The 56452-nt window shown below is 72.6% G+C and carries 53 protein-coding genes and 1 pseudogene (1 of these 54 cut by a window edge); 32 read left to right on the top strand and 22 right to left on the bottom strand.

Annotation, left to right across the window (positions count from 1 at the left end; genetic code table 11):
- The 3 genes in view from IE124_RS24065 to IE124_RS24055 are tightly spaced (at most 17 nt apart) and all read left to right on the top strand, a layout consistent with a single transcriptional unit that may run on beyond the window.
- On the top strand, window positions 1-1449 hold the 3' portion of the coding sequence (locus IE124_RS24065) for a substrate-binding and vWA domain-containing protein (protein ID WP_189510040.1). The gene continues 156 nt to the left of window position 1, outside the view; 1449 of the gene's 1605 nt are visible here — the last part of the coding sequence; its start codon lies off the left edge, out of view; its stop codon occupies window positions 1447-1449.
- Window positions 1436-2038: a hypothetical protein gene (locus tag IE124_RS24060; protein WP_189510038.1), complete on the top strand. Its 603-nt coding sequence runs from the start codon at window positions 1436-1438 to the stop codon at window positions 2036-2038. The genes IE124_RS24065 and IE124_RS24060 overlap by 14 nt, the downstream gene beginning before the upstream one ends.
- A gap of 17 nt (window positions 2039-2055) precedes the next feature.
- Entirely contained in the window at window positions 2056-3006 is a 951-nt protein-coding gene (locus IE124_RS24055; RefSeq protein WP_189510036.1) for a poly-gamma-glutamate hydrolase family protein, read from the top strand.
- A 126-nt stretch (window positions 3007-3132) separates the two neighbouring features.
- Here the strand turns inward: IE124_RS24055 and IE124_RS24050 are convergent, their stop codons facing one another.
- Window positions 3133-4956, bottom strand: a complete 1824-nt coding sequence (locus IE124_RS24050; RefSeq protein ID WP_189510034.1) for a phosphoenolpyruvate carboxykinase (GTP) — start codon at window positions 4954-4956, stop codon at window positions 3133-3135.
- A gap of 197 nt (window positions 4957-5153) precedes the next feature.
- On the opposite strand from IE124_RS24050, the gene trhA reads away from it, so the two are divergent.
- Complete coding sequence (gene trhA, locus IE124_RS24045) at window positions 5154-5858, top strand: PAQR family membrane homeostasis protein TrhA (RefSeq protein ID WP_189510032.1); 705 nt, start codon at window positions 5154-5156, stop codon at window positions 5856-5858.
- Window positions 5859-5877: 19 nt separating this feature from the next.
- On the opposite strand, the gene IE124_RS24040 is transcribed toward trhA, so the two are convergent.
- The 3 genes from IE124_RS24040 to IE124_RS24030 are packed head-to-tail and all read right to left on the bottom strand — an operon-like array spanning window position 5878 to window position 8077.
- The gene (locus IE124_RS24040) at window positions 5878-6894 is read right to left on the bottom strand and encodes a glycoside hydrolase family 26 protein (RefSeq protein WP_189510029.1); all 1017 of its coding nucleotides are present in this window, start codon (window positions 6892-6894) and stop codon (window positions 5878-5880) included.
- Between the two features lies 1 nt (window position 6895).
- Window positions 6896-7546 (bottom strand): vitamin K epoxide reductase family protein, encoded by a 651-nt coding sequence (locus tag IE124_RS24035; RefSeq protein WP_189510028.1) that lies wholly within the window; start codon window positions 7544-7546, stop codon window positions 6896-6898.
- A 27-nt stretch (window positions 7547-7573) separates the two neighbouring features.
- Entirely contained in the window at window positions 7574-8077 is a 504-nt protein-coding gene (locus tag IE124_RS24030) for a DUF5949 family protein (protein ID WP_229832783.1), read from the bottom strand.
- 149 nt (window positions 8078-8226) lie between these two features.
- Here IE124_RS24030 and IE124_RS24025 point away from each other — a divergent pair, with 149 nt between their 5' ends.
- Window positions 8227-8640 (top strand): tyrosinase family oxidase copper chaperone, encoded by a 414-nt coding sequence (locus IE124_RS24025; RefSeq protein ID WP_189510027.1) that lies wholly within the window; start codon window positions 8227-8229, stop codon window positions 8638-8640.
- Entirely contained in the window at window positions 8624-9490 is an 867-nt protein-coding gene (locus IE124_RS24020; RefSeq protein ID WP_189510026.1) for a tyrosinase family protein, read from the top strand. Before IE124_RS24025 ends, IE124_RS24020 begins: the two co-directional genes overlap by 17 nt.
- 66 nt (window positions 9491-9556) lie before the next feature.
- Here IE124_RS24020 and IE124_RS35425 read toward each other — a convergent pair whose 3' ends face one another.
- The 5 genes from IE124_RS35425 to IE124_RS23995 form a co-directional block, all read right to left on the bottom strand.
- A complete protein-coding gene (locus tag IE124_RS35425; RefSeq protein WP_189510025.1) occupies window positions 9557-9832 on the bottom strand; it encodes a chaplin in 276 nt (91 codons plus the stop codon).
- Between the two features lie 290 nt (window positions 9833-10122).
- Complete coding sequence (locus IE124_RS24010) at window positions 10123-10635, bottom strand: hypothetical protein (RefSeq protein WP_189510024.1); 513 nt, start codon at window positions 10633-10635, stop codon at window positions 10123-10125.
- Window positions 10636-11821: 1186 nt separating this feature from the next.
- Entirely contained in the window at window positions 11822-12100 is a 279-nt protein-coding gene (locus tag IE124_RS24005; RefSeq protein ID WP_189510023.1) for a hypothetical protein, read from the bottom strand.
- A 226-nt stretch (window positions 12101-12326) separates the two neighbouring features.
- Entirely contained in the window at window positions 12327-13220 is an 894-nt protein-coding gene (locus tag IE124_RS24000; RefSeq protein WP_189510022.1) for a hypothetical protein, read from the bottom strand.
- A 276-nt stretch (window positions 13221-13496) separates the two neighbouring features.
- Window positions 13497-13736, bottom strand: coding sequence for a chaplin (locus tag IE124_RS23995; protein WP_189510333.1), 240 nt, complete (start codon window positions 13734-13736; stop codon window positions 13497-13499).
- Between the two features lie 406 nt (window positions 13737-14142).
- On the opposite strand from IE124_RS23995, the gene IE124_RS23990 reads away from it, so the two are divergent.
- The 9 genes from IE124_RS23990 (at window position 14143) to IE124_RS23950 (ending at window position 24825) form a co-directional block, all read left to right on the top strand.
- On the top strand, window positions 14143-15174 hold the full coding sequence (locus tag IE124_RS23990; protein WP_370468809.1) for a DUF3344 domain-containing protein: 1032 nt from the start codon (window positions 14143-14145) through the stop codon (window positions 15172-15174).
- Between the two features lies 1 nt (window position 15175).
- Window positions 15176-16312 (top strand): glycosyltransferase, encoded by a 1137-nt coding sequence (locus IE124_RS23985; protein ID WP_189510020.1) that lies wholly within the window; start codon window positions 15176-15178, stop codon window positions 16310-16312.
- Window positions 16309-17754 carry a sugar transferase gene (locus tag IE124_RS23980; protein ID WP_189510019.1) on the top strand — a complete coding sequence of 482 codons (1446 nt, stop codon included), beginning with the start codon at window positions 16309-16311 and terminating at the stop codon, window positions 17752-17754. Before IE124_RS23985 ends, IE124_RS23980 begins: the two co-directional genes overlap by 4 nt.
- Before the next feature lie 2 nt (window positions 17755-17756).
- On the top strand, window positions 17757-19109 hold the full coding sequence (locus IE124_RS23975) for an O-antigen ligase family protein (RefSeq protein ID WP_189510018.1): 1353 nt from the start codon (window positions 17757-17759) through the stop codon (window positions 19107-19109).
- 292 nt (window positions 19110-19401) lie between these two features.
- Entirely contained in the window at window positions 19402-21135 is a 1734-nt protein-coding gene (locus IE124_RS23970; protein ID WP_370468814.1) for a lipid II flippase MurJ, read from the top strand.
- Complete coding sequence (locus IE124_RS23965; protein ID WP_189510017.1) at window positions 21032-21841, top strand: polysaccharide deacetylase family protein; 810 nt, start codon at window positions 21032-21034, stop codon at window positions 21839-21841. Before IE124_RS23970 ends, IE124_RS23965 begins: the two co-directional genes overlap by 104 nt.
- The gene (locus IE124_RS23960; protein ID WP_189510016.1) at window positions 21838-22971 is read left to right on the top strand and encodes a glycosyltransferase; all 1134 of its coding nucleotides are present in this window, start codon (window positions 21838-21840) and stop codon (window positions 22969-22971) included. The genes IE124_RS23965 and IE124_RS23960 overlap by 4 nt, the downstream gene beginning before the upstream one ends.
- 13 nt (window positions 22972-22984) lie before the next feature.
- Window positions 22985-23689 (top strand): YveK family protein, encoded by a 705-nt coding sequence (locus tag IE124_RS23955; RefSeq protein ID WP_189510015.1) that lies wholly within the window; start codon window positions 22985-22987, stop codon window positions 23687-23689.
- On the top strand, window positions 23686-24825 hold the full coding sequence (locus IE124_RS23950; protein WP_189510014.1) for a GNAT family N-acetyltransferase: 1140 nt from the start codon (window positions 23686-23688) through the stop codon (window positions 24823-24825). Before IE124_RS23955 ends, IE124_RS23950 begins: the two co-directional genes overlap by 4 nt.
- 33 nt (window positions 24826-24858) lie before the next feature.
- Here the strand turns inward: IE124_RS23950 and IE124_RS23945 are convergent, their stop codons facing one another.
- Complete coding sequence (locus tag IE124_RS23945) at window positions 24859-26535, bottom strand: glycoside hydrolase family 26 protein (RefSeq protein ID WP_189510013.1); 1677 nt, start codon at window positions 26533-26535, stop codon at window positions 24859-24861.
- A 157-nt stretch (window positions 26536-26692) separates the two neighbouring features.
- On the opposite strand from IE124_RS23945, the gene IE124_RS23940 reads away from it, so the two are divergent.
- Both IE124_RS23940 and IE124_RS23935 read left to right on the top strand, forming a co-directional pair.
- Entirely contained in the window at window positions 26693-28018 is a 1326-nt protein-coding gene (locus tag IE124_RS23940; protein WP_189510012.1) for a carboxylate--amine ligase, read from the top strand.
- Between the two features lie 35 nt (window positions 28019-28053).
- Window positions 28054-29310 (top strand): SidA/IucD/PvdA family monooxygenase, encoded by a 1257-nt coding sequence (locus tag IE124_RS23935; RefSeq protein WP_189510329.1) that lies wholly within the window; start codon window positions 28054-28056, stop codon window positions 29308-29310.
- Window positions 29311-29386: 76 nt separating this feature from the next.
- Here IE124_RS23935 and IE124_RS23930 read toward each other — a convergent pair whose 3' ends face one another.
- On the bottom strand, window positions 29387-29620 hold the full coding sequence (locus IE124_RS23930; protein WP_189510011.1) for a chaplin: 234 nt from the start codon (window positions 29618-29620) through the stop codon (window positions 29387-29389).
- Between the two features lie 177 nt (window positions 29621-29797).
- The gene (locus IE124_RS23925) at window positions 29798-30211 is read right to left on the bottom strand and encodes a rodlin (protein WP_189510010.1); all 414 of its coding nucleotides are present in this window, start codon (window positions 30209-30211) and stop codon (window positions 29798-29800) included.
- Window positions 30212-30429: 218 nt separating this feature from the next.
- Between IE124_RS23925 and IE124_RS23920 the strand changes: the two genes are divergently transcribed.
- Window positions 30430-30840: a rodlin gene (locus IE124_RS23920; protein WP_189510009.1), complete on the top strand. Its 411-nt coding sequence runs from the start codon at window positions 30430-30432 to the stop codon at window positions 30838-30840.
- 70 nt (window positions 30841-30910) lie between these two features.
- On the opposite strand, the gene IE124_RS23915 is transcribed toward IE124_RS23920, so the two are convergent.
- Entirely contained in the window at window positions 30911-31060 is a 150-nt protein-coding gene (locus IE124_RS23915) for a hypothetical protein (protein WP_189510352.1), read from the bottom strand.
- A 175-nt stretch (window positions 31061-31235) separates the two neighbouring features.
- On the opposite strand from IE124_RS23915, the gene IE124_RS23910 reads away from it, so the two are divergent.
- Window positions 31236-32276: an LCP family protein gene (locus IE124_RS23910; RefSeq protein WP_189510008.1), complete on the top strand. Its 1041-nt coding sequence runs from the start codon at window positions 31236-31238 to the stop codon at window positions 32274-32276.
- A 97-nt stretch (window positions 32277-32373) separates the two neighbouring features.
- Entirely contained in the window at window positions 32374-32781 is a 408-nt protein-coding gene (locus IE124_RS23905; RefSeq protein ID WP_189510007.1) for a rodlin, read from the top strand.
- A gap of 77 nt (window positions 32782-32858) precedes the next feature.
- On the opposite strand, the gene IE124_RS23900 is transcribed toward IE124_RS23905, so the two are convergent.
- The 4 genes from IE124_RS23900 to mca form a co-directional block, all read right to left on the bottom strand.
- Window positions 32859-34880: a thioredoxin domain-containing protein gene (locus tag IE124_RS23900; RefSeq protein ID WP_189510006.1), complete on the bottom strand. Its 2022-nt coding sequence runs from the start codon at window positions 34878-34880 to the stop codon at window positions 32859-32861.
- Window positions 34858-35364, bottom strand: coding sequence for a hypothetical protein (locus IE124_RS23895; RefSeq protein WP_189510005.1), 507 nt, complete (start codon window positions 35362-35364; stop codon window positions 34858-34860). The genes IE124_RS23900 and IE124_RS23895 overlap by 23 nt, the downstream gene beginning before the upstream one ends.
- A gap of 189 nt (window positions 35365-35553) precedes the next feature.
- Entirely contained in the window at window positions 35554-35799 is a 246-nt protein-coding gene (locus IE124_RS23890) for a hypothetical protein (protein WP_370468808.1), read from the bottom strand.
- Entirely contained in the window at window positions 35792-36673 is an 882-nt protein-coding gene (gene mca, locus IE124_RS23885; RefSeq protein WP_189510003.1) for a mycothiol conjugate amidase Mca, read from the bottom strand. Before mca ends, IE124_RS23890 begins: the two co-directional genes overlap by 8 nt.
- A 97-nt stretch (window positions 36674-36770) precedes the next feature.
- On the opposite strand from mca, the gene IE124_RS23880 reads away from it, so the two are divergent.
- From IE124_RS23880 to IE124_RS35420, 4 genes are all read left to right on the top strand, one after another.
- Window positions 36771-37172 carry a DUF4307 domain-containing protein gene (locus IE124_RS23880; protein ID WP_189510002.1) on the top strand — a complete coding sequence of 134 codons (402 nt, stop codon included), beginning with the start codon at window positions 36771-36773 and terminating at the stop codon, window positions 37170-37172.
- A 189-nt stretch (window positions 37173-37361) separates the two neighbouring features.
- Complete coding sequence (greA, locus tag IE124_RS23875; RefSeq protein WP_150266605.1) at window positions 37362-37859, top strand: transcription elongation factor GreA; 498 nt, start codon at window positions 37362-37364, stop codon at window positions 37857-37859.
- A 98-nt stretch (window positions 37860-37957) separates the two neighbouring features.
- Window positions 37958-40414: a serine/threonine-protein kinase gene (locus IE124_RS23870; RefSeq protein ID WP_189510001.1), complete on the top strand. Its 2457-nt coding sequence runs from the start codon at window positions 37958-37960 to the stop codon at window positions 40412-40414.
- A 21-nt stretch (window positions 40415-40435) separates the two neighbouring features.
- Window positions 40436-42769, top strand: coding sequence for a serine/threonine-protein kinase (locus IE124_RS35420; RefSeq protein WP_189510000.1), 2334 nt, complete (start codon window positions 40436-40438; stop codon window positions 42767-42769).
- Between the two features lie 51 nt (window positions 42770-42820).
- Here the strand turns inward: IE124_RS35420 and IE124_RS23860 are convergent, their stop codons facing one another.
- The 3 genes from IE124_RS23860 to ilvA form a co-directional block, all read right to left on the bottom strand.
- On the bottom strand, window positions 42821-43618 hold the full coding sequence (locus IE124_RS23860; RefSeq protein ID WP_189510327.1) for an ABC transporter permease: 798 nt from the start codon (window positions 43616-43618) through the stop codon (window positions 42821-42823).
- Window positions 43619-43623: 5 nt separating this feature from the next.
- Complete coding sequence (locus tag IE124_RS23855; protein WP_189509999.1) at window positions 43624-44655, bottom strand: ATP-binding cassette domain-containing protein; 1032 nt, start codon at window positions 44653-44655, stop codon at window positions 43624-43626.
- Window positions 44656-44812: 157 nt separating this feature from the next.
- Window positions 44813-46042: a threonine ammonia-lyase gene (gene ilvA, locus IE124_RS23850; RefSeq protein WP_189509998.1), complete on the bottom strand. Its 1230-nt coding sequence runs from the start codon at window positions 46040-46042 to the stop codon at window positions 44813-44815.
- 149 nt (window positions 46043-46191) lie between these two features.
- Here ilvA and IE124_RS23845 point away from each other — a divergent pair, with 149 nt between their 5' ends.
- The 4 genes from IE124_RS23845 (at window position 46192) to IE124_RS23830 (ending at window position 47758) form a co-directional block, all read left to right on the top strand.
- Window positions 46192-46719 carry a MarR family winged helix-turn-helix transcriptional regulator gene (locus IE124_RS23845; protein WP_189509997.1) on the top strand — a complete coding sequence of 176 codons (528 nt, stop codon included), beginning with the start codon at window positions 46192-46194 and terminating at the stop codon, window positions 46717-46719.
- Window positions 46720-46750: 31 nt separating this feature from the next.
- On the top strand, window positions 46751-47245 hold the full coding sequence (locus IE124_RS23840) for a sigma factor-like helix-turn-helix DNA-binding protein (protein ID WP_189509996.1): 495 nt from the start codon (window positions 46751-46753) through the stop codon (window positions 47243-47245).
- Window positions 47242-47493 carry a hypothetical protein gene (locus tag IE124_RS23835; protein WP_189509995.1) on the top strand — a complete coding sequence of 84 codons (252 nt, stop codon included), beginning with the start codon at window positions 47242-47244 and terminating at the stop codon, window positions 47491-47493. The genes IE124_RS23840 and IE124_RS23835 overlap by 4 nt, the downstream gene beginning before the upstream one ends.
- 73 nt (window positions 47494-47566) lie before the next feature.
- Entirely contained in the window at window positions 47567-47758 is a 192-nt protein-coding gene (locus IE124_RS23830) for a DUF1059 domain-containing protein (RefSeq protein WP_189509994.1), read from the top strand.
- Window positions 47759-47817: 59 nt separating this feature from the next.
- Here IE124_RS23830 and IE124_RS23825 read toward each other — a convergent pair whose 3' ends face one another.
- Window positions 47818-48972 carry a cystathionine gamma-synthase gene (locus IE124_RS23825; protein ID WP_189509993.1) on the bottom strand — a complete coding sequence of 385 codons (1155 nt, stop codon included), beginning with the start codon at window positions 48970-48972 and terminating at the stop codon, window positions 47818-47820.
- A gap of 72 nt (window positions 48973-49044) precedes the next feature.
- Between IE124_RS23825 and IE124_RS23820 the strand changes: the two genes are divergently transcribed.
- The 3 genes and pseudogenes from IE124_RS23820 to erm (IE124_RS23810) form a co-directional block, all read left to right on the top strand.
- Window positions 49045-50154, top strand: a complete 1110-nt coding sequence (locus IE124_RS23820; protein ID WP_189509992.1) for a hypothetical protein — start codon at window positions 49045-49047, stop codon at window positions 50152-50154.
- Between the two features lie 98 nt (window positions 50155-50252).
- Window positions 50253-50921 carry a peptide-methionine (S)-S-oxide reductase MsrA gene (msrA, locus tag IE124_RS23815; protein WP_189509991.1) on the top strand — a complete coding sequence of 223 codons (669 nt, stop codon included), beginning with the start codon at window positions 50253-50255 and terminating at the stop codon, window positions 50919-50921.
- 307 nt (window positions 50922-51228) lie between these two features.
- A pseudogene (gene erm / locus IE124_RS23810) lies at window positions 51229-51987 on the top strand (23S ribosomal RNA methyltransferase Erm); the annotation flags it as partial.
- A 596-nt stretch (window positions 51988-52583) separates the two neighbouring features.
- Here erm (IE124_RS23810) and erm (IE124_RS23805) read toward each other — a convergent pair.
- Window positions 52584-53594 (bottom strand): 23S ribosomal RNA methyltransferase Erm, encoded by a 1011-nt coding sequence (gene erm / locus IE124_RS23805; RefSeq protein ID WP_189509989.1) that lies wholly within the window; start codon window positions 53592-53594, stop codon window positions 52584-52586.
- Window positions 53595-54398: 804 nt separating this feature from the next.
- Here erm (IE124_RS23805) and IE124_RS23800 point away from each other — a divergent pair.
- A partial coding sequence (locus IE124_RS23800; protein WP_189509988.1) for a type I polyketide synthase occupies window positions 54399-56452 on the top strand: 2054 nt, incomplete at its 3' end.

Genomic DNA, 56452 nt, shown 5'->3' with positions numbered 1-56452 from the left:
GGCACGCTCCGGGTCCTCGCCTCCTCCGAGCTGGCCGACATGGCCCCCGTCCTGGAGGAGGCCCGCAAGGCCACCGGGGTCACCGTCCGGCCCACCTACGCCGGCACCCTCGACGCCGTCGAGCAGATCGCCTCCGGCGAGGCGGAGAAGGCGTACGACGCGATCTGGCTGTCCTCCAACGACTACCTCAGGCTCCGCCCGGACACCGCCGGCCGGATCACCGGCGAGACCCCGGTCATGACCTCGCCGGTGGCCGTCGGCGTGCGCCCCGCCGCACTCGCCCGGCTCGGCTGGGACCCGGCGAAGGTCACCTGGTCGCAGCTCCACAGGGCGGTCGCCGAGAAGAAGCTGACGTACGGCATGACGGACCCGAAGCGGTCCAACTCCGGTTTCTCCGCCCTGGTCTCCGTCGCCTCGGGGCTCTCGGGCGCGCAGTCCGCGCTGACCGGGCAGGACGTCGCCCGGGCCACCCCCCGGCTGAAGGAGTTCTTCGCCGGCCAGAAGCTGACGTCCGGCTCCTCCGGCTGGCTCGCGACCGCCTACGGCCGCCGTGCCGACGTCGACGCACTCGTCAACTACGAGTCCGTGCTGCTGTCGGCGCCCGGGAAGCTCACCGTGATCCGGCCGTCGGACGGCGTCGTGACCGCCGACTACCCGCTGACCCTGCTCACCTCCGCCCGCGCCGAGGCGAAGGAGGCGGCCGGCCGGCTCACCGCCCATCTGCGCACCCCGGAGGCCCAGCGGCGGATCACGGAGACGACTCTGCGCCGCCCGGTCGTCCTCGGCGTCCCGCCGGCCCCCGCGCTCGCCGAGGACAAGCGGCGCGAACTGCCCTTCCCCGGCAGCCGGGCCGTCGCCGACGACCTGCTCGACTCCTACGACAACACCCTGCGCAGGCCCTCCCGCACGGTCTACGTGCTCGACACGTCCGGCTCCATGGCCGGCGAGCGCCTCGAACGCCTGAAGGCGGCGCTGGCCGAGCTCACCGGCGACTTCCGGAACCGGGAGGAGGTCACCCTGATGCCCTTCGGCTCCGCGGTGAAGCAGGGCGAGGTCCGTACGCACACGGTCGACCCGGCCTCGCCGCGGACCGCGCTCGACGCCATCAGGTCCGACGCCACCGGCCTCACGGCCTCCGGCGGCACCGCGATCTACTCCAGCCTCCAGGAGGCGTACCGCTTCCTGGGGAAGGCCCCCGGGGACACCTTCACCTCCGTCGTCCTGATGACGGACGGCGAGAACACCGACGGCGACCCGGCCTCGGCCTTCGACTCCTTCTACCGCTCCCTCCCCGCCGAGCAGCGGCGCACCCCGGTCTTCCCGATCCTCTTCGGGGACTCCGACCGCGGCGAGCTCGACCACCTCGCGGCCCTGACCGGCGGCAGGCTCTTCGACGCCAACCAGGGCTCGCTCGACGGCGCCTTCGAGGAGATCCGTGGCTACCAGTGACCGTCTCGTGAGCCGCCTCCTGCGGTACGCCGAGTCCCGCAGGAACCTCACGGGCTGCGCCGCCGGCCTGGTCGGCCTCGGGATCACCCTCACCGGCGCCGCGGGCGCGCTGTGGCCGCTGGTGGTCGCGGGCCTGTACGCGGCGGGGGCGCTGATCGCCCCGCCCGAGCGCCCGGACACCCCGCACTTCCCGAGCGCCGACGAGCAACTGGACGCGCTGCGAGCCGACTTCACCACACTGCGCGGGTATCTGGCCGAGGTGGAGCTGCCGTCGGCGACTCGCGAGCGGCTCACGGCTCTCGACACCCTCGTCGAGGCCCTGCTCGCACCGGGCTGGGTGAGCGACCCGGAGCACCTCCACGTCCTGGCCCGGGCGGTCCGGCTGGACATCCCGGAGGCCGTCGACACCTTCGTACGGACGCGGTGGTGGTCGCGGTTCACCTCGGGCGCCGAGGCGCCGGAGAGCCACCTCGAACGGCAGCTGACCGCGCTCCACGAGGAGGCGACCGCGATCGCCACCGCCCTCCAGGAAGCGGAGGCGATCCGTCAGCACATCCACACGGAGTACGTGGAGGGGCGCGGCAACTGATCGGCTACGGTCCGCACATGTCTCCATTCGAACAGTCCGCCTCCCGCCGCACCGTCCTCACGGCGCTGGCCGCGGCAGCCACGGCGGGAGCCCCGGTCATCGGCCAGCTCGCCGCCGCCGCCCCGGCCGCCGCCCTGCCCTCCGACACCACGCTTCCGGACCCGGCCGAGTACCTCTCGAACACCGACCTCTACCAGCAGCCGCACCTGGTCGAGGGCACCTCGTACAGCCGCCGTTACCGCCGCCACCAGCAGTTCGACCTCAAGATGAGCCAGAAGTACGACTTCCCGCGCACCGCGATCCTCGCGCTGCACGGCGGCGGCATCGAGATAGGCACGAGCGAGCTGTGCCTGGGCATCGCCGGCTACAGCCCGGGCAGCGCCCCGGGCGACGAGAAGGGCGACCCCTCGGGCGAGCCGATCCTGCCGACCGTGCACGACTACTTCATGTTCGAGGGCCTGCTCTCCGAGGGCAACCGCGCCCTGCACGTCACCTCGAAGAACTGCGACGACCACGTCGCCCTGGCGACCGCACGGAGCCACCTCAACGTGCTGTCGCTGCACGGCTGCACCTTCGACCAGATCAAACTGCCCACAGCCGAGTACCCGGCGACCGGAAACCGCGCCGTAGCCGTCGTCGGCGGGCTCAACCCCACCTTCCGTACGGCCCTGGTGACCGAGATCAGGAAGGCGGGCTTCCAGGCGGTCGACGCCTACGACCCCAAGTACTCCGCCACGCTCGGCGAGTTCAACGGCAGCCACACCAAGAACCCGTGCAACCTCACGATGCTCTCCATGGGCGCCCAGCTGGAGCTGACCACGGAGCTGCGCAAGAGCCTCTTCGGCGACCCGGACTCCCGCGGCGGCCGGGCGGAGTCCTGGTACAAGTCGGGCGGTCGCTTCGAGGCCTTCCGTGACGCCTGCCGCAAGGCGATCGCCACCGTCGAGGCCGGCCAGCCGATCCTGTAGCGGACGTGCGCCGGCCCCCGGAGCCTGAGGGGGCTCCGGGGGCCGGATGCGTCGTGATGGGCCGTCGTGACCCCACTGGTCAGGGCGGTGTTTCGGGGCAACCCACCACGAGTCTGGGAAGGGGGACTAGCCCAGGCGCTCCACGAGCGCGTTGTACTGGTCCCACAGCTCCTTCGGCGTGTGGTCGCCGAAGGTGTTCAGGTGGTCCGGGACGAGGGCGGCCTCTTCGCGCCACACGTCACGGTCGACCTTGAGGAGGAACTCCAGGTCCTCGGCCGGCAGGTCGAGGCCCTCGGTGTCGAGGGACTCCGGGGTCGGCAGGATGCCGATCGGGGTCTCGACGCCCTCGGCCTTGCCCTCCAGGCGCTCCACGATCCACTTGAGGACGCGGCTGTTCTCGCCGAAGCCGGGCCAGACGAACTTGCCCGCGTCGTTCTTGCGGAACCAGTTCACGTAGTAGATCTTCGGCAGCTTCGCGGCGTCGGCCTCGGCGCCCACCTTGACCCAGTGGGCCATGTAGTCGCCCATGTTGTAGCCGCAGAACGGCAGCATGGCGAAGGGGTCGCGGCGCAGCTCGCCGACCTTGCCCTCGGCGGCGGCGGTCTTCTCGGAGGCGACGTTCGCGCCGAGGAAGACGCCGTGGTTCCAGTCGAAGGACTCGGTGACCAGCGGGACGGCGGAGGCGCGGCGGCCACCGAAGAGGATCGCCGAGATCGGCACGCCCTTCGGGTCCTCCCACTCCGGCGCGATGATCGGGCACTGCCCGGCCGGGACGGTGAAGCGGGCGTTCGGGTGGGCGGCCGGCGTCTCGGACGCGGGCGTCCAGTCGTTGCCCTTCCAGTCCGTGAGGTGCGCGGGGGCCGTCTCGGTCATGCCCTCCCACCACACGTCGCCGTCGTCCGTGAGGGCGACGTTCGTGAAGACGGAGTTGCCCCACATGGTCTTCATGGCGTTGGCGTTGGTGTGCTCACCGGTGCCGGGCGCGACGCCGAAGAAGCCGGCCTCGGGGTTGATCGCGTAGAGGCGGCCGTCCTCGCCGAAGCGCATCCAGGCGATGTCATCGCCGATGGTCTCGACCGTCCAGCCGGAGATCGTGGGCTCCAGCATCGCGAGGTTGGTCTTGCCGCAGGCGGACGGGAAGGCCGCGGCGACGTACTTGGACTCGCCCTGCGGCGGGGTGAGCTTGAGGATCAGCATGTGCTCGGCGAGCCAGCCCTCGTCACGCGCCATGACGGAGGCGATGCGGAGCGCGTAGCACTTCTTGCCGAGCAGGGCGTTGCCGCCGTAGCCCGAGCCGTACGACCAGATCTCGCGGGTCTCGGGGAAGTGCGAGATGTACTTGGTGGTGTTGCAGGGCCACGGCACGTCGGCCTCGCCCTCGGCGAGCGGCGCACCCAGCGTGTGCACGGCCTTGACGAAGAAGCCGTCGGTGCCGAGCTCGTCGAGGACGGGCTGTCCCATGCGGGTCATGGTGCGCATGGAGACGGCGACATACGCGGAGTCCGTGATCTCGACGCCGATGGCGGAGAGCGGGGATCCGACGGGGCCCATGCAGAAGGGCACGACGTACATGGTGCGGCCGCGCATCGAGCCGCGGAAGATGCCTTCGGAGCCCGCGAAGAGCTCCTTCATCTCGGCCGGGGCCTTCCAGTGGTTGGTCGGGCCCGCGTCCTCCTCCTTCTCGGAGCAGATGTACGTACGGTCCTCGACGCGCGCGACGTCGGAGGGGTCGGAAGCGGCGTAGTACGAGTTCGGACGCTTGACCGGGTCGAGCTTCGTGAAGGTCCCCTTGGCGACGAGCTCCTCGCACAGACGCTCGTACTCCGCCTCGGATCCGTCGCACCAGACGATGTTGTCCGGCTGGGTGATCTCGGCGATGTCGTTCACCCAGGAGACGAGCTCCTGGTGCTGGGTCGGGACGGTGGTGGGAGCCGCGTTGTCGCGCGCCACGATTGCTCCTTGTTGAGGGGTTTTTTTGGTGTATGCCCCGTGGGGGCCGCGACCCGGATGCTTCGTAGCTGCTCATCCGGTGCCGACCGCACTCATTTGATCATCCGATGTTAGCGCCCATATGTCCAGAGGGCCGCACACGTGAGCATCGCCACTCGTATCCGGGACCTACGGGCGCGTAGGTACGATGCGGTCTCATGACTGCAGCCATGCCGGAAGTGACCCCGACCGAAGTCCCGGGGTCGGTCGAGAACCCTCTGTCGCTCCCGCCGAAGCCTCGGCTCAGAGGCTGGCTGCACGCCGGGATGTTCCCCGCCGTGATCGTCGCGGGCCTCGTCCTCGTCGCCCTCTCCGACTCGCCCCGCGCCCGGGTCGCCTGCGGGATCTACGTCCTCACGGCCTGCCTGCTCTTCGGCATCAGCGCGCTCTACCACCGGGGGAACTGGGGACCGCGCGGCGAGGCCATCCTGCGCCGCCTCGACCACGCCAACATCTTCCTGATCATCGCGGGCACCTACACCCCGCTCACCCTGCTCCTGCTCCCCGACTCCACGGCGAAGCCGCTCATGTGGGCGGTCTGGGCCGCTGCCCTCGCCGGGATCGCCTTCCGGGTCTTCTGGGTCGGCGCCCCGCGCTGGCTGTACACGCCCTGCTACATCGCGATGGGCTGGGCCGCCGTCTTCTTCCTGCCGGACTTCATGCGCGCGGGCGGCATCGCCGTCCTCGTCCTCGTCATCGTCGGCGGTCTGCTCTACAGCGCGGGCGGGGTCATCTACGGCATGAAGCGCCCGAACCCGTCCCCGCGCTGGTTCGGCTTCCACGAGGTCTTCCACTCGCTGACCCTCGCGGCCTTCATCGTCCACTACGTCGGCATCTCGCTGGTCGCCTACCAGCACTCCTGACCCGCGACCGCGACCTCCGTCAGGGGCGGGCCGGAGCCCCCAGCGCGCCCCTGACGATCCGCGCCGACTCCGGATTGTCCGCGCACTCCCACACTCCGTGCGGGCAGTAGTCCGTCACCGTCTGGTAGACGGGCCGGTGCGCCGCGAACCAGTCGAGCATCCCGCGCACGTAGACGGGGTTGTCCCCGTTCCGGAAGAGACCCCACTCCGGGTACGAGACGGGCTTCCCGTGCGCCGCCGCGAACCGCACGTGGTGTTCCAGCCCGTACTCCTCGGTGACCTGCTCCTCGAAGGAGAGGCCGGCCGGCTGGTCGTAGGCGTCCATCCCGATGATGTCGACGACGTCGTCCCCGGGGTAGCAGAGCGGCCACGCCACGGCGTCGAGCCCCCGGCTCGGCGTGAAGTCGAAGCGGAACCGCTGCCCCGGGACGTCCCGCAGCACACCCACGACCCGCCGCCAGTACGCCTTCCAGGCCGTCGGGTCCGGGCCACAGCGATGGCTGTACGTGGTGCCGTTCATCTCCCAGCCGAGCACGAGGACCGCGTCGTCGAGCCCGTGCTCCACGAGCCGCTCCCCCAGCACCCGGAAGTGCGCGTCGAAGGCGCCGCCCGCGCCGCGCCGCAGCCCCGTGCGCACCTCCGCGTCCGGCAGTCCCGCCTCGTTGCGGTCGAGCAGCGGCACGTTCAGGACGAAGAGCCGTCCCGGCCGCTCCGCCTTCCAGCGCGCCCAGGGCTCGAAGAGCGCCGGATGCCCCTCGATGTTGGACCAGCGGTCGCCCGGGAGGTACGTGTGCCCGACGGTGAGCGTCTCGCCGCCGAGCCAGGCCTGCACCTGCGCGATCCGCCGCACCCCGGCCTCGTCGGAGCCGGTGAAGAAGCCGGAGGGCACCCCGGGCAGCGGCGTCGGCGCCACGGGCGCCCGGCTTCCGGTGTGCCGCCCGCCGGGAGCGATCCCGTCGTGGGGCACCACGAGCACGAGAACGGCCGCGAGCAGCACGGTGAGTGCGGCCCGCGGCCAGGAGAGGAAAAGTTTCACGTCAGCTGGTCCAGAAGTCCCACCACCGGGTCAGGATCAGCATCCCGATGATCCCGATGTGCAGGACGGGCAGGGCGAAGGCGAACTCGCCGAGGAAGGTCCGCACCCCGGCCGGGGCGGGCAGCAGCCCGGCCCGGACGTTGTGCGCGGTGACGTACCAGAACATGACGATGGTCGCGGTCCAGGCCAGACAGCACCACAGGCAGAGCGCGTTGATCTCGTACAGCGACTGGTGCATGAGCCAGGTGCAGAAGCCGACGCCGAAGAGCATCCCGGCGTTGAGGCCGAGCCAGAACCAGCCCCGGTAGCGGGCCCCGGAGAGCAGCCCGGCACCGGCGGCGACGACGACGGCGTACGTGACGAGCCCGAGCATCGGGTTGGGGAAGCCGAAGACCGCGGCCTGCTCGCTCTTCATGATGTTGCCGCAGGAGACGACCGGGTTCAGGCTGCACCCGGGCTGGAAGCCGGGGTCCTCCAGGAGCTTGAACTTGTCGATCGTGATCACCCAGGCGGCCAGCACGCCCGCCGCCCCGGTGACCATCAGCATCCAGGCGAAGGCCCTGCCCGCGCCGAACCCCGTCCCCGCGGCCTCCCGCGCGGACTCCTCCCGCCGCTGCCCGGGCAACCCGCCCTGCACGTTGACCGTCGCCATGTCGCGACCCCCTCTCCGTTCTCCGGCTCAGCCCTGGAGGCGCCGCACCGGCATCAGGACGTGGGCGCTCTCCGCGAGCATCTCCTCGTCGGAGACGAAGGTGCGCAGCCGCGCCTCGTCGACGGGCTGCCCGGGGACGGCCTCGGGCCAGGGGCGCACGGAGCAGATGAGGTAGACCTGCCCGCGCTCGCGGGCGGCGGTCTGCCACTCGTCGGGCACGGGGCACTGCACCTTCAGGAAGGGCAGGTTGAGCACGGCGGAGCCGCCCTCGACGAGCAGCGTGGCGTTGATCCCGGCGTCCTTCTCCAGGTCGAAGAGACGGTCGCCGACCGAGAGGCCCATCGACTCCAGGGCCGTACGCATCGCCTGCTGACCGGCCTCCGGTCCGTCCCGGCCGTCGCCGAGCGAATACGCCATGAGGAACGGCGTGGCCGCCTCGTCCGCGGTGGGCTCGCTGGACCACGGAATCACCGTGAGAGTTCCCAGCGGAGAGGCGCTGCGCGCCGAGGAAACGACATTGGAAGTGGTCATGAATATGGATGCTAGTGGCCTAACCACCCTATCCCCGCGCCGATTTCACCCGAACGGTCGATATTCACGCCGCTGGCATTTCCGACGCAACGAACCCGGGTTTTCATCGTTGTGCCCTGAGGGCAATTGCCGACCCGAGGAGATCACTCATGATCGTCCCGCGCCGCGTCGCACTGCGGTCCCTCTTCGCACTGGCGGTCACCGCCTTCACCGGGGGCGCGCTCGGCCGCATCGCGACCCGCACCACGCCGGGAGCACCGTCCGGGGCACCGCACGACCCGCTCGCCTTCGACGAGATGTACGGGGGCCGCCGCATCCGGGGCTTCTCCGGCCCCGGCGGCACACCGGTCGCGCTCGTCGACGGCCGGCCGCTGCATCTGATGCGCTGCGCCGACGGCGGTTACGTCTCGCCGATCGACCACTACGCGTCCTGCCCGACGCCGCTGGCGGCCACCCGCGCCGCCGTGGACGAGCTGGGGACGGCGCCGCTGTCCCGGTTCGCCGCCGCCCACGGCGTCCACACCGACCCGACGGGAGGGAGCCCGCGTGGTGTACACGCGTAAGAACCAGCGCGACCTGACCGGCGCCGAGCGCCGGAAGTTCGTGGCCGCCGTCCTCGAGCTCAAGCGGACCGGCGCGTACGACGAGTTCGTCCGCACCCACATCGACCACTACACGGCCGACGGGGAGGGGCGGCTCAGGACCGCCCACATGGCGCCGAGCTTCCTGCCCTGGCACCGCAGGTTCCTGCTGGAGTTCGAGAAGGCGCTGCGCCGGATCGACGGCACGGTCTCCGTTCCGTACTGGGACTGGACCCGGGACAACAGCCCGGCCTCCTCGATCTGGGGCGAGGACTTCATGGGCGGCAACGGCCGCCGGGCCGACCTCCAGGTGATGACCGGCCCCTTCGCCCACTCCTCGGGGCGGTGGAACGTGACGTACGCGATGTCCGAGACCCGCTTCCTGACCAGGGACTTCGGCCGGCCCCGCGACCCGGTCGCGCTCCCGACGCAGGCCCAGCTCGACGAGGTGATGCGTGAGCGGGTGTACGACGTGGCCCCCTGGAACTCGACGAGCGCCTCCGGCTTCCGCAACCGGCTGGAGGGCTGGGCCTCGGGCCAGGGCAACGAGCGGTTCCGGATCCACAACCGGGTGCACCGCTGGGTCGGCGGGCTGATGCTCGGCGGCGGCTCCGTCAACGACCCGGTCTTCTGGCTGCACCACTCCTTCGTCGACCTGGTGTGGTCCCGGTGGCAGCAGCGCAACCCCGGAGCCGCCTACCTGCCGGCGGAGCCGCCGCCGCTGGGGGACGCGCAGTACCGCAAGGTCGTCTCCCGGCACCAGCCGATGGAGCCCTGGGGGGTCACCCCCGCGGAGCTGTTCGACCACAGCCGGATCTACCGGTACGCCTGACCTGCACACGCGTGTGTCCCCCCGGCCGAGCGGGCCGGGGGGACACACGGGGTGGAACGGGGGTGATCAGCCGCCGTAGCCGCCGTCATCGTGGCCGTGGCCGTCGGCGTTGATGCAGGTGTTGCCGAAGGCCGGGTTGAGCAGGCCGATGACGTTGACGGTGTTGCCGCAGAGGTTGACCGGGACGTGGACCGGAACCTGGACGACGTTGCCGGAGGCGACACCGGGCGAGTGGGCGGCGACGGCCTCGGCGCCCGAGTCGGCGACGGCCAGGCCGGCTCCGCTGAGGGCCACGGCACCCGTGCCGGCGAGAACAGCGGCAGCCTTCGCGATGCGAGACATCAAGAACTCCTTGGACGTGGAAAGCGACCGCAGGAATCACGGCCGACTCCCCTTCAACGTCCGTCACGGAGACTGGTCACGGTCGTTGCGCCGAACGGTACGAAAGAATTCCGAAAGGATCCGACAAGTGATTGGCCCGTGGACCGAAGGGCGCCCGCCGCCGGATACGACGGGACGGGCCTCGGTCCACGGGCCGCGGCCATGCGACGAGCCTTCACTTGTAACGATCAACGACCCCTGGGGTGGCGGGGAAGAATCGTGTCTTCACTCGCGCGGGGGGCGCAGTGGCGTCAGTGCGAGGTCGGCACCAGTCCCAGCTGGGGGTCGAGGGCTCCGCTGAGCACGGGGGTGAGGACGCCGAGCTGAGGCTCCGCCAGGTCGGGGAGCCCGGCGAGTCCGTTGCCGCGGGGGGCCTCCACCGGGTTGCCGACGACGGCGCCGGGAGTGGCCGCCTGCATCTCCGAGTGCGGGCTGCTGAGGAGGGCCCGGCCCATGTCGCTGCCGTCCAGGAGCTCGGGGAGCGGCGCGTCCACCACGGTCTTCGGGAGGGTGCTCGTGAGCGGCACGCTGGGCAGGGTGAGGTCCGGCAGGGAGCCGAGGCCCTTCTGGAAGCCGGTGGGCGCGCCGGGCACCGGGACGGGCACACCGGTGGCGACCGTGGGGGCGTCCATCGGGAGCACCGGCTCCAGGCCCTGGAGCGGGACGATCACGGGTGCCTCGACGGCTGCGGCCGGGGCGGCCAGGGCGGCGGAGGCGAGTGCGGTCATGAGGATTCCCATGCCGGCGTGAGAGCGCAGAGTCATGCTCTGTAGAACGAGGCGTTCGGGGGAAACGTGGCGCAATACCCCCGTGTGCAGCAACGCCCGAGGCCCTCACCGGTGAAGGTGAGGGCCTCGCTTGACGTTCCGTCAGCCCAGGGCGTCAGTGACGGCGGGAGATCCGTCCGCCCCGGAGGTAGACGACGGTGCCGCCGATGATCAGCGCCGCACTGATGGCGGCCGCCCCCATGAGCGCGGGATCGCTACCGGTGTCGGGCAGCTCGGGCCCCGGAGGCTTGGTCGTCGGAGGCTCGGTGTGGGGCGGCTCAGTCGTGGGGGGCTGAGTCGTCGGAGGCTCCGTGTGCGGGGGCTCAGTCGTCGGCGGCTGAGTGGTCGGAGGCTCGGTGTGAGGCGGCTCAGTCGTGGGGGGCCGAGTGGTCGGAGGCTCCGTGTGAGGCGGCTCAGTCGTGGGGGGCCGAGTGGTCGGAGGCTCCGTGTGAGGCGGCTCAGTCGTGGGGGGCCGAGTGGTCGGAGGCTCCGTGTGAGGCGGCTCAGTCGTCGGCGGCTGAGTCGTCGGAGGCTCGGTCGTCGGAGGCTCCGTGTGAGGCGGCTCAGTCGTCGGCGGCTGAGTCGTCGGAGGCTCCGTGTGAGGCGGCTCAGTCGTCGGAGGCTCCGTGTGAGGCGGCTCAGTCGTCGGCGGCTGAGTCGTCGGAGGCTCCGTGTGAGGCGGCTCAGTCGTCGGCGGCTGAGTCGTCGGAGGCTCGGTCGTCGGAGGCTCCGTGTGCGGGGGCTGTGTCGTCGGGGGGTGGGTCGGCTCGTCGCCGTAGCCGCCGGGTTCCCCCTCCTGGTCGCAGAGGTCTCCGACGGCTGCCGCGATGAAGTCGCCGAACTCCCCGTCCTTGCCGCAGACGTCCGCGGGGAGGGGGGCCTGGACGTGGCCCGCCGAACCAGGACCGGGGGAATCGCCCGTACCGGCATGGGAGTTGGCGGCGAGGGCGAATCCGCCGGTCAGCGACAGGACGCCGGCCGCTGCCGCTGCGGTGAGAATTTTCCTGCTGATGATGGACCGCATACCGCTCTTCCTCTGGAGAAAGGGAGAGACCGGCGAGGATCCCCCCTCGCTCCGACCGGCCAGTCCACGTCGACGTTCGCGTGGGATGGACCAGACAGTAGGGAGCGGTGCCCCGCGAAGAGCGGGGACGACACGGCGGCCGATCAGAAAATCATTCGATCAGCCTCCGAGCGGAGCACCGACCGGCAGGCCGCCGAGCATCGCGGAGCCGCCCTTGCCGGCCTCGTTGAGCTGGCCCACGGTGTCCGTGACGGTCTTCACGGGCGAGCCCTCCGTGGTGCTGCTGAGCACATCCGTCTTCAGCCCGTTGGCGGCGATCGCGTCCAGCCCACCGTTCAGGCTGGTGGGGGTGAGCGCCTCCGCGGCCATGGCGGGCGCGGCGGCACCCAGCGCCACGAGCGAACCGGCGACGATCGCGGCGACCTTGGTGGACTTCATGGGGAGAATCCTTCCTCTGTACTTTCAAGTCACGTTCCATACAGGCTTCTTGGCCGAATCCTGTATGTCTTCCTGCCTTCTGTAACGAGAGGTGTGCTCCCCGGAAACTCCGGGGGGAAGGATTTCTCGGCACTGCACCCGATCGATGTCGACCGGTGCTATTTGTCGCGCGCGAAGGCCCGTACCGGTCGGCGGGACGCCGGGCCGGTACGGGCCTTCGGGGGGACTACCTGACGGGCAGCGGGGGCTTGACCGGCAGGTCGGGGAGGGCGACCGGCGGCTTCACTGGCGCGTCGACCGGCAGTTCGGGCGGGTCGACGGGCAGCTCCGGCGGGTCGACCGGCAGCTCCGGCACGCCGCCGGGGAGCGCCGGGAGTGCGGGCAGGCCGGCCAGGTCGGGCGCGGGGAGACCGCTGCCGAGCACGGTGGCGACGGCCAGGTTGACCAGTGAGGTCAGGGTCGCGGTCACCTGCGGTACGACTCCGCCGGCGTCACCCGAGGTCACGGCGGCGAGCAGACCGGCGACGGCCTTCTCGACCGTGGCGAGGGCGTCGTCCACGACGTCTGCCGGCGCGGCAGCGGCCGCCTTCGCCCCGGCGGCGACGGGCAGGCTCACCGGCGGCTTCACCGGCAGGTCCGGAGCGGGGAGGTCCGGGGCCGGGAGGTCCGGGGCCGGGAGGTCCGGGGCCGGGAGATCGGGTGCAGGGAGGTCCGGGGCCGGGAGGTCCGGGGCCGGGAGGTCCGGAGCGGGGAGGTCCGGAGCGGGGAGGTCCGGGGCCGGGGTGTCCGGCAGTGGGGCCGGGGCCGATTCCTTGGCCTGTTCGACGGCCGCCGCGATCTTCGTCTTGAGGGCGTCGGCGTCGGCAGCGGGCAGCTGGCCTTCGTCGGCCTTGAGGGCGGCGGTGACCAGTTCGGTCACGGGGGTCGTCACGGAGCCGAGGTCTCCGAGCGCCTTGGCCTGGGTCAGCAGGGCGGCGGCTTCGGGGAGGGGTGCGTGGGCGGCACGGTCTGCCGCGGAGGACGGATGGTGTTCGCCGGCGAGGGCGGGTCCCGCCGCGCCGAGGGTGATGGCGACGGATATCGCCAGGGCCGTGAGGCGGCGGGTAGCCAGGGGACGCATGCTTGTTCCTTTTCGTGGTGCAGGGGACAACTGCTCTCCCACCGTGCCTGCGGGTATAGCCCTCCGCAACCGGAGAACTACTGAGCGCCACGTCTCCGTTCGAGTGAATCACCCTGTCCGGCCTGCCCCCCGAAGGGGCGTACGCCGTTGCACCGAACGGCGCACGACGGTGCGGCCGAACGAGTAGCCCACCAGTCCCCGCAAGGGAAAAGCCGGTGCGCCCACCCCGTCGGGGTGGGCGCACCGGCTTCGGAAGGACCGATCCGCTGTGCGAGATCAGACGTTGGCGCAGAAGTTGCCGAAGGTCGGGTTCAGCGCGCCGATGACGCTGACGGTGTTGCCGCAGACGTTGACCGGGATGTGCACCGGGACCTGGACGACGTTGCCGGAGCCGACACCCGGGGACTTCACGGCCGCGCCCTCGGCGATCGAGTCGGCGGCGGCGACACCGGTGGCACCGGCGACGGCGGCGGCGGCACCCACGGTCAGGACAACGGCCTTGGCGATACGGGACATGAAGAAGAGCTCCTCGATCGAATTCATCCAACTCGGACTGCGCGGACTGTTCGGCCCGGCTCTCTCAACAACGCATCCGGCTTTCATCGGTTGCTCTCCCGAACGGGTGACGTTCAACCGATCTTTGGGCCATAAGAGGGCCATTGGAGCGACTGGGCGTGGAATGGCGCAACACGCTCAACGAGGAACCTGCCACCCGGATACGGGAGTTAGCGTTTCCGAGCATCTAATGCTTACTATCGCCCCGCGTCGGGGTTATAACGTTCCCGAACGTTGCTTCCGGGCCGGCCGCGCGTTCACCCATTTCGTGCGGACGACACCTCCCCCTCTCCCGGCCTTCTCGGGTCTTCCCCTCCTCCTCTCATCAAAGCGGAGAACCTCTATGCGGAATTCAGCGTTTCCTGCTGTGCGTCGCAGTGTGTTGTGCGCCCTGTCGTGTGCGGTCCTGTCCGCCGCGCTGCCGGCCGCCTCCGCCGCGCCCCAGCCCGGTGAGGCCGCCCGCGTCCCCTTCGCGCCGCGGTACGAGGCCGAGCAGCACGGCGGGATCGTGCGGGCCGCCAACACCGCGGCGAAGGGCCTGAAGGGCACCGAGTCGGTCAACGACGACTCCTCGATCGCGTATGTCGACGTGGACAGCGACCCCAACACGTACAACTCCAGCCGCGCCGAGCTCCCGGTGCCCTCGGGCGCCCGGGTGAGCTGGGCCCGGCTGTACTGGGGCGGGAACCTGCGGGTGGGCGAGCAGAAGCCGCCCGCGGACAACGGGCGCGTCCTGATCGCCGAGCCCGGCGGACAGTACAAGGCACTGTTCGCCGACAGCCTGATGGGCCACCGCACCGCCGGCGGCGCCGACGCCTTCCAGGCCTCCGCCGACGTCACCGAGCTCGTCCGCTCGGCCCGCTCGGGCGAGTGGACCGTCGCCCAGGTCAATGTGGCCATGGGGCGCTCGAAGGTCGGTGGCTGGGGCGGCTGGACGCTCGTCGCCGCGTACGAGAAGGCCGCGGAACCGCTGCGCCGGCTGGCCGTGTGGGACGGTTTCGAAACGGTCGGTCCCGGGACTGGTGAGCTGCGCGTCCCGGTCGACGGAAACCGATATCCGAAGGGCACGGGCGGACGGCTCGGAGTGGTCGCCTATGACGGTGACCGCGGCACTTCCGGTGATTACCTGGAGGTCGGCACAAGCGCGTCCGAGAGCGTCCGAATGGCCGATTCCGCTAATTCCTCCGACGACGTCATGAACTCCAGCATCACGGAATTCGGCACCGGTCGGACAGTCCGCTCTCCCGATGGTACGAACACTCTGGGGTACGACTCCGACGTGTTCGATCTCCGGGGGGCGCTGCGCGAGGGAGCCGACCGTGTCCACGTCCGGTTCGGCAGCCGGGAGGACACCGTCTGGCTCGGTGCGCTCTTCCTCCAGGCTGACGTCCGGCGCTGACGTGCGGTCTCCACTAGCGCCGGACCCCGCGTCCGTCACCGTCCTGCACGCGGTCCAGCCCGGGGACGGCGGGGTCGCCCGTGTCGTCGTCGACCTGGTCCGCGCCCAGCGCGCCGCCGGCCTGCGGGTCGCGGTCGCCTGCCCGCCCGGCACCGTCCTGTCCGCCGCCGTCCGCGCCGAGGGTGCGCAGACCCACGACTGGCGGGCCGGCCGGGACCCCGGTCCCCGACTGGTCCGCGAGACGAGGGAGTTGGCCCGGGTGATCCGTGCCGTCGGCCCCTCGCTCGTCCACGCGCACAGCGCCAAGGCCGGGCTGTGCGCCCGACTCGCCCTGCGCGGGCGCATTCCGACGGTGTATCAGCCGCACGCCTGGTCCTTCGAGGCGGTCACCGGGACGACCGCCTCGCTCGCCCGCCGCTGGGAGCGGTTCGGCGCCCGCTGGGCGGACCGGATCCTCTGTGTGAGCGAGGCCGAGCGTCGTACCGGCGAGGCGGCCGGGGTCACGGCGGACTGGTCCGTCGTCCACAACGGTGTGGACGTGGCCCGGTTCGCGACCGAGGGGCCGCCCGGCAACCCCGTACCCACCGTCGTCTGCGTGGGCCGGCTCTGCCGCCAGAAGGGGCAGGACGTGCTTCTCGCCGCCTGGCCCGCCGTCCTCGCGGAGGTGCCGACGGCCCGTCTCGTCCTGGTCGGCGACGGCCCGGACGGCGAGCGGCTGCGCGCGGCGGCGGGCCCGTCGGTCCGCTTCACCGGCGCCGTCGACGACACCGTCCCCTGGTACCGGGCGGCCGACGTGGTCGTCCTGCCGTCCCGCTGGGAGGGCATGGCGCTCGCGCCACTGGAGGCGATGGCGAGCGGCCGGCCGGTCGTCGTCAGCGACGTGGACGGGGCACGCGAGAGCCTGCCGCCCGACCACGCGTCCCTGTGCCTGGTCCCGCCCGAGGACCCGGCCGCGCTCGCCGCCGCCCTCGGCCGCCTCCTCGGCAGGCCGGAGCTGCGGCACCGACTGGGCCGAGAGGCCCACGCACACGTACTGAGCAGTTTCGATGTCCGGCGCACCGGCGCTGCCGTCGCGGGCGTCTACCGCGATCTCGCCGGCGTGCGGGGGGCCGAACACAGAGAGCCGATTGCGCAGTGACCACGGAAAGTACCAGCGTTCCTTCCCCGGGCCCCTGGCCCACGGCGGGCCAGGCCTTCGGCCTCGCCTCCCTCGCGCCGCGCCGCGGCACGACGGACCGGCTCACGCTGCCGCGCCGCCCTGCCCGTCGGCGGTCCGGCGCCCCGCCGCTCGTCGCCGTCGACTGCCTCGCGGTCCTGGCCGCCGCCTCGCTGCTGAGCGCGGTGCACCAGGACGCCCGGCTGCTGCTGCCGATCGCGGCGCTCGTCCTCGTCCTCGACGGGCACGGCGGGCTCTACCGGCCGGCCGCGCAGGCCCGGCTGCTCGACGAGCTGCCCGCGCTCGCCTCCCGCGCCGGCGTCGCCTGGTGTCTGGCGGCGGCGGCCGTCGCCGCGTACTCCCCCGCACTCGTGATCGGGCCACTGCGGCTCTGTGCCGCCTACGCCACGCACGTCGCCGTCGTGTGCCTGGTACGCGCGCTGCTGCTGGCCCGCAGGCGGCGGGTGGCTCGGGAGCATCCGCGCTCGGCGCTGGTCGTCGGCGCGACGGGGGCCGCGCGCCGGTTCGCCGCCGCGGCGGCCCAGCACCCCGAGTACGGGATGCGGCCGGTCGGGATCGTCGGCGTGCCGGAGCAGGGCGGCGCTCCCCGGTCGGCTGGGGAGGCCGGGCTTCCGGTGCTCGCCACGACCGAGGAGATCCATCGGGCCGTCATCCAGAACAGCGTGCGCGACGCGGTGTTCCTCGACGACGACCCGGGTCTGGTGACGCTCTTCCAGCACTACGGCTGCACGACGTGGCGGGTGGGCGGCGAGCGGCAGACCGGGCCCATGGGTGAGCACCTGTGGGGGTACGCCCGGCACCGCATCGTCCCGCTGGGCGAGCGCCGGGGGCTGACCGCCAAGCGCGCGCTGGACATCGCGCTCGCCGCTCCCGCGCTGGCGCTCGCGCTGCCGGTGCTGCTGCTGTGCGCGCTCGCCGTGCGGCTCTCGGACGGTCCGGGGGTCCTCTTCCGGCAGGAGCGGGTGGGCCAGCACGGCCGTCACTTCACGCTCCTCAAGTTCCGCACGCTGCGGCCGTCCGACGACACCGAGTCGGCGACCCGCTGGAACGTGGCGGGCGACCGGCGGATGAGCGCGGCCGGCAGCTTCCTGCGCAAGAGCTCGCTGGACGAGCTGCCGCAGCTGTGGAACATCCTGCGCGGGGACATGAGCCTGGTCGGACCCCGGCCCGAACGCCCGTACTTCGTCGCCCAGTTCAGCAAGATCCACACCGGTTACGCGGCCCGGCACCGGATGCCGGTGGGGCTGACCGGTCTGGCGCAGGTGCACGGGCTGCGCGGCGACACCTCGATCGAGGACCGCTGCCGCTTCGACAACCACTACATCGACCACTGGTCGCTCTGGCAGGACGTCTGCATCCTGCTGCGTACGGCGGCCGGGCTCGTCCGACCCACAGGGAGCTGAGGATGGCCACGGCCGTGACGCCGGTGCCGGCGGTCGACCCGGAGGTACGGATCGGGGCGTCGGCTCCGGCGCTCCGTCCCGACGTGCGGGACTGGGTCCGCCGGGCCGGGGCGCTGTCCCCGGTCCTCGTCGTGATCGCGCTGCTGCTCGTCCCGGGCGGCGGCGGCGCGCAGGGCGGCACCGGCGGCACCGGCACGATCGCGGACGCGGCCTCCGGGCTCCTCGTCCTGATCTGCCTCGTGCGGCTGCTGCGCGGCGGCGCCCGGCCGCTGACCCGGGCGGCGGCCGTCGTCCTGGGCCTTCCGGTCCTCGGGATCTGTATCGCGGCGATCACCTCGAACGACCCGGCGGCGAGCCTGCCGGGCGTCGCCCGCTACGTACAGATCTTCGTCCTGGTCCCGGCGGCCGTGCTCCTGATGATCCGCGACCGGCGGGACTTCGCCGTGGTCGCCTGGGGGCTCGTCGGCCTCGCGCTGCTCCAGGGAGCGGTGGGGGTCGTCCAGTACCTGACCGGCACGGGCGCCTCGTACATGGGCGAGGACATCCGGGCCGTCGGCACCTTCGGGCCGACCGATGTGATGGGCATGGCGACGGTGGTGGCGTACGGGCTCGTCGTCGTCACCGGGATCGCGCTCGGCAGCGGGCCCGGCCGGGCCCGGACGGCGGCGCTGGTCTGCGCGGGGCTGCTCTTCGTGCCGCTGGTGCTGTCCTTCAGCCGGGGCGCGTGGATCGCGACCGTGCTCGCGTGCGGGATCCAGCTGCTGCTGGCCGGGCCCCGGCGGGCGGCGCGGGTGGCGCTCGCGGCCGGAGCGCTCGGGGTCGTGCTCGTCGGCGGTCTCGGCATCGGCTCGGCGATGGTGAAGGAGCGGGTCGCCAGCATCACGCAGGTGGCGGCGGCGCCGGACCAGTCGGTGACGGACCGGTACACGATGTGGGCGGCGGCCGGGCGGATGTGGAGCACGGATCCGGTCACCGGCGTCGGGCTCAAGGGCTTCCCCGCGTACCGCGACTCGAACGCCTCGCTCGCCCTCTCCTCCGGCAGCGACACGGCCGGCGCGGGCGCCGCCTTCCAGCGGCAGCCGCTGCTGTCCCCGCACAACATGTACCTGCTGGTGCTGAGCGAGCAGGGCCTCCTGGGGCTGTTCGCGCTGGCGGGCAGCTGGGTGGCGCTGCTCGTCGGCGCGCTGCGGCGGCGGCGCCTCGGCGCGGACTGCGCGCTGGTCGCCTCGGGTCTGCTGTCCTGGCAGCTCATCGACTTCTTCTACGCGGACATCGGCGGTCCCTCGACGGTGCTGATGTCGGTCGTGTTCGGCCTGGCGGCCTGGTGGTCGCTGGCGGAGGTGCGGCGTGCGTGATCCGTGGGCCGGGGAGCCGGAGCCCACGGACACCCCGTGGCCCGGCGCCCCGCGCCCCGCTTCCCGGCCGCCCTGCGGCACCCCGCTGACCGACCCCTGGCCGACCGCGCCTCCGGGCCCCACGGACTCCCCGTGGGCCTCGGAGGCCTCGGTGCTGCCGGGGGCGGGAGCGGAAGCTGGGGCTCGGTCCGGGGCTGGGACGGGGACCGGTACGGGGACCGGTACGGGGACCGGTACGGGGACCGGTACGGGGACCGGTACGGGGACAGCCGTACGGGCGGAGCCGGTGCGGGTGCGGGCTCCGCGCGGCCGTCGGGCGCACGCCCGGGCGCGCGTGCGGTCCGGGGCCGACCGGGTGCAGGGGCGGGGCTTCCTCGCGAAGGCCGCCGCCGTGACCGCCGTGCTCACCGCCGTCGGGGCCCTGCTCGGGCTCGTACGCGACCAGATCCTCGCCGGGTACTTCGGCGCGGGCGCGGAGACCGACGCCTTCCTGGTGGCGTGGACGGTGCCCGAGTTCGCCTCGACACTGCTCATCGAGGACGCGCTCGCGCTGATCCTGGTCCCGGCCTTCTCCCGGGCGCTCGCCCGCCGTTCGGGCAGCCTGTTCGGGGATCCGGTGCGCGCCCTCGTGCGCGGCACGCTCCCGAGGCTCACCCTCGCCGTCGCGGTCGCCGCCACCCTTCTCATCCTGGCGGCGCCGCTGATCGTCTCCGCCCTCGCGCCCGGACTGCCCGACCCGCGGCTCGCGGTCGACTGCACCCGGCTGACCGCGACCTGCGTGCTGTCCTTCGCGCTGGTGGGGTACTGCTCGGCGGCCCTCCGCGCACACGGCTGCTTCCTGCCGCCGGCCGCGATCTACGTGGCGTACAACGTCGGCATCATCGGCACGATCCTGGTGCTGCGCGAGCCGTGGGGGGTGCGGTCCGCCGCCGCCGGGGTCGCGGTCGGCGGGGTCCTGATGGTCCTCGTCCAGGCCCCGTCGCTCCTCCGCGAGCTGCGCGCCCGCCCGGTGCCGAAGGAGGAGCCGACCACGCTCGCGCCCGACGGCGGGCGGGCCGGGCAGGAGGGGCGGATCCTCGTCCTCGGGCTCATCGCGCCCGTCGTCGCCTTCTCCCTCTGCCGGCAGTCCCAGACGCTCATCGAGAGGTTCCTCGCCTCGCCGCTGCCTGCCGGGGCCATCTCGCATCTGAACTACGCGCAGAAGGTCGCGCAGATGCCGATGATCCTCTCCCTGATGCTGTGCACGGTCAGCTTCCCCGTGGTCGCCCGCGCGCTCGCCGCGGGCGAGACCGAGGCGGCCCGACGCCGGGTCGAGCGGGACCTGCTGCTGGCCGCCGTCGTCGTGCTCGTCGGCGCCTCGACGGTGATCGCCGCCGCCCCCAAGATCGTCGAACTGCTCTTCGAGCGGGGAGAGTTCGACCGTACGGACACCGTCGCCACCGCCGCCGTCATGCGCGTCTACTCCCTCGGCCTCCTCGGCCAGACCATGGTCGGCGCCCTTGTCCGCTGCTACTTCTCCGCCGCCCGCCCCCTCTGGTACCCGGCCGCCGCCATGGCCGCCGGGCTCGTCACGACCACCCTCGCCGGGATCCCCGGAGCCCACTACTGGGGCGCGGTCGGCATCGCCGCGGCCAACGCCCTCGGCATCACCTGCTCCGCCGTCCTGCTACTGCGCGGCGCGCATCGCCAGACCGTGCCGGTCCGGGTCGACCGGCTCGGCGAGGGGCTCCTCCGGCTCGCCACCGCCGGCGCGTGGGCCACCGGCGCCGGCTGGCTCTGCTCGGTCGGGATCGGTTCCCCCGCCCTGTCCGTCACCGTCGCCGCGGCCGTCGTCATCGGCGTCTTCCTGCTCTTCATCGCCTGCGCCGCCAAGGCGCCGGAGATCCCGCCCCTGCCCCGCTCCGCCTCCCGGAGGACCGACCATGCCCGCCCCCACCGCGCTGCGCCGACTGCTGCCGAAGCCGCCCCTGTGGGTGAAACCGCCCCTGTGGGTGGCGATGTACCACTCGATCACGGACCCCGGTGACGACCCGTACCACGTGACCGTCTCCCCCGTCCGCTTCGCCCGGCAGATGCACTGGCTCGGCGACCGGGGACTGCGCGGGGTCTCGGTGCGGGAACTGCTCGCCGCCACCGCGGCCGGGTGCGCCAAGGGGCTCGTCGGCCTCACCTTCGACGACGGCTACGCCGACTTCCTCGACTCGGCGCTGCCGCTGCTGCGCCGCCACGGCTTCACCGCCACCGTGTACGTCCTGCCGGGCCGGCTCGGCGGCGAGAACGCCTGGGACACCGAGGGCCCGCGCAAGACGCTCCTCGACGAGGACGGCATCCTGCGGATCGCCGCGGCCGGCATGGAGATCGGCTCCCACGGCCTCACCCACGTCCCGCTCACCGAGGCCGACGACTCGGAGCTCGCGGCCGAGACCCGGCGCAGCCGCGAACTCCTGGAGGAGATGACCGGCGACACCGTCGACGGCTTCTGCTACCCGTACGGGAAGGTCGACCCGCGCGTCATCCACGCCGTACGGAAGGCCGGCTACCGCCACGCCTGCGCGATCGACCCCGGCCCGCACACCAGCGCGTACGCCCTGCCCCGCGTCCACATCGGCGAGGACGACACGTCCTGGCGGCTCACGGCCAAGCGCGTGCTGCACCCGCTGCGCCGCCGCCACCCCGTCGACGTCTTCCCCTCGCAGGCCCAGGCCGGACCCGCCGTGGTCGGTGCGCCATGAAGGTCCTGCACGTCATCACCGGCCTCGGCATCGGCGGCGCCGAGCAGCAGTTGCGGCTCCTCCTGCGCCACCTCCCGGTCCAGCACGGGGTGGTGACCCTCACCAACCCCGGCGCGGTCGCCGCGGGCATCGAGTCCGACGGCACCCCCGTCACCCACCTGGGCATGGTCGGCAACCGCGATCTCGGCGCGCTCCCCCGCCTCGCGCGGATCGTCCGCCAGGGCCGCTACGACCTCGTCCACACCCACCTCTACCGGGCCTGCGTGTACGGCAGGCTCGCGGCCCGGCTCGCCGGGGTCCGCCGCGTCATCGCCACCGAGCACTCGCTCGGCGAGGCCCAGATCGAGGGCCGCCCGCTCTCCGCCGGCACCCGCGCCCTGTACCTGGCCTCCGAGCGGCTCGGCACGTCCACGGTCGCCGTCTCGCCCAGCGTGGCCCGCCGCCTCGCCGACTGGGGGGTGCCGCCGGCCCGCATCCAGGTGGTGCCCAACGGCATCGAGACCGGCCGCTTCGCCTACGACGCCCGCGCCCGCCGCCTCACCCGGGGCGTCCTCGGCATCCCCGAGGACGCCTACGTCGTCGGCGGGGTGGGGCGGCTCGCGCCGGGAAAGAAGTTCGACCGGCTCGTCCGGGCCGTGGCCTCGGTGCCGGAGGCCCGGCTGCTCCTCGTCGGGGACGGCGAGCACCGCGAGGAACTGCTGCGGGTGGCCCGGGAGTGCGGGGCCGCCGACCGGGTGCTGCTCGCCGGGGCCTGCGAGGACCCGCCGTCCGTCGCCTCGCTCGGCCCCTCGCTGCCCGAACTGCTCTCCGCCATGGACGCCTTCGTGTCCACGTCCCCCGACGAGACCTTCGGACTCGCCGTCGTCGAGGCGCTGGCCGCGGGCCTTCCCGTGCTGTACGTGGCCTGCCCCGCGATCGACGACCTGCCGCCGGACGCGGCCCCGGGCGCGCGTCGGATCGGCGAGTCCGTGCCCGAGCTGATCTCCGCGCTGCGCGGCATCCGGGACGCCCGGCTCGCCCGGCTCCCGCAGCCGGCGGCCGCCCGCCGCTACGACATCGCGCGCAGCGCGGGGCAGTTGCTGTCCCTCTACGACCAGGCCGTCCACGGCACCCCCTCCCCCGCGAAGTGAGAGAGCCCGCACGATGAACACCACCCCAACCCGCGCCTTCCCGCCCGCCGGCCTCCGCCGCCCCGGCCGCTGGGCCGTGCTGCCCGCCGCCGTCCTCGCCGGAGCCGCCCTCGGCGGCGGGTACGGAGCGCTCAAGACCCCGCAGTACGCGGCGATCAGCTACGTCATCGTCGTACCGGCCGAGAAGTCCGACCCGGCGGCTGCGCTCGGCTTCGCCCAGGCCTACGGGCGGGTCGCCACCGACATCGCGGTGACCGGCGACGCCCAGGTGTGGGCGGGCGTCACCGCCGACACGCTGCGCAAGAACGTGCAGGCGGCGACGTCCCCCGACGCGCCGATGATCTCGATCACCGCCCGGGCCGAGAAGCCCGCGAAGGCCGTGTCCATGGCCGACGGGGTGGCCCGCGCGCTCGTCCTCAACAGCACGCACGTCGCGGGCAGCACGGGCGTCAAGGTCGTCCAGTTCTCGCGCGCCACCAAGCCGGTCTCCCCGGTGTCCCCTTCCGCGCCGCTCTCCGCGCTCGTCGGCGCCTGTGCGGGCGGGCTCCTCGGGGGCCTGGTCCTGCTGGTCCGTCCGAAGCGCGGCACCGCGCGCGGCGAGGCCCGCCACTCACGGCAGACCCCGGCGGCCCCGGGCACGCCGGGCGCACCCGCCTCCTCCGCCGCGGTGCCCGCCCCCGCGGCCGCCTCGCACCAGCCGGAACCGGAGGCGGTGTGACCCCGAGAACGCTCCGGACCGAGATCTGCCGTGACGAGGAGCGGTTCGGGGGGCTGGCGGCCGAGTGGACGGCGCTGTACGGGCGCTGCTCCTCCGCCACCCCCTTCCAGTCCCACTCCTGGCTGCACTCCTGGTGGCTCTCCTACGGGCGGCCCGGTGCGCTGCGGGTGGTGCTCGTACGACGGGAGAGCGGCGAACTCGTCGCCGCCGCGCCCCTGATGCGGGCCGGCGGGCCGCTGCCCGTCCTCACCCAGCTCGGCGGCACCATCACCGACTTCACCGACGTCCTCCTCCACGACGACTGCCCCGAGGCGGCGTCCGCCCTGGCCCGGGCGCTCGCCCGGGCGGCCGGGGGCGCGGTCGTCGACCTGCGGGAGGTGCGCCCCGGGGCGGCGAGCGAGCAGGTCTTCGCGCACTGGCGCGGGCCGCGCCGCCGGCTGCCCGACTCGCTGTGCCTGGAGCTGCCCGCCGTCCCCATGGAGGGGCTGCTCGAACGGATCCCCTCCGGGAAGGCCCAGCGGGTCCGCGCCAAGCTGCGCAAGCTCGACGCCCTCGGCATCGACTCGCACGTGGTCACCGGGGCCGAGGTCCCCGCCGCCCTCGACCGTCTCCTGAAGCTGCATCAGCTCCAGTGGCAGGGCCGGGGGGTGACCGCCGAGCACACGAGCAGGCGGTTCGCCCAGCACCTCACGCGGGCCGTTCGGCCCATGGTGGAGCGCGGCGACGCGATGGTCACCGAGTTCCGGCTCGCCGGGGACGTGGTCGCCGCCGACCTGACCCTGATGTCCCCCCGTCTCGCCGGCGGCTACCTGTACGGCGCCGATCCGGCGCTCCGGGCCCGCAAGGTCGACGTGGCGACGATGCTCCTCCGCCACGGTGCCCGTGAGGCCGGCACCGGCGGCCGGGCCACGCTGAGCATGCTGCGCGGCACCGAGGCGTACAAGCAGCACTGGCGCCCCGAGGCCGTCCGCAACCAGCGGCTGATGCTCGCCGGACGGCGTACGGCCCCGCTCCTGTGGCTGCGCGCGGGCGCCGCGGACGGCCGCCGCTGGGCCGCCCGCCAGGCGCGGGAGCGGGCCTGGGTGGGCCGCGCGCTGTCCCGGCTCCCCGGGCGGACGCCGAACGGCGGCGGATGATCTCCGCCGCCGTCCGGGTCGGGCCTGGTCCGGTCAGAAGGGCCAGACGCCCTGCAGCGCGTCCTTCCAGTCGAGGTCGACCTCGTCCTTCCAGGAGTCCTTCGGGACACAGACGGGCCCACCGATCCAACTCTCGACCCACGAACCGAGGTTCACGGTCCAGCAGTCGGGCTTCGGTTCCGGCTTGGGCTCGGGCTTGGGCTCAGGCTTGGGCTCGGGCTTCGGTTCCGGCTTGGGCTCAGGCTTCGGTTCCGGCTTCGGTTCCGGCTTGGGCTCGGGCTTGGGTTCCGGTTTGGGCTCGGGCTTCGGTTCCGGCTTGGGCTCAGGCTTCGGCTCAGGCTTCGGTTCCGGCTTCGGTTCCGGCTCGGGCTTCGGTTCCGGCTTCGGTTCCGGCTTCGGTTCGGGCTTCGGTTCCGGCTTCGGTTCCGGCTTCGGCTCGGGCTTCGGCACCGGGACCGTCGGATCCGTCGGCTCGACGGGATCGGTCGGGTCGACGGGCTCGACCGGGTCAACCGGATCCACGGGATCGACCGGATCCACGGGATCGACCGGGTCAACCGGATCCACGGGATCGACCGGGTCAACCGGGTCAACCGGATCCACGGGATCAACCGGGTCGACAGGGTCGACCGGGATTTCCGGAACCTCGGGGATCTCAGGAACCTCGGGGATCTCAGGAATCTCGGGGATCTCGGGGATCTCCGGTTCCGTCCCGAACAGCATCTGCCGGAACACCAGGGACGACCGCGGATTGTCGTCGCACTGCCAGACGCCGTGCGGACAGTAGTCCGTGATGGTGTGGTACAGCGGCTTGTGGAGCTTCATCCACTCCAGCATGCGCCGCATGTACACGGGATTGTCGCCGTTACGGAAGAGCCCCCATTCGGGATAGGAGATCTGCTTTCCGTGTTCCGCGGCGAAATCGACCTGCTTCTGGAGCCCGTAAGGCTCGCTCACGTGTTCGTCGAAACTCATTCCCGGCGGCTGGTCGTACGAGTCCATGCCGATGATGTCGACGACGTCGTCGCCCGGGTAGCACTCGGTCCACGGCACGGCGTCCCGGCCGCGGCTCGGGTTGAAGTCGAAGCGGAACTCCTGTCCCGGGACGGAGCGCATCGCGGTGACGATGCGGTTCCAGTACTTCTTCCAGGCCGTGGGGTCCGGCGCGCACCGGTGGGTGTACGTCGTGCCGTTCATCTCCCAGCCGAGGACGATGACGGTGTCGGTCGCCCGGAGCCGGACGAGCCGCTCGGCGAGGGCCGTGAAGTGGTGGTCGTAGTACCCGGCCGCGCCCAGCTGGAGCTGGCGGCGGACCTCGTAGTCCGAGACGCCGGCCTCGTTCCGCTCCAGCATGGGGACGTTGAGGACGAAGAGCCGGTCGTCCTGCTCGTTGCGCCAGTCCGCCCAGGCGTCGAGGAAGCCGGGCGGGCCCTCGATGTTCTTCCAGAGGTCGCCCGGCAGGTAGGTGTGGCCGACGCGGAGTTCGCGGCCGCCGAGCCAGCGTTCGAGCTGCCCGATGCGGGCGACCCCGAGTGCGCCCGAGTCGAGGAAGGCTCCCATGGCGCTGGAGAGAGTCGGACCGGGGTCCTTCGTCGTTACGGATTCGGTGGCATGGGCCGGGGACGACAGGACGACCGATCCCGAGGCGAGGAGACCGGCGGTGAACACCCCCAGCCACGCTCTCGATGTTCTCCGCTGTGCAGCTGCCATGGCCGCTCCTTCACGTCGCTCGCTTTTTGATGATCCGTCAATCCGATACTCCGAAAGTATTCCTAATGAGCCGACCGTGAACTCGACTTCCCTCTGATCAGTAGTCCATTAGAGGATTTCATCGCCCAGTTGGGGCACCCGAGATGAAGGGCATGCCGTGCCGCGCCGTCAGAGTTTCGACACCCGCGTCCCCACCGTCCTCGTGCGGCTCGACCGGAATCCCTTCCATCACGGCACTCTCGGCGCCGCGCGATCACTGGGGCGGGCAGGAATTCCGGTGCACGCCGTCATCGAATCGAGCACCAGTCCGGTCGCCCGGTCCCGATATCTCCGCTCGGCCCGCACGGGCCCGGCGACGCCGTCCTCCGTCGAGCTCGCGGCGCTGCTGACCCGGATCGCCGACGAGTTCGACGAGGCCCGGCCCGACGAGCCGTCACATCCCGTCCTGCTCCTCCCCCTGGACGACGTCAGCGCCCTCGCGCTGGCCCGGCGGCGCGCCGCCCTCGCCCCACGCTTCCTGCTGCCCGAGCAGACCGAGGAGCAGCTTCTGCGGGTCGCGGACAAGGCGGGGCTCGCCAGGACCTGTGCGGCGCTCGGCCTGCCCCATCCGCGTACCGAACTCCCCACCTGCGCCGACGAGGCCGCCGCCATGGCCTGGTCGCTCGGCCTCCCGGTGATCGCCAAGTGGAGCCGGCCCTGGCTGCTGCCGGCCGGCCGCGGGCTGCGCAGCACCTCGCTCGTGCGGTCCCTCGCGGAGGTGAGGGAGTTGTACGACCGCGCTCCCGAGGCCGGAAGCCGGCTGCTGCTCCAGGAGCTCCTGCCGGCAGGCCGGGACCTGGACTGGTTCTTCCACGGGTACGTGGACTCCGCCGGCGGCTGCGCGACGGGGGCCACCGGGCGCAAGGAGCGCTCCTGGCCCGACGGCGCCGGTCTGACGGCCGTGGGCCGCTGGACGGAGAACGAGGCCGTGGAGCGGGCGGCCCGCGAGCTGCTCGACGCGCTCGGCTACCGGGGCGTGTGCGACCTGGACTTCCGGCTCGACCCGTCCACGGGCGCCTACCACCTGCTCGACTTCAACCCCCGGCCCGGCGCGCAGTTCCGGCTCTTCACCGACTCCGAGGGCCTGGACGTCGTGCGGGCGGCCCATCTGGACCTGACGGGCCGTCCGGTGCCGCCGCACTCCCCGGCGTACGGCCGGCGCTTCGTCGTCGAGAACTACGCGGCGCTCTCGCTCGCGACCTCGCCGCGCCGCCGGTACGCGGCCGAGCCCGGGGCATCCCGACGGTCGGGCACCGAGCGGGCCTGGTTCGCGGCGGACGACCCGTGGCCCGCGCTCGCGATGGGCCGTGCCTGGCTGGCGCACCTGCTGCGCAAGGCCTGGGGAGCGGTGGCCCGGCGCCTCGGGGCGGGCCGGACCCGGCAGCCGGCCGCCGTCACGGCGCCGCCGCCCCGCACCACCCCCGACCAGCTCACCCCACGATGAGAACGATGAAGGCGGAAGGCACGATGTCGAAGTCGATGTACGACCTGGTGGTCGTCGGGGCCGGTCCCTACGGTCTGTCCGTGGCCGCGCACGCGGCGGCCCACGGGCTCGCCCTGCGGACGTTCGGCCGCTCGATGGAGTCCTGGCACGCCATGCCCCCGGGCATGTTCCTGAAGTCGGAGCCCTGGGCCTCGCACCTCTCCGACCCAGAGGGGGCGTACGGGCTCGACGCGTACGCCGCGACGCGGGGCGTCCGAGCCGAGCACGGCGTGCCGCTCCCGGTCGACTTCTTCGCCTCGTACGGCGACTGGTTCGCCCGCCAGGCCGTGCCCGCCCTCGACGAGCGGCTGATCACCTCGGTCGCCCCCGTCGCCGAGGGCTTCGCGCTGCGCACGGAGGACGGCGAGTCGCTCCGTACGCGGACGGTGGCCCTCGCCGTCGGGGTGCTGCCCTTCATGGAGATCCCCGGACCGCTGCGCGACCTCCCCCGGCGGTACGTCACGCACTCCAGCCACCACGGCGAGCTCGACCGGTTCGCCGGGCGGGACGTGACCGTCGTCGGTGCCGGCCAGGCCGCCCTGGAGACGGCCGCGCTCCTCACCGAGCGGGGCGCCGCGAGCGTCCGGATCGTCGCCCGCGCGAACCGGCTGAACTGGAACACCCTGCCCCCGGCCCTCCACCGCGGGCCCTGGCGCTCGGTGCGCGCCCCGCACACGGGCCTCGGCTGCGGCTGGCGCAACAAGCTCTACGCGGACACCCCGGGGATCTTCCGGCGGCTGCCGGCCGCCAGGCGCGAGCGGATCTTCGACTCGGCGCTCGGCCCGGCGGGCGCGTGGTGGCTGCGCGAGCGGTTCGCGGCGGTCGGGGACGTACGGCTCGGGCAGCGGATCACGTCGGCGACGGTCACCGGGGACGAGCGGCTCCGGCTCGACATCGCGGGGCCCGCGGGGACGTCGGTCCTGGAGACCGACCACGTCGTCGCGGCGACCGGCTTCACCCCGAGCCTGGAGCGGGCGGGGATGCTCGACCCGGCGCTGCGCGGGGCTCTGCGGACGGTCGGCGTGGTCGGCGCGCCGGAGGTCGGCGGCCTCTTCGAGTCCTCGTGGCCGGGTCTCTTCCTCGCCGGGCTGCTCACGGCCCCGTCGTACGGGCCGTCGATGCGGTTCGTGTTCGGCGCCGAGTACACGGCGGGCCGGCTGGTGAAGGGGGTCCGGCAGCGGCTGCGGTCGGGCGCCCGGGGCGGGGCCGTCGGCCGGCCGCGTACGGCCGCGGAGGCGCGGGTCACGGCGTAGGGCGCCGACGCGGGGCCGGCCCCGGAGAGCGGGTGCTCTCCGGGGCCGGTCCGTGTGCCTGCCTACTGCTGGGGACTCAGTGGTTGATGCAGACGTTGCCGATCGCCGGGTTGATCGCGCCGATGACGTTGACGCTGTTGCCGCAGACGTTGATCGGGATGTGGATCGGGACCTGGACGACGTTGCCGGAGAGGACACCCGGCGAGCCGATGGCCACGCCGTGGGCGCCCGCGTCCGCGAAGGCGGGCGACGCCGCACCCATGGCCATGACGATTCCGGCGACGACAGCCGCGACCTTCTTGCAGTTCATTGCGTCTGGATCCTTTCTGTGACGGAAGACATTTCAGGGAAGACAACGAACAGGTCACGGAAAGGAAACCGCAATATCGACGACTTTCGTTCTTTCACTCCATTGCACCATTGCGCGCGCAGCACAGGGCCGGAGGGAACTGGACGTTCCCTCCGGCCCTTTCGTGCGCGGTGCGGATCAGCCGTTGTAGGCGCCGTTCCCGGAGAGGACCGGGATGTCCTCCAGGATGTGCGACAGCGGCTCGTCACCCTTGGCCTGGGTGGAGTTCTCCGCGCACTGCTGGTTCTGCGGCGAGGAGAGGACGTTGACGTCCTGGACGGCGACCGGGACGAGGATGCCGAGGACGGAGCCGACGTTGCCCTTGACCGGGACGCCGAGGCACAGCTTGTTCAGCGAGCCCTGGACGGCCGAGAACTGCGGGCTCATGTGGCCGGCGGTCTTCGAGTTGCCGAAGGACTGGTGGGCGCCGTTGCCCGACAGCGACGTGGTGCCGCCGTCGTTGGCGATGGCGAGCGCCGGGGAGGCCGCCGCGGCGGAAGCGCCGACAACAGAGGCCGTCACAGCCGCAGCCGCCATAATCTTCTTGATCACGGTGATTCCGTTCCTGTTCCCACCAATCGACCTGATTGATGCGACGGGATCAACTGCGGCCGGGAGCTTTGGTTCCGGCGCTTCACCCGTTCGACTGGAGCCCCGTTTCGCGCTGCCGAGTGCGCTCGGCCAAGGGAGTGACACAGCGGAACCCCGAGGTCCGGGGCCAGTTGATCAGGGGGCTCCCTGCACGGAGCCGGTTCTAGAAGGGAACTCCCGTGATCAAGAAGGTTATGGCCACTGCGGCCGCGGCCGTCTCCATCGTCGGCGCCACCGCCGCCGTGGCCTCCCCCGCCCTCGCCATCGCCAACGACGGCGGCACGACGTCGCTGTCGGGCAACGGCGCGCACCAGGAGTACGGCAACTCCGCCACCTACGGCAACATGAGCCCGCAGTTCGCGCTCGTCCAGGGCTCCCTGAACAAGCCGTGCATCGGCCTGCCGGCCAAGGTCAACGCCGGTTCGCTCATCGGCGCCATCCCGATCGCCGTCCAGGACATCAACGTCCTGTCCTCCCCGCAGAACCAGCAGTGCACCGAGAACTCCACCCAGGCCAAGGGTGACGAGGCCCTGTCGCACATCCTGGACGACATCCCGGTCCTGTCGGGCAACGGCGTCGGCAACAACTGACGTACCGCTCACGCGTGAGGGGCCGCCCATCCAGGGCGGCCCCTCTTCGTTTCCCGCTGCTCGCGTCCCGTCAGGAGCGCGGCCAGACGGGGGTGGCCATGAGGCGTTCCCACTCCCGGTCCGGCATTCCCGGCACCGTGCGCCCCGCCTGCACCCACTGTGTCACCAGTGCGGAATAGACCGGGAAGGGTGTGCGGTCGACGATCGGTGGGTCACTCACATATCGGCTCTTCGGAATGAAGGCCATCCGTTCCCATTTCCCGGGACCCGGCGCCATCTTCGCTCCCTCCACTGCGATTCACGCATCATTACACAGGCGCCGCAGGAGAGTGATTCGCTCTGACCATGTCGCGTCGGGCACCTCTGTACGAGCGGGTCCGAAATAGCGTGCGGGCATGAATTTCCCGCGCCTGAAGGGGCCACGGAGTCTGCTGCTCGCGCCCGCGGCCCTCGCCGCCCTGGCCGCTCTCGTACCCGGCGCCCTCGCCGTGGCCCCCACTGATCTGCCCGAACCGGAACAGGGGCTGAACCTCCTGGTGGTCGGCATCGACACCCGCAAGGGCGTCACCGAGGAGGAGAAGGAGCGCTTCCGGCTCGGCGGGACGGCGTGCGACTGCACGGACGTGATGATGCTGGTGCACGTGTCGGCGGCGAACGACCGGGTCGACGTGGTGAGTCTGCCGCGCGACTCGCTCACCTCCTTCCCCGCCGACCACCGCGACCGGCGGACCGGGAAGGTGCACGCCGCCCACCAGGCGAAGATCAACAGCGCCTGGGCGGAGGGCGGTTCGTCCTTCACGGTGGAGACCGTCGAGTCGATGACGGGGCTCCCCGTCCACCGGTACCTGGAGATCGACTTCCGGCGGTTCATGGACACCGTCGACAGCGTCGACGGCGGGGTCTCCATCTGTACGGCGGAGCCTCTCAAGGACCCGTCGACCGGCATCGACCTCCAGCCCGGGACCAAACGCGTCGGGGGCGGTGAGGCGCTCCAGTACGTCCGCTCGCGGAAGGCGGACGGGCAGATGGACTTCGGCCGGATCCAGAAGCAGCAGAAGTTCGTGGTCAACACCCTGGAGCGGCTCCGTGAGGGGATGCTCGACGACACTGAGCAGCTGATCGCCCTCGCCGCGACGCTGCGCGGGACGGCCGCGGCCGAGCGCGGGATCTCGCCGGAGGAGCTGCTGGAGCTCGCCGACCGGCTGCGGGAACTGCCGCCGGACCGGATGGCGTTCGCGACCGTGCCCGTACGGGGCTTCAACCCGAACATCGCGGGTGTCGGGTCCACGCTCGCCTGGGACGTGGAAGGCGCGGCGGAGGTCTTCGGGCGGCTGCGCGAGGACCTGCCGCTGCCGGCCGCGGAGGAGGTCGCGCCCAGCACGATCCCGGTGGCGACGTACCGGCCGGCCGAGGGGTCATCGCTCATCTGCCCGTAGTCCGTCCGGTGGACATACCGGAACCTCCGGACTTCTGACCAGTTGATCAGCACGGCTCGGCACTCAGCGCGAGCCAGTATCCGAAAGGCCTGAACTAATGAAGAAGCTGTTGGCTACGGTTGCTGTGGCCGCGTCGGTCGTCGGCGCGACGGCGGCGGGTGCCGGGCAGGCTCTCGCGATCGCCGACGACGGTGGCACCACCTCGCTCAGCGGCAACGGTGCCCACCAGGAGTTCGGCAACTCCGCCACCTACGGCAACATGAGCCCGCAGTTCGCGCTCGTCCAGGGCTCCCTGAACAAGCCGTGCATCGGCCTGCCGGCCAAGGTCAACGCCGGTTCGCTCATCGGCGCCATCCCGATCGCCGTCCAGGACATCAACGTCCTGTCCTCCCCGCAGAACCAGCAGTGCACCGAGAACTCCACCCAGGCCAAGGGTGACGAGCCGCTGTCGCACATCCTCAGCGACATCCCGGTCCTCTCGGGCAACGGCGCCGGCAACAGCTGAGCGACCGCGCTCGGTGCGGCGGCCCCGCCTCCCCTCCTCGGAGGGGCGGCGGGGCCGTCCCCGTTACGGCGCCGGGCTCACAGCCTTCCGGTGAGCTCGGCCGGATCGGTGACGGGGGCATCGCACACGAAGTGGCGGCAGACGTACGCGGCGGGCCTGCCGGCCACCAGCGGTCGGTCCTTCAGGAGCGGGAACTCCTCGCTGTCGGGGGCGCCGGTCGCGAGGACCGCGCCGGGGGCGGTGGCCCGGAGTGCGGTACGGCGCAGCTCCTGGAAGGCCTCGTCGCCGGGGGCGCCGACGACGGCGATCTCGCGGGGCCCGTCGAGGAGGGCCTCCGCGACGGCCAGGCCCCAGCCGATGAAGCGGGGCGCGCGCGGGCCGAGGGCCTTGACGACGCCGAGGGCTCCCTCGGCGGCGGCCCGGTGGGCCTCGGAGCCGGTGTGGGCGGCGTACGAGAGGAGCGCTCCGGCGGCGGCGGTCCATCCCGAAGGGGCGGCGTTGTCCGTGGGGTCCTGCGGGCGGCGGATGAGGGTCTCCGCGTCGTGGGCGGTGTCGTACAGCGCGCCACCCTCGGCCGTGAAGCGGTCGATGACCAGGTCCAGGAGGAAGCCGGCGAAGTCGAGCCAGGCGCCCTCGCCGGTGACGGCGGCGAGGGCGAGGAAGCCCTCGGCGACGTCGGCGTAGTCCTCCAGGACCCCGTCGTTGGTGCCGGCCCGGCCGTCCTTCGAGGTGCGGGTGAGCCGGGCGGTCTCGTCCATGTGGACGCGGACGAGCAGGTCGGCGGCCTCGGTGGCGCGCTCGATCAGGTCGGGGCGGTCGAGGAGCGCCCCGGTCTCGGCGAGGGCGGCGATGGCGAGGCCGTTCCACGCGGCGACGACCTTGTCGTCGCGGCCGGGGCGCTCGCGCTCCTCGCGGGCGGCGAGGAGGCGGGCCGCGATCGAGGCGAGCCGGTCGGCGTCGGCGACTCCGGAGCCCTGCGGGAGCTGGAGGACGGAGCTGCCGTGCTCGAAGGTGCCGTCCTCGGTGACGCCGTAGTGGGCGGCGGCGAGGGCGGCGTCCTCCGCGCCGAGGACGGTGGTCAGCTGCTCCGGGGTCCAGGCGTAGTAGGCACCCTCGACGTGCTTGCCGGTGCCGTCGTCCGAGTCGGCGTCGAGGGCGGAGGCGAAGCCGCCCTCGGGGGTGCGGAGCTCGCGGACCATGAAGTCGGCGGTCTCCAGGGCGACCCGGCGGGCCAGGTCGCTGCCGGTGGCCCGCCACAGGTGGGCGTAGACCCGGCAGAGCAGGGCGTTGTCGTACAGCATCTTCTCGAAGTGGGGCACGACCCACGCCCGGTCGACGGCGTAGCGCGCGAAGCCGCCGCCTAGCTGGTCGTAGATGCCGCCGCGGGCCATGGCCTCGCAGGTGTCGGCGGCCATCTGGAGGGCGCCCTCGGAGCCCGTACGGGCGTGGTGGCGGAGCAGGAACTCCAGGGCCATCGACGGCGGGAACTTGGGTGCGCCGCCGAAGCCGCCGCGGGTGGCGTCGTACTCGCGGACGAGGCCGAGGAGGGCCTGCGCGAGCTCCTCCTGGCCGGGGACGCCGTCGCCGCCGTAGGCGAGGGAGCGGCCGGCGAGGTCCTTGACGATCCGGTCGGCGACCTCGCCGACCTCGTCGCGCCGGTCGGCCCAGGCGTCGCGGACGCCTTCCAGGACGTCGGGGAAGGAGGGCATGCCGTGGCGGGGCTCCGGCGGGAAGTACGTGCCGAAGTAGAAGGGGGCGGCGTCCGGGGTGAGGAAGACCGTCATGGGCCAGCCGCCCTGGCCGGTGGCGGCCTGCACGGCCTCCATGTAGACGGCGTCGACGTCGGGGCGCTCCTCGCGGTCGACCTTGACGGCGACGAAGTGGTCGTTGACCAGGGCCGCGATGGCGTCGTCCTCGAAGGACTCGTGGGCCATCACGTGGCACCAGTGGCAGGAGCTGTAGCCGACGCTCAGGAGCACGGGGACGTCGCGGCGGCGGGCCTCCTCGAAGGCCTCGGCCGACCAGGGCCACCAGTCGACCGGGTTGTCGGCGTGCTGCAGGAGGTACGGGGAGGTCTCATGGGCCAGTCGGTTCGGCATGGGGCCCATCCTGCCCTGCCGCCCCGGGCTCGTGCGGGATCCCCTCCCCCGTGGAACTGTGCCGTTGGGCGTGGGCGAGGCGGGTGAGGAGGGGGCCGAGAGGTCGGCCCGTGCGGCGCAGGCCTGCCCAGAGGCAGTAGGCGGTGATGCCCAGGGCGGTCAGGGCCGCGCCGGGGGCCGTCGGTATGCCGTTCATGACGAGGGCGCCGGCCAGGACGACGACGAGGCCGTCGAACTGCCACAGGAAGACCCTGAGGGCGGAGAGGTCGCCCAGCGGCGTGACGATGGGGAGCAGCAGCTCGATCGGGAGGTTCGTCTTCATCTCGCGCAGGAACCTGGCGCCGAGGACCAGCACCACCGAACCCGTGACGAGCAGGAGCAGGTCGGCCGGGGCGCCGTCCGCGAGCGGCGTGGTCCCGTCCAGGACGACCGTGGCGCCCTCCGCCGCGATCACGGGCACGTCGCTCACGGGCACGTGGCTCACGGCCGCTCCGACGCGGCCGGCGTCGCGCGTGGACGCGCGACGCGGTGACCTAACGCATACGACCCGTTCACGCCCGCACCCTCCTGACACGCGATCCGCACCGTCGGCAGGATCTTCGTCAGCGTAGTCCAGGCAGCCGGAACGCCCCCGGCCCGTACCGCCGGGGTACGGGCCGGGGAGCGGTCGTCGCTACTTGCCCGAGGCGCCGGCCGGCGCGGCCGGGGCGTCCGGGGCGGCGGCCGGGTCCGGGGCCTCTTCGAAGGAGACCTTGCCCATGTGGCGGTTCATCGACTTCATCAGCATCCAGACCGCGACGGCCATGACGGCGAAGACGACGAAGCCGAGGACGCCGGGGGTCACCTTGTTCTTGTCCAGCTCTTCGGCGGCGAAGGGGACAAGCTGGGTCAGTGCCAGGTGTGCGCTCATGTCAGGCATTGTCGCGGATGCCCGCGAAGAGATCTTCCTCGGGGAGGGAAGTCGGCACCAGCGCCTTGCTGAGCTCGTACTCCTCCGTCGGCCAGACCTCCTTCTGGATCTCCATCGGGACCCGGAACCAGCCGCCGTCGGGGTCGATCTGGGTGCGGTGGGCGATCAGGGCCTTGTCGCGGGTCTCGAAGAAGTCGGCGCAGGGAACGAAGGTGGTCAGCGTCCGCTCCGCGCGCTGGAACTCCTTCCAGCGCTCCAGCCACTCGCCGTACGGGGACTCCATCCCGCGGGCGATCAGCGCCTCGTGCAGCGCGACCGTACGGGGACGGTTGAAGCCCTGGTTGTAGTAGAGCTTCAGGGGCTGCCAGACCGGGCCGAACTCGGCCTCCGGGTACTTCACGGCGTCGGTCGCGCCCTCGAAGGCCACCATCGTGATCTTGTGGGTCATGATGTGGTCGGGGTGCGGGTAGCCGCCGTTCTCGTCGTAGGTCGTGATGACCTGCGGGCGGAACGAGCGGATCTTGCGGACGAGCTCGCCGGCCGCCGTGTCGACGTCCTGGAGGGCGAAGCAGCCCTCGGGGAGCGGGGGCAGCGGGTCGCCCTCGGGGAGACCCGAGTCGACGAAGCCCAGCCACTCCTGGGATACGCCGAGGATCTCGCGGGCCTCGTCCATCTCCTTGCGGCGGACCTCGTGGATGTTCGCCTCGATGTAGGCGTCACCCTGGAGCTGGGGGTTGAGGACCGAGCCGCGCTCGCCGCCCGTGCACGTCACCACGATGACGTCCACCCCCTCGGACACGTACTTGGCCATCGTGGCCGCACCCTTGCTCGACTCGTCGTCGGGGTGGGCGTGAACGGCCATCAGTCGCAGCTGGTCAGTCAAGACTCGATCCTCAGTGATTCGACGCGGAGGCAGGCTTCTATAGTGACGGAATCGGGGGAGGGAAAATTCCGCCACCCCGGCTTCGAGAGGATCCACCATGAGCGCGGTGCGAGAGCAGCTGCCCGAAGGGCGCTACGGGCGCTCCGCGGACGAGCGGGCGGACCGCAAGCTCAAGGTGACCGGCGCCGTGCTCGGCGTCCTCTTCCTCGGCATGATGGGCTGGTTCGGCTGGCACTACGTCGTCGACAGCCGGATCAGCGCCGAGATGATCAAGTTCGACGTGGTGAGCCCCACCGAGGTGCAGGTGCACCTGGAGATCCGCAAGGACGAGGGCGTCGAGGGCGTCTGCACGCTGCGGTCGCGCTCCGAGGACGGTGCCGAGGTCGCCCGCAAGGACGTGCGGATCGACGACCCCGCCGGCCGTGTCGACGAGGTCTTCACGCTCCGCACCACCGCGCTCGCGACGAGTGCCGAGCTCGTGGGGTGTACGGCGCGGTAGCGGTGGGTAGGGACCGGGTGACGAGTCCCGGCGGGTCACGACCGTGACCTGGGGTGACGCCATCTTGATGATTGATGTCCTCCCGCTTTTCGCCACTCATTGTTAGGCTCGTGGTTTCGCCCGCCCGGGAAGCGCCCGCTGCCCGTGTTGGGCGATGCTTTGTATTCCCAGTACCTACGAGGAGCACCTGTGACCCAGACCAGCGACAACGTCACCTGGCTCACCCAGGAGGCGTACAACAAGCTCAAGGGTGAGCTTGAGTACCTGTCTGGTCCCGCGCGTACCGAGATCGCGGCCAAGATCGCCGCCGCGCGCGAAGAGGGAGACCTGCGCGAGAACGGCGGGTACCACGCGGCCAAGGAGGAGCAGGGCAAGCAGGAGCTCCGGGTCCGCCAGCTCACCCAGCTGCTCCAGCACGCCAAGGTCGGCGAGGCCCCGGCGGACGACGGCGTCGTCGAGCCCGGCATGGTCGTCACGATCGCCTTCGACGGCGACGAGGACGACACGATGACCTTCCTGCTCGCCTCCCGCGAGTACGCGAGCGACGACATCGAGACCTACTCGCCGCAGTCGCCGCTCGGCGTCGGCGTCAACGGCAAGAAGGCCGGTGACGACGCCGAATACGAGCTGCCGAACGGCAAGAAGGCCACGGTGAAGATCCTCAGCGCCAAGCCGTACACCGGCTGAGCCACACGCCTTCGTCGATGGGCCGGCCCCTCCGGGGGCCGGCCCTTCGGCTTGCATGCACATGCAATGATGCGGCCTGACGTCGCGTCATGAGGGGGATGGGCGAAGTGCTGGGACCGCTGCGTGAGGGCACGCCACGGCAGATCGGACCGTACGAGGTGATGGCCCGGCTCGGGGCCGGCGGCATGGGCGAGGTCTTCCTCGCCCGGGACTCGCGGGATGGACGGGACGCTTCGGAGGACGGGCCGGACGTCACGGAGACCGGGGTCTTCGTCGCCGTGAAGACTGTCCGGCGCGACGTCGCCGGCGACCCCGCCTTCCGGGACCGCTTCCGGCGCGAGATCCGGGTCGCGGCGCTCGTCTCCAGTCCGCACGCCGCCGCGCCCGTCGGCGGCGACGCCGACGCAGAAGTGCCCTGGCTGGCCACCGCGTACGTCCCCGGGCCCAGTCTCTCCCAGGCCGTGCGGCGCGGCGGCGCGCTGCCCGTCGCCACCGTGCGCGCCCTCGGCGCCGGGGTGGCCCGCGCCCTCGCCGACCTGCACGCGGCCGGGGTCCTGCACCGGGACCTCAAGCCCGGCAACGTCATGCTCTCCGTCGACGGGCCCCGCCTCATCGACTTCGGCATCGCCCGCAGCAGCACGGCCACCACCATGACCGCCACGGGCGTCATGGTCGGCACGCCCGCCTTCATGTCCCCCGAGCACGTGGCCGGCGCCCGGCGCGTGACGGCCGCCTCCGACGTCTTCTGCCTCGGCTCGCTGCTCTGCTACGCGGCGACCGGCGAGGACCCCTTCGGCGACGGTCCGCTCGCCGCCGTCCTGTACCGGGTCTCGCAGGCCGAGGCCGACCTGGACCGGGTGCCGGAGGAGCTGCGCGAGGTCGTCGCCGCCTGCCTCGCCCTCGATCCCGCGGACCGGCCCACGCCGGAGCGGCTCGCGGAGCTCCTCGAAGCAGACGCCGGGAGCCGCTTCCCCTGGCCGGAGGGCGTACGGGAGCACATCGGCGAGTACGGGACGGAACTCGCCCAGCTCGTCGCCTCGGGCGGACCGCTCCTGGAGGCGGCGGCCGCCGCGGGACCGGTCGTCACGCCCGAGGTGCCCGGTCTGCACTCCGTACCCACGCAGGCACCGGTGGCACCGCTGGCGCCCCCCGCTCCCGCGCCGCGCGGACGGCGGGGGAGGGTCCTCGCCGCCGTCCTTGCGCTCGCCGTCGTCGCCGGCGGGCTCGGCACGTACCTGCTGTGGCCCGAGGGCGAGGTGAAGAAGCCGCCGGCCGAGGCCGCGCCGCCGCCCGCCGCACCGCCCGCCGCGCCGCGCATCGCCGGTGTCGACGACCGGGGCCTGGCCGACGCCTCGGGCGTGGTCCCGCAGAACACGGCCCAGCGCCCGGCCGGCTGGAAGCCCTGGAAGGCGAAGCTGAGCGCGCCCGCGCACGGCTGTTCCGCCGGCGAGAAGGTGCTCGTCTGCCGCACGACCGACGGGCGGTACGAGGCGCTCGACCCGGCGAGCGGGAAGCAGCTGTGGGAGGCGAAGGTCGACTCGGAGACCCCCGACGAGTCGTACATGAGCGACCGCGCCGTGTTCTTCGTGGCCCGGGACAGCACCCGGCCCACCGTCCACGACGGGAACGTGGTGCTCGTCACCGGCCGGGAGCTGCAGGTGCGGGACGCTCGGACGGGCGCGGTGCGCTGGGAGAAGCCCGCCCTCGGCCCCCAGTTCATCTGGGACACGAGGCCGCTGGTCGGCGACGGAGTCGTCTTCGCCGCCACGCAGGTGGCCGAGGACAACGGGGACGACCAGGTGGCCCTCACCGCCTTCTCGCTCGCCGACGGCAAGGAGCTGTGGACCAAGGGGCTCACCAACGCGGAGATCTCGAACGCCGAGCGGCGGGCGTACGAGCCGGTGGCCTACGCGAAGGGCGTCGTCTACGCCCTGAGCCAGGGCGGTCTCGTCGCGTACGACGGGAAGTCGGGCACCCTGCTCGGCGAGGCCGACCCGGCCGCCAGGGAGTGCCTCGACCTCAAGGTCCTCGGCGACTCCGGGTACTGCGCGAGCTCGGCCCGGACGCGCAACGCGCCGGTCACCCTGCACGCGATGGACGCCCGCACGCTCGCCGCCCGGGCGTCCGTGCCCGCGCCGCTCAGCACGGCCGCCCCGGCCGCCGTCGGCCCGAACGCCGTCGTCACCTCCGGCAAGGCGGTGGCCGTCCTCGATCCGCGCACGGGCCGGACCCTGGCCTCGTACCCGCTGAAGGCTCCGCCCGCCGGACTCGCCCAGGCCATGTCCTCGCCGCTGCTCGCCGGCGACCAAGTCGTGTACGCCGACTTCTCCTCGCTCTACACCGTGCGCCTCGGCGCCGACGGGAAGCCCGCCGGGCTGAAGGTCACCCCGGTGCCCGGGGCGCCCGGGCCGCGCGTCGCGGAGGAGGAACGGGTCCCTGGCTTCGGCACCTTCGTGTCGAAGGAGGTCCGGGCTCCGGAGGTCCTGCCGGTCGGCGGGATCGCGTACATCGTCTACGACAAGGGGGCCGTGGCCTCCGTCGAGCTGCCCAAGTAACGCTCTGAGAGGACCTGTTCGGTGTTGAAGGCTCTCCCGTCCGGCCGGCCCCCGAAGCTCGTCGGCCCCTACCGGCTGCTCGCCCGGCTCGGAGCGGGCGGCATGGGCGAGGTCCACCTCGCCTGCCGGACCGACGAGCCGACGGCCGATCCGCACCGGATGGTCGCCGTGAAGACCGTGCGGGAGGACCTGGAGGTCGACGGGGACTTCCGGACCCGGTTCCGGCGGGAGATCGCGGCGGCCCGGACCGTGGACGGGCCGGGCGTGGCGCGGCTCGTGGACGCCGACGCCGACGCGCCCTCGCCGTGGCTCGCGACCGAGTACGTGCCGGGTCCCTCGCTCGCCGAGGCCGTCGTGCACGCCGGGGCGCTGCCCGTCGCGGCCGTGCGGGCCCTCGGGGTCGCGCTCGCCACGGCGCTCGCGGACGTGCACCGGTTGAAGGTGCTGCACCGGGACCTCAAGCCCGCGAACGTCCTGCTCGGCGCCGCCGGGCCGAAGCTGATCGACTTCGGCATCGCGCAGGCCTTCGAGGCGACGGCGCTGACCTCGACCGGGCTCGTCGTGGGCTCGCCGGGCTTCATGTCGCCGGAGCACCTGGCCGGCAGCAGGTCGGTGGTGCCGGCGTCGGACGTCTTCTGCCTGGGCGCGGTGCTGGCGTTCGCGGCGAGCGGCCGGGGCCCGTTCCACGACGACGAGATGGCGGCCGTGATCTTCCGGATCACCCGGGCCGAGGCCGAACTGTCGGGCGTACCGGAGGAGTTGCGGCCGACGCTGGAGCGCTGCCTGCGGCTCGATCCGCAGGAGCGGCCGTCCGCCGGGGAGTTGGCGGCTCTTCTGAGTGGCGAGGAGGGCGCGCCGGAGGTCTTCCCTTGGCCGGGCGGGGTGTTGTCGCTGCTCGCCGAGTACGGGGAGGCGGCGCGGACGATCGGCGAGGCGGCGGCCTCGGGCACGGGTGTGGCGGACCTGCCGACGCTCGGGCCCGTCGTGCCGTACTCCCCCACGGCCGTGCCGGACCGGCCGGCGGCCCCGGCGGCCCCGGCGGCCCCGGCGCCCGAGGGGCGGAAGCGCCGCACCCGGGGGGCGGTGGTCGCGGGCGTGATGGCGGTGGCGGTCCTCGCGGCGGTGGGCGTCGTGCTGGCGCGGCAGACGGACGGGCCGGGCGGGTCCGGGGAGGCCGCGGGGCCGAGCGCGAGCACGTCGGTGGCCCCGACCGCCTCGGGCAATCCGGCGCCGCAGACCCTGAGCCAGGTCGTCCTGCCGTACGGCGGCGCGGGGCGCACCAACGACTTCGGCACGGCGGCGACGAGCCGCTCGCACCGCCCGGCGGGCTGGTCTCCCTGGACCGCCCGCACCGAGGCGACCGACGGCGCCTGCTCCCTCTCGCCGAAGGTGCTGGTCTGCGCGGGCACGGGGGGCTCACTCGTGGGGCTGAACGCGGCGGACGGGCGCGAGCTGTGGTCGGTCCCGGCACGCACGAACGCGGACGGGCTGCGGGCGAGCGCCCAGTACCCGGCGGTCGTCGGGGACCGGGTCTACGTGACCGGGGCCGAGGGCGTCGTCGCGTACGGCCTCCAGGACGGCGGGAAGCGGGGGACGGTGCCCGGGCCCGGGGCCGACTGGGCCGTGAAGGGGAGCGACTTCACGGACGGCGTGCTCTACACGGCCTACATCAACCTGCGGGAGGAGAAGCAGGCCGGGCTGGTGACGGCGGTGCGGCTCGGCGGCGAGGGGAAGCAGGTGGGCCGCGAGCTGTGGCGGAGCCCCCTGGACGCCCTGCCCGAGCAGCCGGTGGCGGCAAACGGGCGGGTGTACGTGCCGCTCGGGATCGTGCCGGTGGCGCTGGACGCGGCGACCGGCAAGGAGACGGCGCGGGGGCCGGAGGGTTGCCAGCGGTTCACCGTGCACGAGGAGCGCGGAAGCCTGCTCTGCCTGGACACCCGGAGCGGCGTGACCGTGCTCGACGGGACGACCCTGCGGGTGGAACGGTCCTTCGGCGCGGGGGTGACGGCCGGTCCCGCCGTGAACGCGGACGGTCTGGTCGCGGTGGTGAGCGGTCAGCGGCTGGCCGTGTACGACCTGGCGAGCGGCCGGGAGCGGTGGAGCGCCTTTGCGCCCGTCCCGCAGGGCACCGTGGCTCGGGTGTACTTCGCGGGCGACCGGATCGTCACGGTGGGGACGGAGACGGTCCTCTCCTACCCGCAGGACGGTCCGGCCTCGTCGAACGACGTCAAGGACTTCAATCCCAACCTGCCCGACGGCTTCGACGCCCAGGCCGTCGGAGACGCCCTGCTGGCCGGCGGGGCGGCCTTCCTGGCCTTCCCCGACGGTCTCGTGCTCTCCGGCTACCTGCCCTGACCGGCACCCGGGGGGCCGTTCACTCGGCCCCCCGGACCCCGCCGGCAGCCGTCAGCCGTCAGCCCGGCGGTACTTGCGGACCGAGAGCGTGCGGAAGATGGCGACGATCAGGACGGAGTAGATCAGCGACGCCCACACCGGGTACTGCATCGGCCACGCGTCGGACGGTGAGACGCCCGGGTCGCCGAAGAGCGTGCGGCAGGCCTGGACGGTGGCGCTGAAGGGGTTCCACTCGGCGATCGGCTGGAGCCAGGACGGCATCTGGCTGGAGTCCACGAACGCGTTCGAGATGAACGTGACCGGGAAGAGCCAGATCAGGCCCCCGGACGTCGCCGCCTCCGGGGTGCGGACCGAGAGGCCGATGAGGGCGCCGATCCAGGTGAAGGCGTAGCCGAGGAGGAGGAGCAGGCCGAAGCCGGCCATGACCCGGCCGAAGTTGGTCGGCTCCGCGTAGCCCGGGCGCCAGCCGATGATCAGCGCGACGATCGCGAGGACCAGGAGCGTCAGCGCCGTCTGGACGAGGTCGGCGAGGGTGCGGCCGGTGAGGACCGCGCCGCGTGCCATGGGCAGGGAGCGGAAGCGGTCGATGAGGCCCTTGTGCATGTCGTCCGCGATGCCGGCGCCCGCGCCGGCCGTGGCGAAGGTGACGGTCTGGGCGAAGATTCCGGCCATCAGGAAGTTCTTGTAGACGTCCGGGTCGGTGCTGCCGCCGATGCTCATGGAGCCGCCGAAGACGTACGTGAAGAGGATCACGAACATCACCGGCTGGATCAGCCCGAAGAGGATCATCTCGGGGATCCTGGTCATGCGGATGAGGTTGCGCCTGGCGATGACCAGGGAGTCGTTCATCGTGCTCACTTGGCCGTCTCCTTCGTCTGCCGTCGGCCGCGGCCGTCCGCCTCGGGCGGGCCGCCGTTCTCCTCCTCCGTGAGCGCGGCCGCGTGGCCGGTCAGGGAGATGAAGACGTCGTCGAGGGTGGGGCGGCGCAGGCCGATGTCGTCGATCTCGACGCCGACGGCGTCCAGGTCGCGGATGACCTCGGCGAGCAGCTTGGCGCCGCCGGAGACGGGGACGGTGAGCTTGCGGGTGTGGTCCTCCACGGAGACCTCGTCCGGGCCCCGGCCCGCGATGCCGTAGCGGCCGAGGACGCCGCGGGCGCCCGCGATCATGTCCGGTTCGTGGACGACGACCTCGACGCGCTCGCCGCCCGTCTGGGCCTTGAGCTGGTCGGAGGTGCCGCGTGCGATGACCTTGCCCTGGTCGACGACGCAGATGTCGTGGGCGAGGTGGTCGGCCTCCTCCAGGTACTGCGTGGTGAGGAGCAGGGTCGTGCCGCCCGCGACGAGCTCCTTGATGACCTCCCAGAGCGCCTGCCGGTTGCGCGGGTCGAGGCCGGTGGTCGGCTCGTCCATGAACATGACGGGCGGGGAGACGACGAGGGCCGCCGCGAGGTCGAGGCGCCTGCGCATGCCGCCGGAGTACGTCTTGGCGGTGCGGTCGGCGGCGTCCGCGAGGCGGAATCGTTCCAGCAGCTCGTCGGCGCGGACCTTCGCCGCCTTCGCCTTCATCTGGTAAAGCTGGCCGACCATCTGCAGGTTCTCGCGGCCGGTGAGGTACTCGTCGACCGCCGCGAACTGGCCGGAGAGGCCGATCGAGCGGCGGACCTTCTCGGGATGCCTGAGGACGTCGACCCCGGCGACGACGGCCCGGCCGCTGTCGGGCTGGAGCAGGGTGGTCAGCACCCGCACAGTGGTGGTCTTCCCCGCGCCGTTCGGGCCGAGGAGGCCCAGGACCGTGCCTTCGGGTACGTCGAGATCGACGCCGTCCAGAGCTCGTACGTCACCGAAGGTCTTCACCAGACCCTCGGCGTAGATCGCGCCTGGCATGTGGGTTCTCCCAGGGAGATTCGGGCGTTTCCTACCGATCCTAGGTTTGCCCGGCGGTCCCCGCCCAGTGAATTCGTGACCCCCGTCACATGATCATGGAGTCTGTGCGCCCCCACGTGCGCGGGGGCGCACGCAGGGTCCGGCGCACCGGCCCGGGTCAGCCGAGGACCGTGTAGCCCGCCTCTCGCAGCGCCTCCGCCACCTCATGGCAGTGCTCAGGACCCTTCGTCTCCAGGTGCAGCTCGACCTCCGCCTCTGTCAGGCCCAGACGCGGGTCCGTCCGCACGTGGCCCACGTCGAGGACGTTCGCGTCGACGACCGTGAGGACCGCGAGCAGGGTCGCCAGCGCCCCCGGCCGGTCCGTCACGCGCAGCCGCAGGTTCAGATAGCGGCCCCCGGCGGCCATGCCGTGCCGCAGGATCCGCTGGAGGAGCAGCGGGTCGACGTTCCCGCCGGACAGGATCGCGACCACGGGCCCCTGGAAGGCCGTCGGGTCCGCGAGGATCGCCGCCACCGGGCTGGCGCCGGCCGGTTCGACGACCAGCTTCGCCCGCTCCAGGCAGAGCAGCAGCGCCGAGGACAGGTCGTCCTCGGAGACCGTACGGATCTCGTCCACGTACTCCCGGACCAGCGCGAACGGCACGTCGCCCGGCCGCCCCACCTTGATCCCGTCCGCCATCGTCACCGGCGACTCGATCGCCACCGGATGGCCGGCGGCCAGCGACGGCGGATACGCGGCCGCGCCCTCCGCCTGCACACCGATCACCCGCACGTCGGGGCGCAGCCACTTCACGGCGAGGCCCACGCCGGCCGCGAGGCCGCCGCCGCCGACGCCCACGAGGATCGTCCGGACCTCCGGGCACTGCTCCAGGATCTCCAGGCCGACCGTGCCCTGCCCCGCGATGATGTCGGGGTGGTCGAAGGGGTGGATGAAGACCGCGCCCGTCTCCCGCGCGTACGCCTCCGCCGCCGCCAGCGTCTCGTCGACGACATGGCCGTGCATCCGGACCTCGGCGCCGTACTCCCGGGTGGCCGCGACCTTCGGCAGCGGGGCGCCGACCGGCATGAAGACCGTCGCGTGCACACCGAGCAGCTTCGAGGCGAGCGCGACGCCCTGCGCGTGATTGCCCGCCGAGGCGGCGACGACCCCCGCGGCCCGCTCCTCGGGCCGCAGCCCCGCGATCCGCACGTACGCCCCGCGCAGCTTGAAGGAGCCCGTCCGCTGGAGGTTCTCGCACTTGAGGTGGACGGGTGCCCCCACCAGCGACGACAGATGGCGGCTGCCCTCCATAGCGGTCACCCGCGCCACCCCGGACAGCATCTTCTGCGCGCCGCGGACATCGTCCAGCATGAGGTGGTGCAAGGGGTCTCGCGTACGGAAGCTCATGACAGCAAGTCTCGCAGCTCACCGCCCTCGTGGCCGCCCGGAGGACGGGTGCCGGATCGGGTTTGCGCAGCCCCGGTACGGACCCCCTCGGGTCCGCGTACTCTGTCCCCCACCGACCGACCACCCCCGCACGAGAGAGACCCACAGCCATGCCCACATCTCAGGACATGACGACTGAGCTCGACCCCGGTCTCCTCGACGCCCTCCAGCACCAGGTGGCCGTCTTCGCCCGCCGGGCCGAGCAGACCCGACTCGGCGGCACGGGGCAGCTCCGCAACTCCATGGACCGGGCCGCCTACCTCCTCCTCAACCGGCTGGACCAGGAAGGGCCGATGGGCGTCAAGGCGCTCGCGGCGGGCATGGGGATCGACTCCTCCACGGTCACCCGGCAGGTCGCCCCGCTCGTCGACACCGGCCTGGTCAAGCGGACCTCGCACCCGGAGGACGGGCGCGCGGTCGTGCTCCAGCTGTCGCCGCGCGGCCTCGCCCGCCTGGAGGAGGTCCGCTCCTCGCGCCGCCAGCTGATGGTGGAGGTCACGGAGGGCTGGACGCAGGCCGAGCGCGAGTCCTTCTGCACCCTGCTGACGCGCTTCAACACCGCCCTGTCCGCACGGCAGTCGGCCCACTCGGGGCACGGCCCGGGCGGCACGGGGACGGAGTCCGCGCCGACCTCTTGACCCCGGCCTCCCGCTGCCCTCCTATGAGGGGGTGCGAGAGCATCGGAGCGGACCCGGCGACCGGACGCGTCATCGCCCACACGGCGAACCGCCCCACCGCACCCGGGAGTTCGAGGCGTTCGTGGCCGGGGCGGCGGGCCGGCTGCTGCATGCCGCGACCCTGCTCACCGCCGAGCCCCCCACCGCCAACCCGCACGCCAGGGCCCTGCTGGGCGCCGCCCTCGCGCATACGTACGCGGTGTGGGGGCGGCTGCGCGGCGAGGACCCGTACGACCTCGCGCGGCGCGACCTCGCCGCCCGCTTCGCCCGCACCGCGTGGCGCCATCACGGCGGCCGGGGCCCGCTGGCCGCGCTCGGCCCGCAGGAACGGCTCGTCGTCGTGCTCCGGCTGTACGAGGGCGTGGCCGAGGAGCAGGTCGCCGCACTGCTCGGGCTCTCCGAGGCGCGCGTCCGCGCCGTCTGCGCCCGCTCGGTCGCCGCGCTCCGGGCGGCGGGGCGCACTCCCGGGCGGGAGGCCGTCGCGTGAGCCGGCAGGAGGACAAGGAGGCGGCGGTCCGGCGGATGCTGGACACCCCGCACCCGCCGGTCCCCGCCGACCTCGCCGTCAGGGCAGTGGAGCGCGGGGCGCGGCGGGCCCGCCGGGACCGGGTGGCGCGCCGGGTGCTGTGGTGCCTGTTCGTGGTCGCCGCGTTCGCCTTCGTGGTGTGGGCGTCGGTGGAGCGCCCGTGGGAGGTCCCGCCGGCGGAGACCACACCACCGCTCGAAGGCTGGTGAGCCCGACGGCCTGCGGACTCGAAGGCCGACGCGGACGGACCTAGCCTGGAGAAGGGGCCGACTGGAGGTCGCCATGGCCAGGAAAGCAACGGACTGCCGGGACACCCCGAGCGTCTCCGGCTGCTCGCTCTACATCTCGGGCGAGGAGGAGGAGGTCGTACGGGCTGCCGTCGAGCACATGGTGTCCGTGCACGAGCACACGGACACTCCCGAGCTCCGCGCGGAGGTGCGGGCCGAACTGAAGGACTCGCTGCCCGGGACCTGAGCGGCGGAGGGCCCGGACGCCGCCCGCGGGTGACGTCCGGGCCCTCCGTTCCGTACGGGCTAGCCCAGGGCCTGGCGGAGGTCCGCGAGCAGGTCCTCGACGTTCTCGATGCCCACGGAGAGGCGGACCAGGTCGGCCGGGACCTCCAGGGCGGAGCCCGCGACGCTCGCGTGCGTCATGCGGCCCGGGTGCTCGATGAGCGACTCGACGCCGCCCAGCGACTCGCCGAGCGTGAACAGCTGCGCGCGGTTGCAGACCTCGACCGCCGCCTCCTCGCCGCCCTCGACGCGGAAGGAGATCATGCCGCCGAAGGAGCGCATCTGCTTGGCCGCGACCTCGTGGCCCGGGTGCTCGGGCAGGCCCGGGTAGAGGACCTGGGTGACCTTCGGGTGCTGGGTCAGCATCTCGACGATCTTCGCCGCGTTCTCGCTGTGCCGGTCCATGCGCACCGCGAGCGTCTTGATGCCGCGCAGCACGATCCACGAGTCGAAGGGCCCGGCGACCGCGCCCATCGCGTTCTGGTGGTAGGCGAGCTCCTCGCCGAGCGCCTCGTCGGCCGTCACGAGCGCGCCGCCGACGACGTCCGAGTGACCACCCATGTACTTGGTGAGCGAGTGGACGACGACGTCCGCGCCGAGCGCCAGCGGCTGCTGGAGGTAGGGCGAGGCGAAGGTGTTGTCGACGACGAGCTTCACGCCGGCCTGGCGGGCGACGCCCGCGACGGCCTCGATGTCGGTGATGCCGAGGAGCGGGTTCGAGGGGGTCTCGACCCAGATCAGCTTCGTACGGTCGTTGACGGCGTCCCGTACGGACTCGATGTCCGAGGTGTTCGCCACGGAGAAGTCGACGCCCCAGCGCTCCACGACCTTGGCGAAGAGCCGGAAGGTGCCGCCGTAGGCGTCGTTCGGGATGACCACGTGGTCGCCCGGGGCGAGGAGGGTGCGCAGCAGGCAGTCCTCGGCGGCGAGCCCGGAGGCGAAGGCGAGACCGCGCCGGCCTCCCTCCAGTGCCGCCAGGTTCTCCTCCAGGGCGGTACGGGTCGGGTTCGCGCTGCGGCTGTACTCGTATCCGCCGCGCAGCCCGCCCACGCCGTCCTGCTTGTAGGTGGACACCTGGTAGATGGGCGGGACGACCGCGCCGGTCAGCGGGTCGGCGGTGTTGCCCGCGTGGATCGCGCGGGTCTCGAAGCTCTGGTGGGAGTGCTGGTCGCTCATGGGTCAGGAGCGTAGTCCCGAGCGCCCCCCGCCGCTTCGTTCGTCTCACCGGGTGTCCTGGACAATGGACACATGGAGATTCTCTGGTTCCTGATCGCGATCGTGCTGCTGGTCAGCATCCTCGGCCCCTACCTGCGGCGCCGCCGGGGCGGTGTCGGGATCCGTCAGGTCGCGCCGGGGGCGCCGGACGCGGCGGACCCGGAGGCGTACGGCTTCGTACGGCAGGAGCAGCTGGACGTACGGCTGCCCGGCGCCGACGACGACCTGCTCCACGTCCTCGACGTCGTCCAGGCCACCCAGGAGTGGCGGGCGGCCTCGCGGCTGCTGGCCGAGACCGACAAGGACGGCGAGGTGCGCTGGCAGCGCGTCCAGGCCTTCGCCGGCGCGGCCTCCCTGGAGCTCCAGGAGAGGCCCGGCGTGGGCGGGGCGTGGCTGCGGGCCTGGCGGGCGGACGCGCCGAAGGACCCGGGCGCGGCGGCGGTGCACGCCGAGTTCCTGGTGCAGCAGGCGTGGCGGTCCTCGTCGGCGGGGTCCGACGACTTCCGGATCATCCTGGAGGAGGCGCTGAAGGTCACCGAGGAGGCGGCACTGCTCGCGCCCGGCGACCCCGTCCCGTACATCACGCAGCTGGCCGTGGCGCGGGGCCTCGGCTACAGCCACGAGCAGTTCGACCAGGTGTGGGCGAAGGTCATCGACCGGGCTCCGCAGCACATGGGGGCGCACCTGGCGGCCCTGCACTACTGGTGCGAGAAGTGGCACGGTTCGCGCGAGGAGGCCGACCACTTCGCGACGACGGCCGCGGCGCGAGCCCCGCGGGGCTCGCTGCTGGCGGCGCTGCCGCTGTTCGCGGTGTACGAGCACGTGCCCGAGGTGGTGCTCGTGCAGGACTTCTTCCGTACGGCCGTGGTGAGCAAGGCGACCGAGGGCGCGCTGTACGCGGTCCACTCGGCCCGGCGCGACGACCCGATGCTGGCGCACGTCCGCCACCTGCTGGTCTGGTTCCTGGTGCGCGGCGAGCGCTGGTCGGAGGCCATGCACCAGCTGGTGCACATCGACGGGCACGTGGGCGCGGTGCCGTGGACGCTGAGCGGTGACCCGGCGGCGGAGTACACGGTCTTCCGGAACCTGGCGGTGGCGGGGTACGAGGCGAACGGCGGGAGCCCGGTGACGCTGCCGCGCTGACGACCGTCGCGCTGACGGAACGAGGGCCTGGGGCCGGGGGGAATCCCTCCCGGCCCTCTCTTGTTGTGAGGACTGCCGACGTCGAGGAGAGATGCAGCATGTTCCTGTCCCGCACCCCCGTCCTCCCCACCCCCGAGCAGGCCCTGCGCGGCCGCCCGGAGCCGGAGTTCTCCGTCCCGGAGCGCCACACGGTCCTCGGCAACGCGCTCCTCGGCCCCTACCCCGAGGGCCTGGAGGTCGCCGACTTCGCCCTGGGCTGTTTCTGGGGCGCCGAGCGCAAGTTCTGGCAGACCGAGGGCGTCTGGACGACCCTCGTCGGCTACCAGGGCGGCCACACCCCGAACCCGGTCTACGAGGAGGTGTGCTCCGGCCTGACCGGCCACACCGAGGTCGTCCGGGTCGTCTTCGACCCGTCGAAGGTCTCGTACGAGTCCCTCCTGAAGCTCTTCTGGGAGTCCCACGACCCGACGCAGGGCTTCCGCCAGGGCAACGACGTGGGCACCCAGTACCGCTCGGCGGTCTACACCCACAGCCCCGCCCAGGCGACGAAGGCCGAGGCCTCCCGCGAGGCGTACCGGCAGGTCCTCGCGCGCTCGGGCTACGGCGAGATCACCACGCACGTCCTGCCGGCGGACGACGAGCGCCCGTTCTATCCGGCGGAGGCGTACCACCAGCAGTATCTGGACAAGAACCCCGCGGGCTACTGCGGCATCGGCGGCACCGGTGTCTCCTGCCCGATCGGCGTCGCCGAGGCCCCGGGGGCGTGAGCTCGGCCGATGCCCCCGCAGGCCTCGCCGGCCGGCGGGGGCATCGGCGTCCCCGGGAACCCCAACAGGGTCGGTTTCCGGCGGTGTTACGCTGGCGCCATGCAGTTCTGCCACTCTCAGGCCCGTTACATGAGGCTGCGCCGCTCCTAGCGGCGGGCCCTCCTCACGCGTCTCGTTCTCCGCGCGTCCTCGCACTCCTGCGTCGGTACTCGCGCTCTCGCGTTCGTTCAGGCCCTCCGCTTCCGGGTCCCCGCCGGTGCGGCTCTTCGTGCTGCTCCGGTTCCGAACGGTTTCGCGGAGCAGACTCATGCCATTTTCCCCGCAGGGCGGCCGACACGAGCTCGGCCAGAACTTCCTCGTCGACCGGTCAGTGATCGACGAGATCGACGGCCTGGTGGCCAGGACCAAGGGTCCGATACTGGAGATCGGTTCCGGTGACGGCGCCCTGACCCTGCCGCTCAGCAGGCACGGCAGGCCGATCACCGCCGTCGAGCTCGACGGCCGGCGCGCGCAGCGTCTCGGCGTCCGCACCCCCGGTCATGTGACCGTGGTGCACCACGACTTCCTGCAGTTCCCGCTGCCGCGCCATCCGCACGTGGTCGTCGGCAACGTCCCCTTCCACCTGACGACGGCGATCATGCGGCGGCTGCTCGACGCCCAGCACTGGCACACCGCCGTCCTCCTCGTCCAGTGGGAGGTCGCCCGGCGCCGGGCCGGCGTCGGCGGGGCGACCCTGCTGACGGCCAGCTGGGCGCCCTGGTACGAGTTCGACCTGCACTCCCGGGTCCCCGCGCGCGCGTTCCGTCCGATGCCGGGCGTGGACGGCGGGGTCCTGGCCATCCGGCGGCGGTCCGCGCCGCTCGTGGGACAGGTGAAGACGTACCAGGACTTCGTGCGCCAGGTGTTCACCGGCAAGGGGAACGGCCTGAAGGAGATCCTGCGGCGCACCGGGCGGATCTCGCAGCGGGACCTGGCGACCTGGCTGCGGCGGAACGAGATCTCGCCGCACGCGCTGCCCAAGGACCTCAAGCCCGGGCAGTGGGCCTCGCTGTGGGAGCTGACCGGCGGGACCGCCGACGGGGCATTCGACGGTCCGGCAGCCGCTGCCGGACCGTTCGGGGCGGCGCGGGTCGGGGCCGGTCACGGGGGCGGGCGGGTGCCCGCGGGCCGGTGGGGCGTGCCGCAGGCGCGGCGCGGCCGGGGGCAGGCCGTGCGGAGCTCCGGCGGGACCGGCCAGAGGTGGGGCAGGGGGCGGCCGGAGAGCGCGTGAGCCGTCCCCCGGCACCTGTCCGCCTCCCGCTCCAGACCAGCGGGAGGCGGACAGGGGTTTGCCCGCCGGGCGGTCCGCGGCCGGGGCGCCGTCCGTATGCGGGACTTGTCCGGCGGGCGGTCCCTACGCGGGGCTTGTCCGGCGGGCGGTCCGTACGCGGGACCTGTCCGCCGGGCGGTCAGCGGCCCGGGCGGCTGTCGGTACGGAGGGCTCGTCCGGCGGGCGGTCAGCGGCCCGGGCGGCCGTCCGTGCGGAGGGTTCGTCCGTCCGCCGGTCAGCGGCCCTCGCGGAGCCGGCTCGTCCGTCCGCACGGCGGGCTCGTCCGTCCGTACGGAGGGCTCGTCCGTCCGCCGGTCAGCGGCCCTCGCGGAGCCGGCTTGTTCGTCCGCCGGTCAGCGGCCCGTGCGGCGTCCGTACGACGAGCCTCGCGCGCCCTGGCGGCCCTTCGTCTGCCGGACCTGCGCGCGGGGCGCGCAGGGGTCGCCGCCGCGGGTGGGGCCGTATCTGCGGCCTCCGGGCGCGGTGGACCTGTTGGGCTCGACGAGCTCGTAGTCCCTCTCCCTGCCGCCGCCCTGGGCGGGCTGGCGGGCGCCGGGCACCCCCGGCGCGTAACCCGGCTGGGAGGCCTGGAAAAGGGCGATCCATTGGGTGAGCGTCAGGTCCTTCGGCAGTCCGTTGTCCGGAATTCCGTGGCGGTCGGCGAGGGAACGGTAGGTCCGCTTGGGGATGTGGCGGCGGAGGATCTCCGCGAGGCCTCGTCCGGGCCCGGTGAAGACGGCTTCGGCGAAGTTCTGGAAGGCGCGGCTCGCACTCTCCGGCAGCAGGGGCCGGGGGCGTCGCCGGATCGTCAGGACGCCGCCGTCGACCCGGGGCATCGGGCGGAACGACGAGGCGCGGACGCGGTCGTGGACCGCGAACTCGTACCAGGGGGCCCAGGAGGTCGTGAGCAGCGATCCGCCGCTGCGACCGGCGCGTTTGCGGGCGACCTCCCACTGCACGATCAGGGCGGCGGACTGCCAGTTCGTCGATTCGAGGAGGCGCCGGAGTATCTGTGTCGTGATGCCGAAGGGCACGTTCCCGACGACCGTGTCCATATCGCGCGGAATTCGGAAGTCGAGGAAATCACCCTGGAATACGGTGACCCTCTCTCCTTCGAATTTCCGCCGCACGTGCGCGGCCCAGTGAGGGTCCATCTCGACGACCGTCACGGTGTCGAAGGAGCGCACCAGCTCCTGGGTTATCGCGCCTTTCCCGGGGCCGATTTCGAGAACGTTCCCGCCGCCCCCCTCGACGTGCGTGACGAGATTGCGCACGACTCTGTCGTCCTGGAGGAAGTTCTGGCCTAATTCGCGGCGCAGGACGTCTCGGTCCGCTCGCCTCGGTATGGAGTCGCGCATTGCCATGAACGATCCCCTCCCCTGGATGCCGTGGTCAATGGACTTGACACGGACCATACCTCACGGTCCGCCGGTCGGCTGGGGAGCGACTTCGCCCAGCGGTGTTCCCGAGTAAGGGAGTTGTGAGAGATCACGGAGTGGCCGGTGACGGGCGCACGGACGGGGGTGAACGAGGGGCCGAGGGTCGCAGCGAATCCGTCGGACCCCAAGTGAACTGCGACGGAGTGACATTGGAGGCACACGGAGGGTTGTCGTGCGAGGTCCGGCCAACAAGGCTCCAGATGGGCGGGGTTGAGTCGGCCGGAGACCGACCGCCATCGCCTTCGCGATCTGAGTATGTCAAGTCGGGGGCGAAATCCAGCCATTCCCTGGGCATCTGCCGTTACCCATCCCTTTACCTGGCGTGGATTTCCCAGCCGTTGGTATAGAGCGGGAGACGGCACGACACCATGGGCGACCACGCGCCCGGCGCGCACCACCGCCGGACATCCCGGGAAGGGGGGTCCTTGGCGCCTCCCGACACCCGTGGCCTGGGGTCGACACCAGGTATAGGGGGAACATAGGGGGAGCATAGGGGGGGTGCCCTGGGGTTGGGTGAAAGGGCGGCTTCCGGAAACGGAGCCGGATGTCTTCAGCCGGAATTACCAGGACCGGTGCGAGAACACCGGTGACAGGGCGTGGAGCGGCAGCGTGGGACATGGGGGAAGTACGGGTCCGACGGGGGTGGCCCCCGGCGGCCCTGATCGTGCCGAGCACTCCTTCTCTCCTGCTTCCACCGGTGATGTGCGCGCCGAAATGATTCGTGGAGAGATGTCGACAGTGTCCAAGAGTGAGTCCGAGGAATTCGTGTCCGTGTCGAACGACGCCGGTTCCGCGCACGGCACAGCGGAACCCGTCGCCGTCGTCGGCATCTCCTGCCGGGTCCCCGGCGCCCGGAACCCGGGAGAGTTCTGGGACCTCCTGGCGTCGGGCGGTCAGGCCGTCACCGACGTGCCCGCGGACCGCTGGAACGCCGACGACCTCTACGACCCGGACCGCTCCGCCCCCGGCCGCATGAACACCCGGTGGGGCGGCTTCATCGAGGACGTCGACCGCTTCGACGCCGCCTTCTTCGGCATCTCACCCCGTGAGGCCGCCGAGATGGACCCGCAGCAGCGGCTCGCCCTGGAGCTGGGCTGGGAGGCCCTGGAGCGCGCCGGGATCGACCCGTCCTCGCTCGCCGGCACCCGTACCGGCGTCTTCGCCGGCGCCATCTGGGACGACTACGCCACCCTGAAGCACCGCCAGGGCGGCGCCGCGATCACCCCGCACACCGTCACCGGCCTCCACCGGGGCGTCATCGCGAACCGGCTCTCCTACACGCTCGGGCTCCGCGGCCCCAGCATGGTCGTCGACTCCGGCCAGTCCTCGTCGCTCGTCGCCGTCCATCTCGCCTGCGAGAGCCTGCGGCGCGGCGAGTCCGAACTCGCCCTCGCCGGCGGCGTCTCGCTCAACCTGGTGCCGGACAGCACCATCGGGGCGAGCAAGTTCGGCGGCCTCTCCCCCGACGGCCGCGCCTACACCTTCGACGCCCGCGCCAACGGCTACGTACGCGGCGAGGGCGGCGGTTTCGTGCTGCTGAAGCGGCTCTCCCGGGCCCTCGCCGACGGCGACCCGGTGCTCGCCGTGATCCGGGGCAGCGCCGTCAACAACGGCGGCGCCGCCCAGGGCATGACGACCCCCGACGCGCAGGCGCAGGAGGCCGTGCTCCGCGAGGCCCACGAGCGGGCCGGGACCGCGCCCGCCGACGTGCGGTACGTCGAGCTGCACGGCACGGGCACCCCCGTGGGCGACCCGATCGAGGCCGCGGCCCTCGGCGCCGCCCTCGGCACCGGCCGCCCGGACGGACACCCCCTCCTGGTCGGCTCGGTGAAGACGAACATCGGGCACCTGGAGGGCGCGGCCGGGATCGCCGGCCTCATCAAGGCCGTCCTGGCGCTCCGCGGCCGCGCGCTGCCCGCGAGCCTCAACTACGAGACCCCGAACCCGGCGATCCCGTTCGAGGAACTGAACCTCCGGGTCAACACGGAGTACCTGCCGTGGGAGCCGGAGCACGACGGGCAGCGGATGGTCGTCGGGGTGTCCTCGTTCGGCATGGGCGGGACGAACGCGCACGTGGTGCTCGAAGAGGCCCCGGCGGCGGTCGAGAGCGCTTCCGCTTCGGTCGACGGGGCGACGGTCGATGGTGACGGCGGCGGCGGTCGCGGCGGTGTGGTGCCTTGGGTGGTGTCGGCGAAGACCCCGGCCTCACTGGACGCGCAGCTCGGACGGCTTGCCGCGTTCGCCTCCCGGGATCGCGCGGATGACGTCGACGCGGGTGCGGTGGCGCGCGTACTGGCCGAGGGGCGGGCGGAGTTCGAGCACCGGGCCGTCGCCGTCGGCCGCGGGACGGACGCCCTGGCGGCCGCGCTGGCCGAGCCGGACGGGCTGGTCCGGGGCGTGGCCTCCGGTGTCGGTCGGGTGGCGTTCGTGTTTCCCGGGCAGGGCACGCAGTGGGCCGGGATGGGTGCCGAGCTCTTGGGCGCCTTCCCGGAGTTCGCGTCCGCCATGGCCGAGTGCGAGGCCGCACTCGCGCCGTATGTGGACTGGTCACTGGAGGCCGTCGTCCGGCAGGCGCCCGGTGCGCCGTCGCTGGAGCGGGTCGATGTGGTGCAGCCCGTCACCTTCGCCGTCATGGTCTCGCTGGCCAAGCTCTGGCAGCACCACGGCGTGACCCCGCAGGCGGTCATCGGGCACTCGCAAGGCGAGATCGCCGCCGCCTGCGTCGCCGGGGCACTGAGCCTGGAGGATGCCGCCCGCGTCGTCGCCCTACGCAGCCGGTCCAT

The organism is Streptomyces narbonensis (genome assembly GCF_014649015.1).
Lineage (GTDB): Bacteria > Actinomycetota > Actinomycetes > Streptomycetales > Streptomycetaceae > Streptomyces > Streptomyces narbonensis.
This window is presented reverse-complemented; position numbering and strand designations above follow the sequence as displayed.

Coding starts and splice junctions, on each gene's coding strand:
- IE124_RS23930 (WP_189510011.1), bottom strand. CDS start 29,620: ATGAACTGCAAGAAGGTCGCGGCTGTCGTCGCCGGAATCGTCATGGCC.
- IE124_RS23825 (WP_189509993.1), bottom strand. CDS start 48,972: ATGAGCGACCAGCACTCCCACCAGAGCTTCGAGACCCGCGCGATCCAC.
- IE124_RS23935 (WP_189510329.1), top strand. CDS start 28,054: ATGTACGACCTGGTGGTCGTCGGGGCCGGTCCCTACGGTCTGTCCGTG.
- msrA (WP_189509991.1), top strand. CDS start 50,253: ATGTTCCTGTCCCGCACCCCCGTCCTCCCCACCCCCGAGCAGGCCCTG.
- trhA (WP_189510032.1), top strand. CDS start 5,154: ATGACTGCAGCCATGCCGGAAGTGACCCCGACCGAAGTCCCGGGGTCG.
- IE124_RS23845 (WP_189509997.1), top strand. CDS start 46,192: ATGCCCACATCTCAGGACATGACGACTGAGCTCGACCCCGGTCTCCTC.
- IE124_RS24035 (WP_189510028.1), bottom strand. CDS start 7,546: ATGGCGACGGTCAACGTGCAGGGCGGGTTGCCCGGGCAGCGGCGGGAG.
- erm (WP_189509989.1), bottom strand. CDS start 53,594: ATGGCAATGCGCGACTCCATACCGAGGCGAGCGGACCGAGACGTCCTG.
- IE124_RS24005 (WP_189510023.1), bottom strand. CDS start 12,100: ATGAAGTCCACCAAGGTCGCCGCGATCGTCGCCGGTTCGCTCGTGGCG.
- IE124_RS23830 (WP_189509994.1), top strand. CDS start 47,567: ATGGCCAGGAAAGCAACGGACTGCCGGGACACCCCGAGCGTCTCCGGC.
- IE124_RS23870 (WP_189510001.1), top strand. CDS start 37,958: ATGGGCGAAGTGCTGGGACCGCTGCGTGAGGGCACGCCACGGCAGATC.
- IE124_RS23995 (WP_189510333.1), bottom strand. CDS start 13,736: ATGTCCCGTATCGCCAAGGCCGTTGTCCTGACCGTGGGTGCCGCCGCC.
- ilvA (WP_189509998.1), bottom strand. CDS start 46,042: ATGAGCTTCCGTACGCGAGACCCCTTGCACCACCTCATGCTGGACGAT.
- IE124_RS23910 (WP_189510008.1), top strand. CDS start 31,236: ATGAATTTCCCGCGCCTGAAGGGGCCACGGAGTCTGCTGCTCGCGCCC.
- IE124_RS24010 (WP_189510024.1), bottom strand. CDS start 10,635: ATGACTCTGCGCTCTCACGCCGGCATGGGAATCCTCATGACCGCACTC.
- IE124_RS23960 (WP_189510016.1), top strand. CDS start 21,838: ATGAAGGTCCTGCACGTCATCACCGGCCTCGGCATCGGCGGCGCCGAG.
- IE124_RS23900 (WP_189510006.1), bottom strand. CDS start 34,880: ATGCCGAACCGACTGGCCCATGAGACCTCCCCGTACCTCCTGCAGCAC.
- IE124_RS23890 (WP_370468808.1), bottom strand. CDS start 35,799: ATGCCTGACATGAGCGCACACCTGGCACTGACCCAGCTTGTCCCCTTC.
- IE124_RS23880 (WP_189510002.1), top strand. CDS start 36,771: ATGAGCGCGGTGCGAGAGCAGCTGCCCGAAGGGCGCTACGGGCGCTCC.
- IE124_RS23975 (WP_189510018.1), top strand. CDS start 17,757: ATGGCCACGGCCGTGACGCCGGTGCCGGCGGTCGACCCGGAGGTACGG.
- IE124_RS23955 (WP_189510015.1), top strand. CDS start 22,985: ATGAACACCACCCCAACCCGCGCCTTCCCGCCCGCCGGCCTCCGCCGC.
- IE124_RS24030 (WP_229832783.1), bottom strand. CDS start 8,077: ATGACCACTTCCAATGTCGTTTCCTCGGCGCGCAGCGCCTCTCCGCTG.
- IE124_RS23820 (WP_189509992.1), top strand. CDS start 49,045: ATGGAGATTCTCTGGTTCCTGATCGCGATCGTGCTGCTGGTCAGCATC.
- IE124_RS23905 (WP_189510007.1), top strand. CDS start 32,374: ATGAAGAAGCTGTTGGCTACGGTTGCTGTGGCCGCGTCGGTCGTCGGC.
- IE124_RS23860 (WP_189510327.1), bottom strand. CDS start 43,618: ATGAACGACTCCCTGGTCATCGCCAGGCGCAACCTCATCCGCATGACC.
- IE124_RS23945 (WP_189510013.1), bottom strand. CDS start 26,535: ATGGCAGCTGCACAGCGGAGAACATCGAGAGCGTGGCTGGGGGTGTTC.
- IE124_RS23965 (WP_189510017.1), top strand. CDS start 21,032: ATGCCCGCCCCCACCGCGCTGCGCCGACTGCTGCCGAAGCCGCCCCTG.
- IE124_RS35425 (WP_189510025.1), bottom strand. CDS start 9,832: ATGTCTCGCATCGCGAAGGCTGCCGCTGTTCTCGCCGGCACGGGTGCC.
- IE124_RS24025 (WP_189510027.1), top strand. CDS start 8,227: ATGATCGTCCCGCGCCGCGTCGCACTGCGGTCCCTCTTCGCACTGGCG.
- IE124_RS24055 (WP_189510036.1), top strand. CDS start 2,056: ATGTCTCCATTCGAACAGTCCGCCTCCCGCCGCACCGTCCTCACGGCG.
- IE124_RS24000 (WP_189510022.1), bottom strand. CDS start 13,220: ATGCGTCCCCTGGCTACCCGCCGCCTCACGGCCCTGGCGATATCCGTC.
- IE124_RS23855 (WP_189509999.1), bottom strand. CDS start 44,655: ATGCCAGGCGCGATCTACGCCGAGGGTCTGGTGAAGACCTTCGGTGAC.